Source organism: Serinicoccus kebangsaanensis (assembly GCF_008919445.1).
Taxonomy (GTDB): domain Bacteria; phylum Actinomycetota; class Actinomycetes; order Actinomycetales; family Dermatophilaceae; genus Ornithinicoccus; species Ornithinicoccus kebangsaanensis.
Genome location: NZ_VSLG01000003.1, coordinates 230687 through 288357 on the forward strand (window position 1 = coordinate 230687; position 57671 = coordinate 288357).

General features: G+C 73.2%; 47 protein-coding genes (2 of these 47 running past the window's edge). 26 read left to right on the forward strand and 21 right to left on the reverse strand.

All coding sequences use genetic code 11. The features are described from left to right. From mraY to mraZ, 6 genes are all read right to left on the reverse strand, one after another. Positions 1-590 carry the 5' portion of a phospho-N-acetylmuramoyl-pentapeptide-transferase gene (gene mraY / locus FXF60_RS05020; protein WP_151524168.1) on the reverse strand. 526 nt of this gene lie to the left of the window's left edge, so only the first 590 of its 1116 coding nucleotides appear in the window; its start codon is at positions 588-590; its stop codon lies off the left edge, out of view. Beyond that, positions 590-2065 (reverse strand): UDP-N-acetylmuramoyl-tripeptide--D-alanyl-D-alanine ligase, encoded by a 1476-nt coding sequence (locus FXF60_RS05025; RefSeq protein ID WP_151524169.1) that lies wholly within the window; start codon positions 2063-2065, stop codon positions 590-592. The genes mraY and FXF60_RS05025 overlap by 1 nt, the downstream gene beginning before the upstream one ends. Next, positions 2062-3966 carry a peptidoglycan D,D-transpeptidase FtsI family protein gene (locus FXF60_RS05030; protein ID WP_151524170.1) on the reverse strand — a complete coding sequence of 635 codons (1905 nt, stop codon included), beginning with the start codon at positions 3964-3966 and terminating at the stop codon, positions 2062-2064. The genes FXF60_RS05025 and FXF60_RS05030 overlap by 4 nt, the downstream gene beginning before the upstream one ends. Before the next feature lie 15 nt (positions 3967-3981). Then, positions 3982-4425, reverse strand: a complete 444-nt coding sequence (gene ftsL, locus FXF60_RS05035) for a cell division protein FtsL (protein ID WP_151524171.1) — start codon at positions 4423-4425, stop codon at positions 3982-3984. Beyond that, complete coding sequence (gene rsmH, locus FXF60_RS05040; protein WP_151524172.1) at positions 4422-5432, reverse strand: 16S rRNA (cytosine(1402)-N(4))-methyltransferase RsmH; 1011 nt, start codon at positions 5430-5432, stop codon at positions 4422-4424. The genes ftsL and rsmH overlap by 4 nt, the downstream gene beginning before the upstream one ends. A gap of 183 nt (positions 5433-5615) precedes the next feature. After that, entirely contained in the window at positions 5616-6047 is a 432-nt protein-coding gene (mraZ, locus tag FXF60_RS05045) for a division/cell wall cluster transcriptional repressor MraZ (RefSeq protein WP_192796614.1), read from the reverse strand. A gap of 383 nt (positions 6048-6430) precedes the next feature. Here mraZ and FXF60_RS05050 point away from each other — a divergent pair, with 383 nt between their 5' ends. The 4 genes from FXF60_RS05050 to zwf all read left to right on the forward strand — a co-directional run bounded on the left by FXF60_RS05050 (position 6431) and on the right by zwf (position 12501). Then, positions 6431-7408 (forward strand): AAA family ATPase, encoded by a 978-nt coding sequence (locus tag FXF60_RS05050; protein ID WP_151524173.1) that lies wholly within the window; start codon positions 6431-6433, stop codon positions 7406-7408. A gap of 16 nt (positions 7409-7424) precedes the next feature. After that, on the forward strand, positions 7425-8669 hold the full coding sequence (locus FXF60_RS05055) for a DUF58 domain-containing protein (RefSeq protein WP_151524174.1): 1245 nt from the start codon (positions 7425-7427) through the stop codon (positions 8667-8669). Further along, positions 8666-10990 carry a transglutaminase TgpA family protein gene (locus FXF60_RS05060; RefSeq protein WP_151524175.1) on the forward strand — a complete coding sequence of 775 codons (2325 nt, stop codon included), beginning with the start codon at positions 8666-8668 and terminating at the stop codon, positions 10988-10990. Before FXF60_RS05055 ends, FXF60_RS05060 begins: the two co-directional genes overlap by 4 nt. Positions 10991-11064: 74 nt before the next feature. After that, on the forward strand, positions 11065-12501 hold the full coding sequence (gene zwf, locus FXF60_RS05065; protein ID WP_151524176.1) for a glucose-6-phosphate dehydrogenase: 1437 nt from the start codon (positions 11065-11067) through the stop codon (positions 12499-12501). 164 nt (positions 12502-12665) lie between these two features. Here the strand turns inward: zwf and FXF60_RS05070 are convergent, their stop codons facing one another. The 5 genes from FXF60_RS05070 to FXF60_RS05090 form a co-directional block, all read right to left on the reverse strand. Further along, positions 12666-14372, reverse strand: a complete 1707-nt coding sequence (locus FXF60_RS05070) for an RNA polymerase sigma factor (protein WP_151524177.1) — start codon at positions 14370-14372, stop codon at positions 12666-12668. Between the two features lie 155 nt (positions 14373-14527). Continuing rightward, the gene (locus tag FXF60_RS05075) at positions 14528-14935 is read right to left on the reverse strand and encodes a universal stress protein (protein WP_151524178.1); all 408 of its coding nucleotides are present in this window, start codon (positions 14933-14935) and stop codon (positions 14528-14530) included. Positions 14936-14983: 48 nt separating this feature from the next. Next, positions 14984-16180, reverse strand: coding sequence for a DUF4192 domain-containing protein (locus FXF60_RS05080; protein ID WP_151524179.1), 1197 nt, complete (start codon positions 16178-16180; stop codon positions 14984-14986). 60 nt (positions 16181-16240) lie between these two features. After that, positions 16241-16966, reverse strand: coding sequence for an EcsC family protein (locus tag FXF60_RS05085; RefSeq protein WP_238335713.1), 726 nt, complete (start codon positions 16964-16966; stop codon positions 16241-16243). A gap of 90 nt (positions 16967-17056) precedes the next feature. Further along, positions 17057-18016, reverse strand: a complete 960-nt coding sequence (locus FXF60_RS05090) for a PAC2 family protein (RefSeq protein ID WP_151524180.1) — start codon at positions 18014-18016, stop codon at positions 17057-17059. 99 nt (positions 18017-18115) lie between these two features. On the opposite strand from FXF60_RS05090, the gene FXF60_RS05095 reads away from it, so the two are divergent. Beyond that, the gene (locus FXF60_RS05095; RefSeq protein ID WP_151524181.1) at positions 18116-20284 is read left to right on the forward strand and encodes a S9 family peptidase; all 2169 of its coding nucleotides are present in this window, start codon (positions 18116-18118) and stop codon (positions 20282-20284) included. On the opposite strand, the gene coaE is transcribed toward FXF60_RS05095, so the two are convergent. From coaE to FXF60_RS05110, 3 genes are all read right to left on the reverse strand, one after another. Beyond that, positions 20281-21102 (reverse strand): dephospho-CoA kinase, encoded by an 822-nt coding sequence (gene coaE / locus FXF60_RS05100; RefSeq protein WP_151524182.1) that lies wholly within the window; start codon positions 21100-21102, stop codon positions 20281-20283. The two genes, FXF60_RS05095 and coaE, sit on opposite strands and share 4 nt — an antisense overlap. Then, on the reverse strand, positions 21099-21773 hold the full coding sequence (locus FXF60_RS05105) for a 4a-hydroxytetrahydrobiopterin dehydratase (RefSeq protein ID WP_151524183.1): 675 nt from the start codon (positions 21771-21773) through the stop codon (positions 21099-21101). The genes coaE and FXF60_RS05105 overlap by 4 nt, the downstream gene beginning before the upstream one ends. A gap of 108 nt (positions 21774-21881) precedes the next feature. Next, positions 21882-22682, reverse strand: a complete 801-nt coding sequence (locus FXF60_RS05110; protein WP_192796600.1) for a LuxR family transcriptional regulator — start codon at positions 22680-22682, stop codon at positions 21882-21884. 93 nt (positions 22683-22775) lie between these two features. Between FXF60_RS05110 and FXF60_RS05115 the strand changes: the two genes are divergently transcribed. Then, positions 22776-24059: a hypothetical protein gene (locus FXF60_RS05115; RefSeq protein WP_192796601.1), complete on the forward strand. Its 1284-nt coding sequence runs from the start codon at positions 22776-22778 to the stop codon at positions 24057-24059. A gap of 26 nt (positions 24060-24085) precedes the next feature. After that, the gene (locus tag FXF60_RS05120; protein ID WP_151524186.1) at positions 24086-24985 is read left to right on the forward strand and encodes a hypothetical protein; all 900 of its coding nucleotides are present in this window, start codon (positions 24086-24088) and stop codon (positions 24983-24985) included. A gap of 82 nt (positions 24986-25067) precedes the next feature. On the opposite strand, the gene hrpA is transcribed toward FXF60_RS05120, so the two are convergent. The 3 genes from hrpA to FXF60_RS05135 all read right to left on the reverse strand — a co-directional run bounded on the left by hrpA (position 25068) and on the right by FXF60_RS05135 (position 31017). Continuing rightward, positions 25068-29102 (reverse strand): ATP-dependent RNA helicase HrpA, encoded by a 4035-nt coding sequence (hrpA, locus tag FXF60_RS05125; protein WP_151524187.1) that lies wholly within the window; start codon positions 29100-29102, stop codon positions 25068-25070. Positions 29103-29179: 77 nt separating this feature from the next. Further along, positions 29180-29614, reverse strand: a complete 435-nt coding sequence (locus FXF60_RS05130) for a hypothetical protein (protein ID WP_151524188.1) — start codon at positions 29612-29614, stop codon at positions 29180-29182. A gap of 155 nt (positions 29615-29769) precedes the next feature. Further along, positions 29770-31017 (reverse strand): DUF445 domain-containing protein, encoded by a 1248-nt coding sequence (locus tag FXF60_RS05135; protein WP_238335714.1) that lies wholly within the window; start codon positions 31015-31017, stop codon positions 29770-29772. A 92-nt stretch (positions 31018-31109) separates the two neighbouring features. Between FXF60_RS05135 and FXF60_RS05140 the strand changes: the two genes are divergently transcribed. The 15 genes from FXF60_RS05140 to FXF60_RS16470 all read left to right on the forward strand — a co-directional run bounded on the left by FXF60_RS05140 (position 31110) and on the right by FXF60_RS16470 (position 48451). Then, positions 31110-31592 carry an SRPBCC family protein gene (locus FXF60_RS05140; protein WP_151524189.1) on the forward strand — a complete coding sequence of 161 codons (483 nt, stop codon included), beginning with the start codon at positions 31110-31112 and terminating at the stop codon, positions 31590-31592. Positions 31593-31690: 98 nt separating this feature from the next. Continuing rightward, positions 31691-32104 (forward strand): DUF1905 domain-containing protein, encoded by a 414-nt coding sequence (locus FXF60_RS05145; protein ID WP_151524190.1) that lies wholly within the window; start codon positions 31691-31693, stop codon positions 32102-32104. A gap of 160 nt (positions 32105-32264) precedes the next feature. Then, a complete protein-coding gene (locus tag FXF60_RS05150) occupies positions 32265-33509 on the forward strand; it encodes a toxic anion resistance protein (RefSeq protein WP_151524191.1) in 1245 nt (414 codons plus the stop codon). Position 33510: 1 nt separating this feature from the next. After that, complete coding sequence (locus tag FXF60_RS05155; protein ID WP_238335715.1) at positions 33511-34134, forward strand: hypothetical protein; 624 nt, start codon at positions 33511-33513, stop codon at positions 34132-34134. Continuing rightward, the gene (locus FXF60_RS05160; RefSeq protein WP_238335716.1) at positions 34131-35783 is read left to right on the forward strand and encodes an AAA family ATPase; all 1653 of its coding nucleotides are present in this window, start codon (positions 34131-34133) and stop codon (positions 35781-35783) included. Before FXF60_RS05155 ends, FXF60_RS05160 begins: the two co-directional genes overlap by 4 nt. Next, positions 35780-36967 carry a hypothetical protein gene (locus tag FXF60_RS05165; RefSeq protein WP_151524192.1) on the forward strand — a complete coding sequence of 396 codons (1188 nt, stop codon included), beginning with the start codon at positions 35780-35782 and terminating at the stop codon, positions 36965-36967. Before FXF60_RS05160 ends, FXF60_RS05165 begins: the two co-directional genes overlap by 4 nt. Continuing rightward, positions 36964-38139: a hypothetical protein gene (locus FXF60_RS05170; RefSeq protein WP_202879563.1), complete on the forward strand. Its 1176-nt coding sequence runs from the start codon at positions 36964-36966 to the stop codon at positions 38137-38139. Before FXF60_RS05165 ends, FXF60_RS05170 begins: the two co-directional genes overlap by 4 nt. Beyond that, the gene (locus tag FXF60_RS05175; protein ID WP_151524194.1) at positions 38136-39611 is read left to right on the forward strand and encodes a hypothetical protein; all 1476 of its coding nucleotides are present in this window, start codon (positions 38136-38138) and stop codon (positions 39609-39611) included. The genes FXF60_RS05170 and FXF60_RS05175 overlap by 4 nt, the downstream gene beginning before the upstream one ends. Further along, a complete protein-coding gene (locus FXF60_RS05180; protein ID WP_151524195.1) occupies positions 39608-40729 on the forward strand; it encodes a hypothetical protein in 1122 nt (373 codons plus the stop codon). The genes FXF60_RS05175 and FXF60_RS05180 overlap by 4 nt, the downstream gene beginning before the upstream one ends. After that, positions 40726-43008 carry a serine/threonine-protein kinase gene (locus FXF60_RS05185; protein WP_151524196.1) on the forward strand — a complete coding sequence of 761 codons (2283 nt, stop codon included), beginning with the start codon at positions 40726-40728 and terminating at the stop codon, positions 43006-43008. Before FXF60_RS05180 ends, FXF60_RS05185 begins: the two co-directional genes overlap by 4 nt. Then, entirely contained in the window at positions 43005-44249 is a 1245-nt protein-coding gene (locus tag FXF60_RS05190) for a PP2C family protein-serine/threonine phosphatase (RefSeq protein WP_151524197.1), read from the forward strand. Before FXF60_RS05185 ends, FXF60_RS05190 begins: the two co-directional genes overlap by 4 nt. Then, entirely contained in the window at positions 44242-45528 is a 1287-nt protein-coding gene (locus FXF60_RS05195) for a VWA domain-containing protein (protein WP_151524198.1), read from the forward strand. Before FXF60_RS05190 ends, FXF60_RS05195 begins: the two co-directional genes overlap by 8 nt. Next, on the forward strand, positions 45528-46655 hold the full coding sequence (locus tag FXF60_RS05200; protein ID WP_151524199.1) for an FHA domain-containing protein: 1128 nt from the start codon (positions 45528-45530) through the stop codon (positions 46653-46655). Before FXF60_RS05195 ends, FXF60_RS05200 begins: the two co-directional genes overlap by 1 nt. A 61-nt stretch (positions 46656-46716) precedes the next feature. Then, positions 46717-47604, forward strand: a complete 888-nt coding sequence (locus tag FXF60_RS16465) for a hypothetical protein (protein WP_192796602.1) — start codon at positions 46717-46719, stop codon at positions 47602-47604. A gap of 31 nt (positions 47605-47635) precedes the next feature. Then, entirely contained in the window at positions 47636-48451 is an 816-nt protein-coding gene (locus FXF60_RS16470; protein ID WP_192796619.1) for a hypothetical protein, read from the forward strand. 87 nt (positions 48452-48538) lie between these two features. On the opposite strand, the gene FXF60_RS05215 is transcribed toward FXF60_RS16470, so the two are convergent. Then, positions 48539-49012 (reverse strand): cupin domain-containing protein, encoded by a 474-nt coding sequence (locus FXF60_RS05215; protein WP_151524200.1) that lies wholly within the window; start codon positions 49010-49012, stop codon positions 48539-48541. 195 nt (positions 49013-49207) lie between these two features. Here FXF60_RS05215 and FXF60_RS05220 point away from each other — a divergent pair, with 195 nt between their 5' ends. Continuing rightward, positions 49208-50686, forward strand: a complete 1479-nt coding sequence (locus tag FXF60_RS05220; RefSeq protein ID WP_151524201.1) for a DUF5129 domain-containing protein — start codon at positions 49208-49210, stop codon at positions 50684-50686. A gap of 18 nt (positions 50687-50704) precedes the next feature. On the opposite strand, the gene FXF60_RS05225 is transcribed toward FXF60_RS05220, so the two are convergent. Continuing rightward, entirely contained in the window at positions 50705-52207 is a 1503-nt protein-coding gene (locus FXF60_RS05225; RefSeq protein ID WP_151524202.1) for a sodium:solute symporter family protein, read from the reverse strand. Between the two features lie 101 nt (positions 52208-52308). Between FXF60_RS05225 and FXF60_RS05230 the strand changes: the two genes are divergently transcribed. From FXF60_RS05230 to FXF60_RS05240, 3 genes are all read left to right on the forward strand, one after another. Continuing rightward, positions 52309-53727, forward strand: a complete 1419-nt coding sequence (locus FXF60_RS05230; protein ID WP_151524203.1) for an APC family permease — start codon at positions 52309-52311, stop codon at positions 53725-53727. Positions 53728-53834: 107 nt separating this feature from the next. Further along, complete coding sequence (locus tag FXF60_RS05235) at positions 53835-54023, forward strand: hypothetical protein (protein WP_151524204.1); 189 nt, start codon at positions 53835-53837, stop codon at positions 54021-54023. A gap of 104 nt (positions 54024-54127) precedes the next feature. After that, positions 54128-55624 carry a DUF5129 domain-containing protein gene (locus FXF60_RS05240; protein ID WP_192796603.1) on the forward strand — a complete coding sequence of 499 codons (1497 nt, stop codon included), beginning with the start codon at positions 54128-54130 and terminating at the stop codon, positions 55622-55624. Positions 55625-55782: 158 nt separating this feature from the next. Here the strand turns inward: FXF60_RS05240 and FXF60_RS05245 are convergent, their stop codons facing one another. Together FXF60_RS05245 and FXF60_RS05250 are read right to left on the reverse strand one after the other, a co-directional pair. Continuing rightward, complete coding sequence (locus FXF60_RS05245) at positions 55783-56841, reverse strand: NAD(P)-dependent alcohol dehydrogenase (RefSeq protein WP_151524206.1); 1059 nt, start codon at positions 56839-56841, stop codon at positions 55783-55785. Positions 56842-57143: 302 nt separating this feature from the next. Next, positions 57144-57671, reverse strand: the 3' portion of a protein-coding gene (locus FXF60_RS05250) for a sugar phosphate isomerase/epimerase family protein (protein WP_151524207.1). Its footprint extends 474 nt past the window's final position; only the last 528 of its 1002 coding nucleotides appear in the window; its start codon lies off the right edge, out of view; its stop codon occupies positions 57144-57146.

Genomic DNA, 57671 nt, shown 5'->3' on the forward strand with positions numbered 1-57671 from the left:
AGGTTCACGCCGTTGGAGGCCCCGGCGATGAGGATGTTGGCCCAGATGATGAAGAGGATGACGCCCAGCACCGGGCCGGCGAAGGCGAGGTCGATCGGGGTGTCGCGGACGAACGAGATCGCGGTGGAGGCGGGCGAGCGGGTGCTGTCGCCCTGCAGCAGCAGGGCGCAGAGCGCGAAGACGATGGCGACGACGGTCTGCCCGGTGAGCTTCTCCACCGAGGTGAGGCCCAGGCTGCGCTGCTTGGAGATCTTGGTGTAGTCGTCGAGGAAGCCGATCAGCCCCAGCCCGGTGATGAGGAAGAGCACGAGGATCGCGCTGAGCGTGAACCGGGAGTGGGTGACCTCCAGGATGCCGGTGACGTCGAGCAGGATCAGCAGCAGGTGGGACAGCACGTAGCCCACCAGGGTCGCGCCGATGATCACCGCGCCACCCATGGTGGGCGTGCCGCGCTTGGTGTGGTGCGAGGTGGGTCCGTCGTCGCGGATGAACTGGCCGTAGCCGCGGCGCACGAGGAACCGGATGAACAGCGGCGTGCCGAAGAGTGCGCAGATCATCGCCACCGCCCCGGCCAGCAGGACGTTGACCATCAGTCGCTCCGCCCCGCGAGCTCGTCCCCGAGCACGCGCAGCCCGGAGTCGCGGCTGCTCTTGAGCAGCACGACGTCGCCCGGCCGCAGCAGCCCGTCGAGCAGGGTCCGGGCCTCGTGCCGGTCGGCGACGGAGCTGGCCCGCGCACCGCCGTCGGCCTGGTAGGCACCGGCCGCCGGGGCGGCGAGCTCCCCGACCGTCACCAGGTGGTCCACGCCCAGCCGGGCGGCGTGCCGACCGACGCCCTCGTGCTCGGCGTCGCTGTCGGCACCCAGCTCGAGCATGCCGCCGACGACCGCGACGGCGCGGCCGTCCGGCCCGCGCATCGCGGCCAGGCTCTCCAGCGCCGCGCGCATCGACTCCGGGTTGGCGTTGTAGGCGTCGTTGACGACGGTGACGCCGTCCGCGCGCTCGGTGACCTCCATCCGCCAGCGGGAGCGCGAGGTCGCGGCACCGAGGGCGGCCGCGACCTGGTCCCACGGCATACCCCACTCGTGCGCGACGGCCGCGACGGCGAGGGCGTTGCCGACGTGGTGCACACCGACGAGCTGCAGCTGCACCGGGACCCCCTGCCCGGGTGTGCCCAGGCCGGGGGCGTGCAGCACGAACGAGGCGCGGCCCCGGTCGTCGGTGCGCACGTCGACCGCCCGGACGTCGGCGTGCTGGGCCAGGCCGACCAGCCGCACCCGCGCGCCGGCCTCCTCGGCGCGGCGCCCCATCGTGGCGACGAGCGCCTCGTCGTCGGCGTTGAGCACCGCCAGCCCTCCTGCGGGCAGGGCCTGGACGAGCTCGGACTTGGCCTCCATGATGGCGGCGCGGGAGCCGAACTCCCCCAGGTGCGCCGAGCCGACGTTGAGCACGACCGCCACCTCGGGCGGGGCGATCGCGGTCAGGTGCGCGATGTGACCGGCGCCGGAGGCGCCCATCTCCGCCACGAGGTATGCCGTGTCCTCGGTGAGGCGGCAGACCGTCAGCGGCACGCCGACCTCGGAGTTGTAGGACGCCTCGGGCGCCAGGGTCGGCCCCAGCGCGGGCAGCACCTGCGCCATCAGGTCCTTGGTGGAGGTCTTGCCGGAGGAGCCGGTGATGCCGACGATGCGCAGTCCGCCGGCGGCGGCGCACCGGTCGACGACCTCCCGGCCTAGCGCGGCGAAAGCCCTGGTCACGGCGTCGTAGGGCGGCCGGTCCGGTCGTGCGGAGAGCCGGTCGGGGTCCTCCTGCACCACCACGCACGGCAGCCCGTCCACGACCCGGTTCGTGAGCGCCGCGACGGCGCCCCGCTCCGCCGCGGCCGCCACGAAGTCGTGACCGTCGGCGCTCTCCCCGCGACGGGCGACGTAGAGACCGTGCTCGGACACCTCGCGGGAGTCGGTGACGACCGGGCCGGTGACGCCCAGCTCGGCCACCTGAGGAGAACCCGGGTGAACCAGACCGCCGGTCACGCGCGCGACCTCACCAAGGGTCAGGGGGATCACCCATCGGTCCTTTCGTCCTTGATGGCGAGATCACCCAGTGTGACATTCTCCTGACCCGGCACCTTCTCGTCGGGATCGAACTCGATCTCCACCTGCGTCGGCGGGGTCGTGGCGGGCGCGATGCCGTCCCGCTGCAGGGCGTAGCGCATGAGGTCGGAGAAGACAGGTCCGGCGATGACACCGCCGTACTCGCTGATCCGGGTCGGCCGCTGCACGACCACGGCGACGGCGTACTTCGGGTCGTCGGCCGGCGCGAACCCCATGAACGAGGACGTGACGCCCCCCTCGTAGCGACCGGTGTCCGGGTCCACCCGGCTGGCAGTGCTGGTCTTGCCGGCGACGTGGTAGCCGGGGATGGCGGCCAGCGGCGCGGTGCCCTCGGTGGAGGGGATCGACTGCATGATGTCGGTGAGGGTCTGCGAGGTCTCGGGTGAGATCACCCGCTCGCCACCGGCCTGCTCGGCCTCGGTGTAGCGGCCGTCCTCGTCGACCGTTCCGGCGATGATGCTCGGGGGCACCATGACGCCGTCGTTGGCGACGGCCTGGAACACCCCGAGCTGCTGCAGCATGGTGCCGGACAGGCCCTGCCCGAACATGAACGTGTAGCGCGTGGTGGCGCTCCAGGTGGAGGGCTCGGGGACGAGTCCGGGTGACTCACCGGGCAGGCCGAGCCCGGTGGGCTCACCGATGCCGAAGCGACGCATCCAGTCGTAGAGCTGCTGGTCGGAGAGCTTCTCGCCGTAGAGGATGGTCCCCATGTTGGAGGACTTGGCCAGCACCCCGGCGAACGTGAGGTACCACGTCGGATGCGGTTCGACGTCCTTGAAGCGCGACCCGCCGCGGCTCATCGTGACCGGCACCTCGATCGGCGTGTCCACCTCCGCGATGCCCTGCTCGAGGGCGGCTGCCGCGGTGATGAGCTTGGAGGTGGACCCCGGCTCGTAGACGTCCTCGATCGCGGCGTTGCGCATCGCCTCGGCACTCTGCGTGGTGTCCGAGGGGTCGAAGCTCGGATAGCTGGTCAGGGCGCGCAGCTCCCCGGTCTCGATGTCCATCACGGCGGCGTAGCCGGACACCGCGCCGGCCTCCTCGACCCGGGTGCGGAGGGCGTCGTAGGCCCGCCACTGCAGGTCCGCGTCGAGGGTCAGCCGCAGGTCCTGCCCGGGCTGCGCCGGGTCCTCCTCGTAGACGCCGGTGGTGATGATCTCGCCGTCCCGGCCGACCTCGTAGACCGCCTCCCCGGGCTGTCCCGTGAGCGCCTCGTCGTTGACGAGCTCCAACCCGCCGGCCGGCATGTCGCCCGAGCCGATCCATCCGAGGAGGGGGGCGGCCGCCTCGCCGAGCGGGTAGTCGCGGCGCATGAACTCCTCGACGTCCACGCCCCGGATCCCTGCCGCCTTGATCTCCTGCCACTGCTGCGGGGAGGCGTCGGCGACGAGGATGGTGTACTGCTCCCCCAGCGGCTCGGTGAGCCGGCGGGTCAGCTCCGTCGCGTCGGCGCCGGTGATCTCGGCGATGACGTCCGCGGCGGCGGTGAACCCCTCGCCGACGACCTCGGTCTCGCCGTCCGGCCCCTTCTCGGTGCGCTTGTAGTCCACGACGAGCGTGGGGTCGGCGATGATCCGGCGGCGCTCCACGCTGACCGCGAGCTGCTCACCGTCGACGTCGGTGATGCTGCCCCGGGCCGCGGGGATGGCCTTGGTCGTCAGCCGCTGCCCCAGGGCGGCGGCCGAGACGCTGGCGGCGTCGAGGCCCTGCAGCCGCACCAGCTGGGCGGCGAAGAGGCTCAGGACGATGAGGACGCCGAGCATGAGGGTCCGGGCCCGGCGGGCGGGGTGCGCGACCCCGGCCGCGACGGCCCGCGGAGAGGTGGGGCGTCGACCGCTGCGTGGTGCTGCCACGGTGCCAACCCCTTGTCAGTCGTCCTTCGCCGGTGCCGTGCCCGTCGAGGGCAGATCAACGGTAAGCGTGCGCGAGCCGTCCACCTTGGACGCCACGCCGGTGATGGAACCGTCGGACAGCCGCAGCGTCGCCGTCGACGTGGACGGGACCATCTTGAGCTTCGTCGCGGCCCGGGCCAGGTGCTCGGAAGACTGCTTGCCGGCCAGCTCGTCGGCGAGCGTCACCTTCTGGTCGTGCAGCGCGGTCGCCTCGACCTCCAGCCGGCTGAGCACGTAGGAGCCTTCGGCGCGCACCGTGTTCAGCACCAGGACGGCGGTGAAGGTCAGCGCGACGAGGAGCGCACAGAGCAGACGGAAGCCGTGGTTGGCCGAGGCGGGAGCGGCGTCGACCGCGCGGGCACCGACGCGGGGCGTGGTGGCGAGGCGGCCGAGCCGGGCCGACAGGGTCATCTGGCTCATGGGTTCTCCTCACGGGTGGTGCGGGTCGTCTGGTCGGGAGTGGGGCGGGTGCGCTCGGCGGCGCGCAACCGGACCGATGCGGATCTGGGGTTGGCGGTGCGCTCGGTGTCGTCGGCCCGCTCGGCGCCGCGGGTCAGCAGGCGCAGCCACGGCTGCTGCTCGGGCAGCTCCACCGGCAGTCCGGGCGGGGCCGAGCTGGTCGCCCCCGCGGCCAGGGCACGCTTGGTGATCCGGTCCTCGAGGGAGTGGTAGGACAGCACCGCGACCCGTCCACCGACCTCGAGCGCGTCGAGCGCCCGGGCCACGCCGGACCGCCAGGTCGACAGCTCGGCGTTGACCTCGATCCGCAGCGCCTGGAAGGTGCGCTTGGCCGGGTGCCCGCCGCTGCGCTGCGAGGCCGCGGGCACGACGTCGTGGAGCAGCTCGACCAGGCGCGCCGAGGTGGTGAACGGCTCCTGCTCCCGGCTGCGGACGATGGCCCGGGCGATGGGACGGGCGAAGCGCTCCTCGCCGTAGTCCCGCAGGATGCGCTCGAGGTCCCGGGCGTCGTCCTCGTTGAGCACGTCGGCGGCGGTGCGACCGACACCCTGGTCCATCCGCATGTCCAGCGGGCTGTCCGCGCGGTAGGCGAAGCCGCGATCCAGCTCGTCCAGCTGCAGGGAGGAGACCCCGAGGTCGAAGAGGACGGCGTCGGCCCGGTCCAGACCGAGGTCGGCCAGGGTGGCCGGCAGGTCGTCGCTCACCGCGTGCACGCCGCGGAACCGGTCCCCGAAGGGCGCCAGTCGGCCGGTCGCGAGCGCCAGCGCCTGCGGGTCGCGGTCGATGCCGATCGCGACCGCCTCGGGGCAGGCCCGCAGGACCGCCTCAGCGTGGCCCCCCATCCCCAGGGTGCCGTCGACGTAGACCGACCCGGGTCGCTGCAGCGCGGGGGCGAGCAGCTCCACGCACCGGGCGACCAGGACCGGCACGTGCCGGTCCTGCGCCTGTCGCTGCGTCTGCGCCGCCATCCGCCTTCTGGTCCCTGCACCCGGATCGACCGGCCGGCTCCCTTGCCCTGGTCCCCCACCGTCCACCGGTGCCTCCGGCCCGGGGGAAGACGGGTCGGCGGTCGGTCTGCGGTCCGGCTCCGGGGAAGAGGAGCCGGGACGCTGGCGGACGGGGGGAGGCCGGGGCACGGGGTGCTCCGGTGGTCACATCAGTCCAGGGACCACCTCCTCGGAGAGCTCGGCGAAGGACTGCTCGTGCTGCTCGGTGTAGCTGGACCAGGCGTCGGTGTCCCAGATCTCCAGCCGGTTGCCGGCGCCGATGACCGTGCAGTCACCGCTGAGACCGGCATACGTGCGCAGCAACGGCGGCACGGTGACGCGACCCTGCTTGTCGGGGATCTCGTCCGAGGCGCCGGAGAGGAAGAACCGCTGGTAGTCGCGCACCGTCTTGGAGGAGGTCGGGCTGTTCTGCCACTGGGCGACGATGCCGTCGAAGTCGCCCTGGGTGAAGACGTAGAGGCAGTGCTCCTGGCCGCGGGTGATGACCAGGCCTCCGGCCAGCCGCTCGCGGAACTTCGCCGGGAGGATCATCCGCCCCTTGTCGTCGAGCCGCGGGGTGTAGGTGCCGAGGAACAGCACGTGCACCACCCCTTCCGTCGTCGCGGGCCCGACCACCTCGATCTGCCCCCCACTCTACTCCACTTTCCCCCACTTCTGCGACCACCTGGGCCGGATCATCGCATACAGATCCACGTCGTCGCAGGTCAGCGGAGGTGGTGGTGGGTGGAGGGAAGAGGTTGCCGCGGCCCTGCTCGATGCGGCAGCACCCCACCCGGCGCGAGGGCCCCTCGGAGAACACCGCAGGTCAGCAGGGGTATGCGCGGCCGCGGCCGACTCGTCATCGCGTCGAGGCGAGGGGACCGGGCGGCCGGTGGGGGGAAGTGGAGCGACGGGGGTCGAGGGTGGCCCGGGTGCCGACCCTCAGCACGCGGCACCGGGGAGTTTGGCAAGATCGGGGCATGTCTACGCTCTCCCCCTCCCCCGAGGCCGTCGACCTGGACGCCGTGAAGTCCGTGGCCGGTTCCGTGCACCGCGCGATCGCCACCGTGATCGAGGGCAAGGACGAGGCGGTGGCGACCGCGGTCACCGTGCTGCTGGCCGAGGGCCACCTGCTCGTGGAGGACGTGCCCGGGGTCGGCAAGACCATGCTGGCCAAGGCGCTGGCCCGCGCGATCGACTGCCGCGTGAGCCGGGTGCAGTTCACGCCCGACCTGCTCCCCAGCGACATCACCGGGGTCAGCGTCTACAACCAGGACACCCGCGCCTTCGAGTTCCGCCGCGGCGCCATCTTCGCCAACGTCGTGGTCGGCGACGAGATCAACCGCGCCTCCCCCAAGACGCAGTCCGCGCTGCTGGAGTCGATGGAGGAGCGCCAGGTCACGGTGGACGGTCAGACCTACCCGCTGCCGCGGCCGTTCCTCGTGATGGCCACCCAGAACCCGATCGAGATGGAGGGCACCTACCCGCTCCCCGAGGCGCAGCGGGACCGTTTCATGGCCCGGATCTCGATGGGCTACCCCAACGCCGCCTCGGAGATGGCCATGCTCGAGTCGCACGGCGGGGTCAGCCCGCTGGACGACCTCTCCCCCGTGACGACGGCCGCGGACGTGCAGCAGCAGATCGAGAACATCCGCGGCCTGCACATCGCCCCGGCCCTGCGGCAGTACGTCGTCGAGCTGATGGCGGCCTCCCGCGCCCACCGGCTGCTGCGGCTCGGCGCCTCGCCCCGCGCCGGCCTGCAGCTGCTCCGGGCGGCCCGGGCGCACGCCGCTCTCGCCGCCCGGGACCACGTGCTCCCCGAGGACGTGCAGGCGATGGCGGTGCCGCTGCTCGCCCACCGCGTCCTCCCGACCGGCGAGGCCTCGTTGGCGCACCGCGCCACCGCCGACATCGTGCGCGACCTGGTGGAGCGCACGACGGTCCCCTCCGGCCGGTGACCAGGACGGCGAGGGCATGACCCAGTCCGGCTCCCCGTGGGGGCTGTTCACGGCGCGGGGCAAGGTGTTCCTCGCCCTGGGCGGGCTGCTGGTGGTGGCCGGGATCTTCCTCGGCTACGAGGACGTCACCCGCGTCGGGCTGGCGCTGCTGGCGCTGCCGCTGCTCATCCTGCTGCTCATGCCCCGCCGCCCGCCACGGCTGACGGTGCAGCGCGACGTCGAGCCGCAGCGGCTCACCCCTGACGACCGCGGCGAGGTCGAGGTCCGCTTCCGCAACGTGGGTCCCCGCTCCGCGGTCTACCTGGCCGAGGAGCACCTCGACTACCAGCTCGGTGACCGCCCCCGCTACATCCTCCCGCGGATGAGCACCGGCGAGGAGCGCCGGCTGCGCTACAGCGTGCGGTCCCGGCACCGCGGCGCCTACGCCCTGGGGCCGATCGTGCTCCGGCAGCGCGACCCCTTCGGCCTGACCTTCCGCACGCTGCAGCTGTCCTCGCGCACCGAGCTGCTGGTGCTGCCCCGCGTCCTCGCCCTGGGCGAGGACCGGCTCCGGGGCAGCTCGCGCGGCAGCGAGGGCGAGATGCCGCAGATGGTGGCGCTGCACGGCGAGGACGACGTCAGCATCCGCTCCTACCGCGACGGCGACGAGCTGCGGCGGGTGCACTGGCCGGCCACCGCCCACCGGGGCGAGCTGATGGTGCGGCAGGAGGACCGGCCGGCCCGTCGGCGCGCCGTCCTGCTCCTGGACTCCCGGGCGGCGGCGCACCCGGGCTCCGGGCTGCGGCCCTCCTACGAGTGGGGGGTGAGCGCGATCGCGTCGGTCGCCCGGCACCTGGTGGCGGACGGCTTCGTGGTGCACCTGCTCACCGACGAGACGCTGCGCGACGGCAGCGCGGAGCACCAGGTGGAGCTGGCCACGGTGATGGACACGCTCGCCCGGGTCCAGCCGGAGGAGGACTCCCGCCTTGACCGGCTCTCGGCTGCCGCCGCGTCGTTCAGCTCCGGCGGCGTGCTGCTCGTCGCCGCGGTGGTCGCCCACGACGAGTCCGAGCTGCGCACGCTGGCCGCCATCCGGCACCCGGGTTCGCGTGCCCTCGCCTTCGTCCTGGACCCGGGCCGGTTCGGTGGACCGGACGGGCGCAACCGTCCGACCGGTGTGCTGGCCGAGGCGGGCTGGCGCACGGTGACCGCCGGGCCGCACACCGAGATCCCCGAGGCCTGGGTCTCGCTGCGGGCCGCCGCGTTGGGCAGGCCGGCATGAGGATGGACGACCGGGGCTGGTGGGAGCGGGGCCTGTGGGCCGAGGGCCTGGTGGCCGCCCTGGCGACGCTGTCCGTGGCGTGGCCGCTGACCGACCTGCTCCGCGAGGAGAACTGGGTGGCGCCGGCCGTCACCATGGTCGTGCTGGTGGCTCTCACCGGGGCCGTGCTGCGCACCGTGGACGCGCCGCCGACCCTGGTCGCGCTGGGCCAGCTCGCCGTCGGCCTGGCCGGCCTCACGGTGCTGTACCTGCGGGACACGCTGTGGCGGGGGTTCCTGCCGACCGAGGAGTCGCTGGAGCGGATCGCCACGCTGCTGCAGCAGGCCGGGGCCGTGCTGCAGACGTATGCCGCCCCCGCGCCCACCACGCAGGGTGTCTCCTTCCTGGTCGTCGCCGTGCTCACGCTCACTGCGGTCTCCGTCGACTCGATGGGGGTGACCGGGAGGGCCCCGGCGAGCGCCGGCATACCCCTCGTCGCCGGGTTCCTCATCTCGGTGTCCAACACGGGTCAGGCGATGGAGCCGTGGTACTTCGGCGCCGTCCTCGTCCTGTGGCTGGTCATGCTGGCGCAGCAGGGCAACCGGCTCACCCTGGCCTGGCCCTCGGCCGGCCGGCGGGAGTCGCACGGCGGGGACGACGTCTCGGCCGGGCCGCGGACCTACCGGGGCCTGGCCCAGGGCGTGGGTGCCCTCACCCTGGTCGGCGCCGTCCTCGGCGCCGCCTTCCTCCCGCACCTGCCGCCGACCTTCCTCGGCGACGGGCTGGCCCGCAACCCGGACGCCCGGGACGTCGGTGGGGACACCGGCGAGGTCTCCTTCACCGAGACCATGGACCCCGCCCAGGACCTGCGCAACACCTCCCAGGCCCCGGTCCTCACCTACCGCACCAACGCCGTCAGCGTGCAGCCGCTGCGCGTCACCGCCACCGAGCGGTTCGAGGACGGGCGCTGGGTGGCACCGGAACGCCTCACCTCCTCCCTCCTGCCCCAGGGCGCGCCCCTTCCCGATCCCGCGGGGCTGGGTGAGGGCGTCCCGGTCAGCGAGTCGCAGTTCCAGGTGCTGGACAACCAGCTCGAGCCGCCGCACCTGGCGGCCCCGAGCCCGCTCACGTCGCTGCAGCTGCAGGGCGGCAGCTACCGCTTCGACCCGACCGACACGACCGTGGTGCTGCAGGGTCAGGCACCCCGCTACGACGCGACCTACCTCACGCTGGAGTCGGGTGCCGAGCTGCCGGACGGCATCGGCGGGCAGCCCGCGCCCGCCTCCGAGTTCGACGAGGACGTGCTCGCCCTCGACCCGGTCTCCGAGGACCGGATCGGCGAGCTCGCCGAGCAGATCGTGGGCGGGGAGGACAACGCGCTGCGGGCCGCCGTCCTCATCCAGAGCCACCTGCGCACCGACGGCGGCTACGAGTACTCCCTGGAGCTGGCGCCGTCGGCGGAGGCGAGCGCGGACGACCCGATCGGGGGGTTCCTGGAGACCCGGCAGGGCTACTGCGTGCAGTTCGCGACCGCCATGGTGATGATGGCCCGCCACGAGGGGATCCCGGCACGGATGGCGGTGGGCTTCCTGCCGGGGACCACCCAGGAGGACGGGTCGCGCCGGGTGATCGCCTCGGACGCCCACACCTGGCCCGAGCTGTGGATCGACGGCCTGGGCTGGACCCGCTTCGAGCCCACGCCCGGTATCCGCGCCGGGACCCCGCCGGCGTATGCCCGCTCCACCGACGACGCGGACGCCGACCAGAGCAGCTCCACGGTGCCGCAGGAGCTGACCCCGACGCCGGAGCCCACGGCGGCTCCCGCGCCGACCGACCCGACCTTCCTGGACCGGCTGGGTGACCTGCTGCCGACCGTGCTGCGCGCCGTGCTCGCCCTGCTGCTGCTGGCGGCCGTGATGACCGTCCTGCCCCTCGTCGGGCGCCGTCACCGGGAGGCCGGGCTGCGGTCGGCCTCGACCCCCGCCGAGCGGATCGAGGGCCAGTGGCAGCTGCTCACGCGCACCCTCACCGACCTGGGCGTGGACGAGCCACCGGCGCGCAGCCCGCGCGAGCTGCGCCAGCACTACACGCGGGGCACGACGATGGACGACGGCGGCCAGCAGGCGCTGGGCCGGGCGACCGCGACGCTCGAGCGGTCCCGGTATGCCCCTCCGGCGGTGCTCACCGACGACGAGGTGCAGCAGATGGGCGAGGACGTGCGCACCGTGGTCGACGAGGTCAGGCATACCTCCGACTGGAACCAGCGGGCCGGTGCCGCCCTGGTGCCGAGCAGCGGGGTGGCGGGCGTGCGGGAGGCCGTGCGTCGGATCCTGCGGCGCTGACGGGCAGGCTGCGGTGCGTCCAGGACGCGCCTGGGGTAGCGCCACCGCCCCCGGGCACGACAGAGTGGTGCACCATGACTGCTCCCTTGACCGTCATCCTCTTCGGCGCCACCGGTGACCTGTCCCGTCGCAAGCTGATCCCGGGGCTGCTGCACCTCTTCCTGTCCGGCCTGGTCGACGACCTCCGCGTGGTCGGGACCTCCCTCGACGAGCTGTCGGTGGAGGAGTTCCGCGACCTCGCGGTGGGCGCGGTGGAGGAGTTCAGCGTGCGCGAGTCCGACGACTCCGCGCTGAAGGACTTCGCCCAGCACCTGGACTACGTGCCGGGGACCGCCGGGCCGGAGGCGCTGCGCGAGGCGGTGGACCGCTCCGAGCAGGAGCTGGGCGGGGGCGACCTGCTCCGGCTGCACTACCTGTCGGTGCCGCCGAAGGCGGCGTTGACCGCGGTGGGCACGATCGCGTCGGCGAGTCTGGTGGAGCGCAGCCGGATCATCATGGAGAAGCCGTTCGGCACCGACCACGCCTCGGCGGTCGAGCTGAACGCGCAGCTGCACGAGGTCTTCGACGAGGAGCAGATCTTCCGGATCGACCACTTCCTCGGCAAGGAGCCGGCGCAGAACATCCTGGCGTTCCGCTTCGCGAACGGGCTGTTCGAGCCGATCTGGCACCGCAACCACATCGATCACATCCAGATCGACGTGCCGGAGACCCTGGGGCTGAACCAGCGCGGGGACTTCTACGAGCAGACCGGGGCATACCGCGACATGGTGGTCACCCACCTGTTCCAGATCCTGGCGTTCACCGCGATGGAGCCACCGACCTCGCTCGAGCCGGCCGCGATCAGCCGGGAGAAGAACAAGGTCTTCCGCTCGATGCTGCCGCTCGAGCCCAGCGACGTGGTGCGGGGGCAGTACGTCGGGTATCGCGACGAGAAGGGCGTGGACGAGGACAGCCAGACCGAGACCTTCGTGGCGCTGAAGTGCTTCGTCGACAACTGGCGCTGGGCGGGTGTGCCGTTCTACCTGCGCACCGGCAAGCAGCTGGCCGAGGGCGCGCGCATCATCTCGATCGCCTTCCGGGAGCCGCCGCAGTCGATGTTCCCCGCGGGCTCCGGGGTCGGCGACCACGGGCCGGACCACCTGACCTTCGACCTGGCCGACCGGGCGCGGATGTCGCTGAGCTTCTACGGCAAGCGACCGGGGCCGGGGATGAAGCTGGACAAGCTGTCGATGCAGTTCTCGATGCAGGACACGGACTGGGCCGGCAACGTGCTGGAGGCCTACGAGCGGCTGATCTACGACGCCGCGCGCGGCGACCGCACCCTGTTCGTCTCCGCCTCGGGCATCGAGCGGCTGTGGGAGATCTCGCAGCCGCTGCTGGACAACCCGCCGGTGGTGCGGCCCTACAAGGCCGGGTCGTGGGGGCCGAACCAGATCCACCAGCTCATCTCGCCGTTCACCTGGCGGCTGCCGTTCGAGCGGGAGTGGCGCGAGTCGGGCTCCAAGGCCTGACCCGCCGCCGACCCGTCACCCCTTCACCCGCGTCACCCCGACAGATCCCCGCGCCCCCACCGCAGATGAGCAAGGACAGCCCACATCCTGCGGTAGAACTTCCCTGCGTGATGCGAGCTGTCCTTGCTCATGTCGTGGCCGGTCCGTGATGCCGGCCCCGTCGATCAGTCGAGGTAGTCGCGCAGCACCTGCGAGCGCGACGGGTGCCGCAGCTTGGACATCGTCTTGGACTCGATCTGGCGGATCCGCTCGCGGGTGACGCCGTAGACCTTGCCGATCTCGTCCAGCGTCTTGGGCTGACCGTCGGACAGGCCGAAGCGCATCGAGACCACGCCGGCCTCCCGCTCGGACAGCGTGTCGAGCACCGAGTGCAACTGCTCCTGCAGCAGCGTGAAGGACACGGCGTCGGCCGGGACGACCGCCTCGGAGTCCTCGATGAGGTCACCGAACTCGCTGTCGCCGTCCTCGCCCAGCGGGGTGTGCAGGGAGATCGGCTCGCGGCCGTACTTCTGCACCTCGACGACCTTCTCGGGGGTCATGTCCAGCTCGGCGGCGAGCTCCTCGGGGGTGGGCTCGCGACCCAGGTCCTGCAGCATCTGCCGCTGCACCCGGGCCAGCTTGTTAATGACCTCGACCATGTGCACCGGGATGCGGATGGTGCGCGCCTGGTCCGCCATGGCGCGGGTGATGGCCTGCCGGATCCACCAGGTGGCGTAGGTGGAGAACTTGTAGCCCTTGGTGTAGTCGAACTTCTCCACCGCGCGGATCAGTCCGAGGTTGCCCTCCTGGATCAGGTCGAGGAAGAGCATGCCGCGGCCGGTGTACCGCTTGGCCAGCGAGACGACGAGGCGCAGGTTGGCCTCGAGCAGGTGGTTCTTGGCGTTCTTGCCGTCATTGGAGATCCACCACAGCTCGCGCTTGAGCTTGGCCTCGATCTTCTCGCCCGAGTTCAGCTTCTCCTCGGCGAACAGGCCGGCCTCGATCCGCTTGGCGAGCTCGACCTCCTGCTCGGCGTTCAGCAGCGCGACCTTGCCGATCTGCTTGAGGTAGTCCTTGACCGGGTCCGCCGTGGCTCCGGCCGTCACGACCTGCTGGGCGGGGGCGTCGTCGTCGTCGGCCGTCGAGAGGGTGAAGCTGTCCTCGTCCCCCTTGGTGGCCGGCGTCTTGGTCTTCGCCACCTCCGGGGTCGGGTCGGCCTCGTCGGTCTCCTCGGCGTCCTCCGCCTCGGCGTCCTCGGGCGAGGGTGCCTCGACGATCTCGTCGACGACGTCCTTCTTCTTCCTGCGGCCCGTGCCGCCGGCCGCACCGGCGGAGGTGTCGGCCTTCGCGGTCGTGGACCCGCCGGCCGCGGTCTTGGCCGCGGCCCTCGTGCTGGTCGACTTCGCGGACCGGGAGCTCGCGCTCTTCTTCGCCGCGGTGCGGGCGGAGGTCTTCGCGGAGGCGTCCGACGACGCGGCGGACGTGGTCGACTTCGCCGCCGGGGACGCCTTCGTGGCCGTGGTCTTCGTCGCCGTCGAGGACTTCGCGCTGGTCGACTTCTTGGCGGTCGTCTTCGCCCCCGTCGAGGACTTCTTCGCCGGAGACGCCTTCGTGGCCGTGGCCTTCGTCGAGGCGGTGCTCGAGCGGCTGCTGCGGCGCCGCGCGGGTCCCGCCTCCGCGGCGCGCACCTCGATCGCCTGGTCGCTGAAGACCCGCAGCACCTTCTTCTGCGTCGCGGCCGCCGTCACCTCGGCCGCCTCCAGGGCAGACTTCACCTGGTCGGCCTCCACGAAGCCCTGCTCGGTGCCGGTCGCCAGCAGGGCACGCAGGGCCTCGTGCTCGAAGGCAGGGGGGAGTTCCGTCGCGCTGGTGCGGGTCGTCCTGGCTGTCACGGGGTGAACCAACTCTTTCTGACGCAGCAGGTATGCCGCAGCCGGGGCAGCGATCGGCCCCGACGCGGTTCAGGAAGTGGTGTGTGGTGCCGGGTCCGGCACGCAACTGACACCATTATAAAACCTGTCGGGGCGATCACACATTCCCGAGGGCGTCAGTCGTCCTCGCCGGCCTTGACCGCGAGCACCGGACAGGTGGCCTCGAGCAGGATCCGCTGGGCGTTGGAGCCCAGGATCAGCTTGCCGATCGGCGTCCGTCGACGCAGCCCGATGACGATGAGGTCGGCGTCCGACTCCGCGGCGACCTCGATCAGGTCCTCGGCCGGTTCGTTGCCCCTGGCCAGCGCCCGCACCTCGTGCTCGATGCCGGCCCCGTCCAGGTCGGCTCCGACGGAGGCCAGCTCCTCCTCGAACCTGCGCGCCTCCCCAGCGTCGAAGTCGCGGCCACCCCGGTGGGAGTTCACGACGACGAGCTTCACCTTGCGGAGCAGGGCCTCGGTCCGCGCCGCGACCAGGGCAGCGCGCCCCTCCCGCGTCGGGATGTAGCCAACGATGATCGACATGGACGTGGACCTCCTTCGGTGACACCTCTGCCCGGCCGAGGGTACACCTCAGGCCGCGGGTCGCCCTCCCGGATGCCGGTGCGTCCTCCCGGCCTGCCCACCCTCCTGCCGCGGGGGACGCATCCCCGCCTCCAGGGCCCGGCGCAGCAGCAGCGCCATCCGGTAGTCGGGCTCGATCTCCAGCGCGAGGTCGCACGCCTCGTTGGCCAGCGTGCCGTCCCCGCGGACCCAGCAGATGAGGCCGACCAGCGTCAGCAGAGGGGTGCCGAGGTCCCGTGGGACCTCGCCGACGAGGCCGAGCAGCCGCTCCACCTGCTCCCGGCAGTGGCCGGCGGGCAGGGGCGGCAGCGCCGCGGCGGCGCGCGTGAGGTCCGGCGCGAGGTCACCGTCGTCCAGCCACCCCAGCTCGGGCAGCCACCGGGCCAGCACCGCGTCCCGGACCCACCGGTCCTGCAGCAGTGCCGCGATCCAGGCCCGCTCCCTCGCGCTCGGGGCGGTCCCGTGGACGGTCCAGTCGCCGAGGGCACGCAGCGCCTGCTCCTGGTCCAGCCGGTCCGTCGCCAGGGTGAGGACGGACAGGGCCAGGTCGCTCGCCCGGGACGCCTGCTCGTCCCGGCGGCGGACCAGCTCGACGACGTCGCCGCGTGAGGGCAGGGCCACCCTGCCCTCGAGCACCAGGTCGGCTGCCGCCGGCACGTCGGCGTGGCGCGGCACCGGCACCCACGACCGGTCGGCCGGCCGCACGTCCTCCCCCGAGGACACGACCTCGCACAGCTGCCGGGCGCCGTCGCGCACCAGCATCAGGTCGTGCACGTGGGCACCCGTCTCGTCCGCCAGCCGCCGGGCGGCGGCCAGCAACGCGTCGACCGCCGCGGGATCGACCGCACCACCGTCCTGCGTCGGGAGGTCGTAGCCGAAGATGCTCAGCAGCTTCACCCCGTCGGCGGCGGCGACGGCCTGGCGGACCGCGGTGCGCAGCAGTCCGACGAGGGCACCCAGCTGGTCGGTCGGCGGCAGGTCGAGGCGTCCGGTGAAGAGCACCGGGCACACCTGCCGTCCGGGCCCCGGCGTCAGTCGGGAGACCACGACCACCACGCTGTGGTCGATCTGGTAGCCGATCAGCTGCGGCAGGACCGCCAGCAGCTGGTCGGATCCGCGCAACCGCACCTGGCGCTGCTCGGACGAGGAGGTATGACGTGGGTCGTCGGGGCCGTGCGAGCGCCCCCCGGGCTCGGGTGTGGTCATACCCCCAGAGTGCCGCGAGCGGGCCCGCCGTGACGGGCCTGCTCGCAATCTGTGGATAACTCAGCCGGGCTGCTGGGCCTCCACCGCCGCGACCGGCCGCGGGCTGAACTCGGCGCGCGCGTGGTCCGCGATGCGCTTCATCAGGTAGCCGTCCAGCCCGGCGCCGACGACTCCTCCGGCCACGGGCACGAACCGGATCACCCGACCCAGGGCCCTGCCGCCGACCGTGGTGAGCAGCCGGAACCCGACCGCCTTGTTGACCATCATCGCGGCCGCCTTCGGCAGCCGCGTCATGGCCAGCGTGGCGAGCCGCCCGGACCCGGTGAGCCCGGCGGCGGTGGAGACGCCCGCCTTGCGCATCAGCTCGTCCGCGTCCGCACCGACGAGGGAGAGCAGGACCGCGGTGCGCGCGGACTTGCTGGTGACGTCATACCCCCGCTCCTCGGCGATCGCTGCGACCATCCGGGTGGCCAGGGTGTAGAACTCGAGCACGTTGGCGGGGATGGCGACGGGCATGGTGAAGATGCCGCCGACGCCGGTGATGAAGCCTCCGACCGCGGCCTTCTTGATGTGCTCGGACACGATCTCGTCGACGACCTCGTCGCTGTCCTCGCCCTTGTCCTTGCGCACCCGCGCCAGCACCTGGCTGGAGGACTGGAGCGGGCCGATACCGTCGACCCCGAAGTCGAGCAGCTTGCCGACGAAGGTGTTCGCCAGCGAGTCCAGCACGCCGCCCTCGGGGGCTTCCGGGTTGTCCGTCGTCACCTCGGACTCAGATCGGGCCACGTCATCTCCTCACGTCGGGGTGGTCTGCGGGTCATCCTGACACGGCAGCCCACGGGTCGCGCGGTATGCCGCTGCCCGGCCGCCCCGCGCTCAGGTCCGGTCGCCGTCGTCCCCGGACGGGGGCGCGCCCTCGTCCGACTCGTCGGCGGCGTCCGGGTCGCGCAGGAAGGCCTCCAGCTGCGCGCCGATCTCGTCGGCGCTGGGCAGGTTGGCCACCTCGGCCGCCAGCAGGCTCTTGCGCCGCTGACCCTCGATGAAGTGGTCGTAGCGCTTCTCCAGGCCCTCGACGACCTCGCGGGCCTCGTCGTTGCTGGCCAGCTCCTCCTCGATCCGACCCCGGGTGAGCCCGGCCATCGCGATGAGGTCGGCCGTCGGCAGCACCAGGCCGGTGAGGTCCATGAGCGCGTCGGCCGCGGCGACCGCGGCATCGCCGAACTGCGTCTCGGCGAGGTAGTGCGGCACGTGCACCGCCACCCCCATGGTCAGCAGCCCGGACTCGGCCAGCCGCAGGTGCAGCAGCGAGTCGGCGCTCGAGGGGATGCGCACCTGCCCGAAGATGGGGGTGTAGTCCCCCAGCACCGAGGAGTCGCTCGCGAAGCGGGTCGTCCCTACCGGGCGGGTGTGCGGGACCGCCATCGGGATGCCGTGCGCGCTCACCATCCGCCGGACGCCGAAGGCGAGACCGAGCTGGCGCACGGCCTCGACGAAGGCCTCCCAGCGGTAGTCCGGCTCGACACCGTGCAGCAGGAGGAACGGCTCGCCGGCCGCGTCCACCATCCGGTAGAGGATGAGGGAGGGGTCGTCGTAGTCGGTGTAGTGGTCGGAGTCGAAGGTCATGAGCGGGCGGCGCGACCGGTAGTCGACCAGCTCGTCCACGTCGAAGGTCGCGACGACCTCGTGCTCGAGGGTGTCCAGCAGGTGGTCGGCCAGGCTGGACCGCACCTGCCCGGCGTCCAGGAAGCCGTCCAGCGCCACCAGCAGCAGCGGTGCGGGCTGGGGCTGGCGGGCTGCGTCGGTCTCGACCCGGAACAACGGGGAGTGTGTCGTCACGGTGTCTCCTCTCTCGTCTGCCATGCACAACGACGGGCCGGCACCTGAGATTCCGGGCCTGGGTGCCGGTCGTGCAGAAACCGATGATAGGAACGAGGTATGCCCTCCCCCGAGACCGCGTTCCACGACCTGTCGCACTATGTCGCCCTCCCGCGCGTCTCGGGACTGGCGCTGAGCCCGGACGGCACCCGGCTGGTCACCGCGGTGGCCACCCTCAACCCCGGTGCCACCGGCCACGTGTCGGCGCTCTGGGAGGTCGACCCGGTGGGCGAGCGGGAGGCATACCGGCTCACCCGCAGCGCCCAGGGCGAGACCGGGGCGGCCTTCAGCGGCACCGGCGACCTCTACTTCACCTCGGCGCGCCCCGACCCCGACGCCGCCGAGGACCCCGACCCGCAGGCGGCCCTGTGGACCATCCCGCGGCAGGGCGGGGAGGCCCGGGTGGTGCTGAGCCGGCCCGGCGGCGTCTCCGGCGTGGTGGGTGCCCGTGCGGCGGACCGACTCCTGGTGGTCGCGGGGCTGCTGCCGGGGGCGAGCGACGAGGCGGAGCACGCGACGCTCTCCGAGGGCCGGACCACGGCCAAGGTCGACGCGATCCTGCACACGTCCTACCCGATCCGCTTCTGGGACCACGACCTCGGACCCGCGGTGCCGCAGGTCTTCGCCCTCGACGACGGTCCTGCGCCGGGTGTGCGGGCCGTCCCCGAGGACGACGCGGACGCCGACGCAGACGCCGCCACCGTGGCCTCACCCTCCGTCCCGGGCACCGTCGACCAGGGCCGGGAGAAGCACCTGCGGCTGCTCACCGCCGGCCTGCCGGCCCCGCTGCACGAGCCCAGCCCGGTGGTCTCCCCCGACGGCAGCTTCGCGCTGGTGGGGCTGACCGTCCCGCAGGGGCGCGCCGACCTGCGCGAGGGGATCCTGCGGATCGACCTGGAGGACGGCACGTCGCGGACCCTCGTCGACGAGCCGGGCACCGAGGCGCACGCCGGGCCGGTCAGCCCCGACGGGTCGCGGGCCGTGATCGTCCGCAGCCGGATCACCGCTCCGGACCGGCCGCCCCGGCCGCAGCTGCACCTCATGGACACCGACACCGGCGAGACCACGCCGCTGGCGCACGACTGGGACCGGTGGGCTCAACCGGTCGGCTGGACGCCGGACGGGAGCTGCGTCATCGCCCTGGCGGACAGCGACGGCCGCCGACCGGTCTTCCGCATCGACGTCGAGTCCGGGGAGGTCACCCAGGTGACCCAGGACGACGCGGCGTGGACAGACCTGGTCATCGCGCCCGAGGGAGCCACCGCCTACGGCATCCGCTCCTCCTACCTCTTCCCGCCCGAGGTGGTCCGGCTGGACCTGACCAGCGGCGAGGTCACCCGGCTGCCGGGGCCGGCCGAGCGCCCCACGATCCCCGGGCGGCTGGAGGAGGTCGAGACCACCACGGACGACGGCACCCGGGTCCGTGCATGGCTGGCGCTGCCCGAGGGCGACGCGGGGTCGGGCGCGAGCACCCCGCACCCGATGCTGCTGTGGATCCACGGCGGACCGCTCGGGTCGTGGAACGCCTGGACGTGGCGGTGGAACCCGTGGCTGATGACGGCCCAGGGGTATGCCGTGCTGCTGCCGGACCCCGCGCTGTCCACCGGCTACGGCCAGGACTTCGTGCAGCGTGGCTGGGGCGCCTGGGGCCAGGCGCCGTACACCGACCTGATGGCGATCACCGACGCTGCCACCGCCCGCGAGGACATCGACGGCGGACGCACGGCGGCGATGGGGGGGTCGTTCGGCGGCTACATGGCCAACTGGGTCGCCGGGCACACCGACCGGTTCCGTGCGGTCGTCACGCACGCCTCGCTGTGGGCGCTGGACGGCTTCGGGCCGACGACGGACGCGGCCTTCTACTGGCAGCGGGAGATGACGCCCGAGATGGCCGAGGCGAACAGCCCGCACCACTTCGTCGCGGACATCGTCACCCCGATGCTGGTCATCCACGGCGACAAGGACTACCGCGTGCCCATCGGCGAGGGGCTGCGGCTGTGGTACGAGCTGCTCTCCCGCTCCGGCCTGCCGCAGGCGCAGGACGGCAGCACCGCGCACCGGTTCCTCTACTTCCCGCACGAGAACCACTGGATCCTCAAGCCCCAGCACGCCACGGTCTGGTACGCCACCGTCAGCGCCTTCCTCGCCGAGCACGTGCTGGGCGAGGAGCCGCGGCCCGCGGCCGAGCACCTCGGGCTGGCCGCGCCGCCCGAGCAGGCCTCGCGCTAGCCGCCCGGGAGCTCCTGGTCGGGCGACCACCGCAGCGGCCGCGGCGGGCAGCACCAGACCAGGGAGCCGGCGCCGTCGGGATCGGCGAGGACCCCCCGGTCCCGCAGCGCCACCGGGTCACCGTCGGCACCGCGCAGCCGCTCCGCCAGCCGCACCTGCTCCGCACTGCCGGCGACGGGCGGGGAGGCGCCCTCGGGGACGGTCCCTGACCGCAGGGCTGCCTCGAAGGGGCGCAGCACCGCGGTCCACAGGGTGGCGACCGCGTCCCGCAGGTCCTCCCGTGTCGTGGAGTTGTCCAGCAGCACGTCTGCGGCGGCGGCCCGCCCGGCGTCGTCGGCCTGCGCGCGCAGCCTGGCCTGCGCGGACTCGCGGTCCATCCCCCGCAGCTGCACCAGACGACGCAGCCGCTCGGCCTCCGGCACGTCGACGATCACCGTGAGGGCGTAGTCGCCGACCAGCCCCATCTCCACCAGGAGCGGGATGTCGTGCACGACCACCGTGCCCTGCGGCGCGGCGTCCATCAGCTCGGCGGACCGGCGGCGGATCCGCGGGTGGGTGATCCGCTCCAGGTCACGCCGAGCCTGCTCGTCGACGAAGACCACCCGACCCAGTGCGGCCCGGTCCAGCGAGCCGTCGGCGGCGATCACCCCGGGCCCGAAGCGCTCGGCGACCTCGGCCAGGCCCGGGCTCCCGGGCTCCACCACCTCGCGGGCGACGAGGTCGGCGTCCACGACGAGCGCGCCGAGCTCCCCCAGCTGCGCCGCCACCGTCGACTTCCCGGAGCCGATGCCGCCGGAGAGGCCGACGCGCAACGTCATACCGCGGTCTCTCCGCTGTCCTCACGCCCCTGCCAGGTGCAGACGCAGGCCTCGTTGCCCTCCCCGTCGGCGAGCACCCACCAGGACGGCGCGTGCTCGTCGGTGACCAGGCGGCCCCCGGCCGCCAGGGCCGCGTCGACGCGCTCGCGGGCGATGTCGTGAGGGACGTTGACGTCGAGGTGGAAGCGTCCACGCTCGGTGCGGGGCGCCTCCATCTGCTGGAACCACAGCGGCGCCAGCCGGCCGCCGGGGTCGGCCAGCTCGTGCTCGCCCACCTCGTCGTAGCCGAGCACCGCCGCCCAGAACGGTGCGGCCGCGGGCGCGTCCATGACGTCCAGCGCGATCTCCAGCACGCTGACCTGGTCGGGAGCGGCGCTCACGCCCGCCTCACCGGCGATCCGGCTGATCGCCACGGCGAGCTCCCGGTCCCGGTCGGTGAGCCGCCCGACGTCGTGGCTGACCGTGCTGATGGTGACGTGCGGGTAGCGCAGGTCCACGTCCGGGTGGTGGCCCAGCTCGTCCGCGACCTCGGCGATCCGCCCGGCGAGCCGGGCGCCCGCGGCGAAGTCACCGGTGAGGTAGCGGGTGTGCAGCCTGCCCAGCACCACCCTCCAGTCGGCGAGGTCCGGGTCCGCGGTGAGCGCGTGCGGGGTGGGGTCGTCGGGTGCCATACCGCGACTCTGCCAGATCCCGACCGGCCGCACGATCTGCGCCCACCGGCCGCACGATCTGCGTCGACCGACCGCACGGTCTGCGTCGACCGACCGCACGGTATGCCGTCAGCCCGCACCGTGTCCGGCGAGATGGGCAGCAAGGTGCGCCCGCGAGCGCAGACCCAGCTTGCGGCGCGCGCTGGCCAGGTGGCTCTCCACGGTGCGCGGCGACAAGAAGAGCTCGCGCGCGATCTCGGCGTCCGTATACCCGTCGATGACCAGCCGGGCGACGCGTTGCTCGGCCGGGGAGAGCTCGGTGCGAGCCTGGGTCAGCACGGTGACGAACTCGCGCAGGTGACCCGTCGGCGGCTCCTTGCGCAGGACGAGGACCACCGGGGCCGGCTCGAGGTCGACCACCGGCAGGCTCGCCAGCCCCGGTCGGCGGCCCCAGCCCTCGGGCGCCACACCGATGACCTGGCCGCTCCCGATGGCCAGGAGCGCGTCGAACTCGGTGGCCCCCCGGCCGACATACCTCGGCTCGCCGCCGCGGTCCTCCACGTTGAGCCAGTAGGACCGCCACTGCGGAAGGACGTCCTCCTGGCGGCGGAAGGTCGGCTGGTCCAGCAGGTCGGCCAGCCGCACCGAGGGCCGGCCTGCGAGCCGGTGGTCGGCGGACACGACGACGTGCCGGTCCACGACCCGGAGGGTGACGACGTCGAGCAGAGGATCGCTCACGGGCCCCACGAGCACCAGGGCGTCCAACCCACCGTCGCGCACGGCCTCCAGATCAGCAGGCGATCCCCAGCTCTCCCGCACCGTCAGCAGGCACTGCGGGCTGCGGCGTCGCACCTGGCCCAGGGCGCGGTGGACGGCAGCAAGTCCGGTGGCGGGCATCACCCCCACCCGCAGGGCACCGACGGGTGTCATGGCTAATGATGACACCGGCATCGCTGCGGGTGCGAGCAAGTTTCCGGGCTTTCCCGGATGTCCATGGGTGACGGCAGGCGCCAGCATCGACCCATGGACCTCTCGTTGCGACAGGCCTACGGCGAGCAGGCGACCTCGCTGCGTGCCGTCGCCGTCACCGTGGTCGTCCCCCAACCCCACCGGGCCACCGCGGTGACCTCGGCGTTCCTGCAGACCCGCGTGCATACCGATCGGATCGTGACGCCCTCGGGGGTGGCGCTCGGCGGGGCCTTCCGCCTCGAGCTCCGCTCGGACGGCTTCGTCCATTTCTCCGGGTTCATCCACGCCAGCGGCTGGCCGAGCTACCGCGCCAGCGTCACCGTGACCGTGCGGGTGTCCCTGCCCGGCCCCGACGGCGTGGTTCGTGAGGCGGCGTTCTCCTTCGCCGACGGCGGCACGGCCTACGGCACCAACCGCAAGGGGGCGCGAAGGCACTCGTGGTCGCAGAACACCTTCGTCGCGCCGGTCGCCGCGCACTGGGCACAGGTCCGCAGTGCGCCCATCACCCGCAACGTGCAGTACAGCACCGACGCCCTGGGCGTCGTGGGCGACGGCCTGGCCCTGCTCGGCCAGCTGGCGCTCGCCAACGCCACCCTGGGAGCCACCGGGGCCGGGCTGGTCGTGGCGGGCCGCGCGGCCGACGCCCTGGACGTCGAGGAGCTCCTCGTGCCCGGGCTGGTCGGCGTCGTCGCCAGCGGGGGAGCGGTCTTCGTGCTGGGGCCAGGTGCCGCCTACCCGGCGTTCTGGGCGGGCGCGGCCACCGCCAAGGCGGCGATCAGCCACCGCCACCTCACCGACGCCGAGCGAGCGGCCTGCGACGACGTCTTCGGGGCGGGCAGGATCGCCTACGACAAGGTCCTGCTCACCAACCTGCTCGGGCTGGGCAACCGGCCGTTCGTGGTGCCCCACCCGGGCGGCCCGATCCTGGTCAACATCGGCAAGGCGCTGAGCGTCGGCCCGCTGCGCTACGGCGGCAACGGCGAGACGGACGACGACGGGCGCTGGCCGGGGGGACACATCTTCTTCCACGAGATGACCCACGTGTGGCAGATCATGCACACGAGATTCACACCCGCGCTCTACTGTCGCGCCGCCTACGCCTCGGCGGTCAAGGACTACACCTACCCGAACACCCCCTGGGTCAGCAGCACCTCGTGGGGGCCCGACCAGCAGGCCAACATCGTCGCTGACTGGTGGTGCGGGCGGGGCAACTACCCCATCGACCCCACCCTCGGGCAGACGCCGGCGGCGGAGGACTGGCAGGCGCCCTTTGGCCCGCGCAACCAGCAGAGTCCGTGGTTCAGCCAGGTGCTCGCCCTCCGCGGCGGCGTCGAGTAGTTCCCGATCTTTCGAAGGAGACACCCATGCCCGATGACGAGTTCCTCGCCCGCGAGCTGCTCACCGATGAGCAGCTGGCGCGGATCCAGCGCGCCTTCCGAGCCGTGGAGGAGCACTACCCCGGCGTGGTCGGGATCAGCGCCAAGGGCGACGGTGTGCGAGGGCAGACCGGTGGCCCTGGAGTCGGTGTCTTCGGCATCAGCAGGAGCGGCGTCGGGATCCACGGCCAGGCCAAGGGCGACCGCCCCGGCGTCCTCGGCGAGAGCGATCTCGCCCAAGGGGTATGGGGTGAGTCCGTCGCCCCCGACCGTTGCGGTGTCGCCGGGGTGGGCAACGCCGGGCACGGCGTGGTCGGCGAGACCCGCAGCCCCGGTCACGCCGGTGTCACGGCTCGGGGCCCTGAGTGGGCCGGTCGTTTCGAGGGCAAGGTCCACCTGCTGGGCGATGTCCGGGCTGACCGCGACATCGATGTCGCGGGCACGGTGCGGGTGGGCGGGGATGTGGTGCTCCAGGGCGCTGACCTGGCCGAACGCTTCGCCCCGGGCGATGCCGAGGTCGTCCCCGGCACCGTCGTCGTGCTCGGCGAGAGCGACGGCGGTGGAGACCGGGTGCGGGCGTGCGACACGGCCTACGACACCGGCGTGGTCGGTGTGGTCAGCGGTGCGGGCAGCCACCGGCCGGCGCTCGTCATGGATGCCGGGTTGGCCGCTGGGGTGCCCGTGGCGCTCACCGGCAAGGTCTGGGTGCTCGCCTGCGACGCGGGGGGACCGATCACCCGCGGCGACCTGCTCACCACCGCTCCGGTCACGGGTCGGGCGCAACGCGCCGCCGACCCCCGCCGCAGTCACGGAGCCGTGCTGGGAAAGGCGCTCGACGACCTGCAGGAAGGGACCGGGCTGATCCGTGCGCTGGTGTCGCTGCACTGAGCCGCTCCGATCAGGATGCCGTGCTGCATGAGCTGCTCGACGTCCTCGCCGCGCCGGGCGTCACCGCTGACGGCCCCTGACGCTAGCCCGCGGCCTCGGCGCGGTCCATGGCGACGTAGATCCGCTTGGCCGACACCGGCGCCGGCGTGCCGAGCCGCTGGGCGAAGAGCGAGACCCGCAACTCCTGCACCGAGAAGACGATGTCCCGCACGTCCGGGTCCTCCCGCCGGTGCGGCGGCAGCCCGTCGAGGAAGGAGGCGAGCTCTGCCTCCACCACGTGCACGTCCTCCATCCGCTGCCGGTCCCGGGGCAGGTCCTGCAGCCCCTTGTCCAACCGCTCGGCCATCGCGCGCAGCCAGACCACCATCCGCGGCAGACGTGCGTGACCCACCTCCGCGACGAAGCCCGGCCGCAGCAGGGTGTCCAGCTGACGGCGCAGGTCCAGCGCCATGTCGGCGGCGGCGGGCGCGTCCAGCCGCTGCAGCCGGAGCGAGACCTGGCGGGCGGTGTCGAGGATCGGCACGAGCGACTCCACGATCTCCAGCACGCGCGGCACGGTGAGCCGGCGCACCCCCGCGAGGGCAGCCTCGAACTGTGCCGGGTCGCGCACCGTCGCCCCCGGCTGGTCCAGCACGACCGAGTCCACCGCGGCGGCGAGCGCGTCCTCGAGCAGGGCCGGGACCGAGCCGTGCGGGTTGTGCCCCAGGGACAGCTTCTGCTCGTTGGACAGCAGCGCCAGCAGCCGTTTCCACGGCGGTGTGGTGCCGAGCAGCAGCAGCCGGCGCACCCCGCGACGGGTCTCCCGCTCGGCCTCCGACCGGGTCGCCATCACCCGCACGTCCACGGCGTCCCCGGTGTCGACCAGGGCCGGGAAGCCCTGCACCTCGCGGGGCCCGACCTGTCGGCTGAAGGTCTCCGGCAGCGGGTCGTAGCGCTCGCCCTCGGGCCACGCCGTCAGACCGCTGCGCTCGACCCCGGCCGCGGCCGCGGCCATCGTCGTGCGCACCTGACCGGCCAGCTGCTGCTGCAGGGCGGCCAGGTCCTTGCCCTCGCCCAGGACCTCGACCCGCCCCCGGCGCCCGTCCCGGCCCTTCCGGCCCGGCCGGACCGACCGCTCCACGCGGAAGGTCATGCGCAGGTGGTCCGGTACCCGCTCCCAGGCCATGTCCTGCGGATCCACCCGCGCCAGACCGCGGCCGGTGAGCTCCTCGGCGAGCGCCTCCCGCACGGGCAGCGCGCCGACCACGCCGGCCTCGCGCATACCCCGGAGCGCGGCGCGCGCGTGGTCCGGCGCCGGGACGAAGTTGCGACGCACGTCCTTGGGCAGCGCCTTGACCAGCGCGGTGACCAGCTCCTCGTGCATGCCCGGGACGAGCCAGTCGAAGCCGGTCTCGTCGACCTGGTTGAGCACCTCGACGGGCAGGTGTGCGGTGACGCCGTCGGCGTCGGCCCCCGGCTCGAACTGGTAGGTCAGCCCGAGGGTGAGCTCGCCCTGGGACCAGCGGGTGGGGAAGGCGACGCCGAGATCGCTGACGGCGTCGCCGGCCTCCCCGACCAGCAGGTCCTCGGTGAAGGTGAGCAGCTCCGGGTCGCGTCGACGCTCCTTCTTCCACCACGTGTCGAAGTGCGCGCCGGAGACCACCTCGGCCGGGATCCGGTCGGCGTAGAACTCGACCAGGGTCTCGTCGTCGACGAGGATGTCGCGGCGACGCGCCCGCTCCTCGAGCTGGCCGAGCTCGCGCAGCAGGCGGCGGTTGGCGTGGAAGAACTCGTGCCGGGTCTCCCAGTCCTCCTCCACCAGACCCTGACGGATGAACAGGTCACGGGCCGTCTCGGGGTCGATCCGCCCGAGCGGGACGGCGCGACCGGCGACCAGGGGTATGCCGTAGAGCGTCACCCGCTCGTCCGCGACCGCCGAGCCCGCCGAGCGGGACCAGCGCGGCTCGCTGTAGGAACGTCTGACCAGGTGGGTCGCGGCGCGCTCCACGGTCGCGGGGTCCACCACGGCGTTGGTGCGCGCCCACAGCCGGGTGGTCTCCACCAGCTCCGCGCTCATCACCCAGTCGGGGTTCTTGCGGTGCAGGACCGACCCGGGCTGGATGACGAACCGGGCGTTGCGGGCGCCGAGGTAGGCGCGGGCCTCGCGCTCCCACATGCCGACGTTCGACAGCAGGCCCGTGAGCAGCGAGGAGTGCACCTGGTCCGCGTTCGCGGGGTGCTGGTTGAGCTCCATCCCGAGCTGCTTGACCGCCCGGCGCAGCTGGGTGTGCAGGTCCTGCCACTCGCGGACCCGCAGGTAGTGCAGGAACTCCGCCTTGCACATCCGGCGGAAGGCGCTGCCGGAGCGCTGCTTCTGCTGCTGCTGGAGGTAGCGCCAGAGGTTGAGGACGACGAGGAAGTCGGAGTCCACCGTGTCGTCCTTGGCCGGGCCGGCGTCCTTCCCGCGCCGGCCCGCGGTCGGCCCGCCGACGCGGCGGAACCGCGCGTGCGCCTGGTCGGCCTGCTGCTGCCGGTCGGAGGGCCGCTCGCGCACGTCCTGGATGGACAGCGCCGCGACGACCACGAGCACCTCCTTCAGCGCGCCCTGGCGCTCGGCCTCGATGAGCATCCGGGCCAGCCGGGGGTCGACCGGGAGGGCGACGATGGCGCGGCCGTAGGCGGTGAGCCGCTGGCGCGGCAGGTGCGCCGGAGCGGTCGGGTCGATCGCCTGCAGCTCGGTGAGCAGCCGGACCCCGTCCGCGACCTGGCGGGAGTCGGGAGGCTCGAGGAAGCCGAACTTCTCGATCTCGCCCAGACCGAGGTTGGTCATCGACAGGATGACGCTGGCCAGGTTGGTGCGCAGGATCTCGGGGTCGGTGAACTCCGGTCGGGACTCGAGGTCCTCCTGGCTGTAGAGCCGGATCGCGATGCCGTCGGCGAGACGACCGCAGCGGCCCGCCCGCTGGTCCGCGGAGGCCTGGCTGATCGGCTCGATGGGGAGCCGCTGGACCTTGAGCCGCTGGCTGTAGCGGCTGATCCGCGCCGTGCCGGTGTCCACGACGTAGCGGATGCCGGGCACGGTGAGCGAGGTCTCGGCGACGTTGGTGGAGACGACGATGCGGCGGCCGGTATGCCGCGCGAAGACCCGGTGCTGCTCCGCGGCGGACAGCCGGCCGTAGAGCGGCAGCACCTCGGTCGCCGGGAGGTCGAGACCGGTGAGGGCGTCGCAGACGTCGCGGATCTCCCGCTCGCCGGAGCAGAAGACCAGGACGTCCTCGCCCCGGCCGTCGCGCCCGCTGGCCTCGGTCCACAGCTCCTCGACGGCCTCGACGACCCCCGTGACCTGGTCGATCTCGATCTGCTGCGGTTCACCGCCGGTGCCCTTGCGCGGCGGTGCCTCCCGGGTGAGCGGGCGGTAGCGGACCTCCACCGGGTAGGTGCGCCCGGAGACCTCGATGACCGGTGCCGGGCGGCCGTCGGCGTCGGCGAAGAACTCCGCGAACCGCTGCACGTCGATGGTCGCCGAGGTGATGACGACCTTGAGGTCCGGGCGGCGCGGCAGGAGCTGGCGCAGGTAGCCCAGGATGAAGTCGATGTTGAGGCTGCGCTCGTGCGCCTCGTCGATGATGAGCGTGTCGTAGCGTCGCAGGTCCCGGTCGCGCTGCAGCTCGGAGAGCAGGATGCCGTCGGTCATCACCTTGACCAGCGTGTCGGCCCGGGAGACGTCGGTGAACCGCACCTGGTAGCCGACCACGGTGCCCAGCTCGACGCCGAGCTCCTCGCTCACCCGCTCGGCGACCGACCGGGCGGCGATCCGGCGCGGCTGGGTGTGACCGATCATCCCCTCGACGCCGCGACCGAGCTCCAGGCAGATCTTCGGCAGCTGGGTCGTCTTGCCGGAGCCGGTCTCCCCCGCGACGACGACGACCTGGTGCTCGCGCACCGCGTCGAGCAGGTCGGCGCGGCGCTGGGTGACCGGCAGGTCGGGTGGGTAGTGCAGGGAGCCCGCAGCGGGCTGCGCTGCTGCGCGCGCCCTGGCCGCAGCGGCGGCGTCGGCGCCCCTCGGCGTCGGTGCCCGCCCCCTACCGCGCCCGCGACCTTTGCCGTCCTTGCGGTCGCGTCGATCTGGCCCGGGCACGCCCTCCACTCTAACGAGCGGGCGCCACCCGGTTTCCGCGCTCTGCCGGCTCCGGCGGCCGTCCTCGGCGACTCGGCTCAGGCGGCGCCGGTGCGCGGGACCAGACCCGCGGCGACCGGCAGGTGGGTGACGCCGGCGTGGGTGGCCAGGTAGGTGCCCCAGAGGCTCAGGCCCGCGTCCTGGCAGGCGTCCAGCGCATACTGGTGCAGGCTGCGGTCGGCGTCGGTGACGCCGCCGCGCGGACGTGCGAGCACCAGCACGAAGCCCGGGGTGTCGGGCAGGTCCTCGATGACGGGGATCATCCGGCCGACCACCTCCCGCGGGTCCTCCCGACCCACCTCGCCCACCACCACGGGTTGGGCCAGGCTGCCGCCGGGGCGGCACAGCAGGAAGCCGAGCGCACCGGCGCTGCGGTCCGCGTCGCTCACGACCAGGTCGACGACGTCGGCGGCCAGGGCCGGGTCGTCCAGGGATCGGGTGGGCCAGTCATCAGGAAGGTTCTCGAAGCTCATACCCGCCACCGTGCCCCAGCCGACCGAGGCGGCGCAGAAGTTGTCCACAGGCCCCCGCCCCCGACCCGGACCAACGTCGGGATAGCACAACCCTCATCGGCGAACTACCCGATGAAGGTTGTGCTATGCCGTGGTCACTCCCGGGTGGGGGGCGGTCAGAGCAGCTGCGAGACCAGGTGGATGGCCAGCCCCACGAGGGCGCCGACGATGGTGCCGTTCAGCCGGATGAACTGCAGGTCGCGGCCCACGTGCAGCTCGATCTTGTCCGACGCCTCGCGGGCGTCCCACCGCTGGATGGTCCCGGAGATGACCGAGGTCAGCTCGGGGCCGTAGCGCTGCACCAGCCCGACGACGGTGTCCGCGACCCAGGCGTCCAGCCGCGACTGCAGCCGGTCGTCCTCCACCAGCTGCCTGCCCAGCCCCGCCAGCCCCGTGCTCATCCGGGTCCGCAGCGCCCCCTGCGGGTCGTCCAGGGCGTCGAGCACCGACGTCCGCAGCGTCTCGCCCAGGGCCACCCCCGTGGCGCTGACCTGCGGGTGGTCCAGCACCCGCTCCTTCAACGCCTCGAAGCGCTCCCGCGTCCGGTCGTCCTGCTGCAGGTCCCGCCCCAGGTCGGACAGGTAGGCGTCCAGGGCGTGCCGCACGTTGTGCTCCGGGTCGTCCTTGACGTCGCGGGCCCAGCGCAGCACCTCGGTGTAGACCCGTCGCGTGACCTGGTCGTTGACCCACGTCGGTGCCCAGGCGGGCGCCCGGGAGCGCACCACGGACTCGACCTGGTCCTGGTGCAGGGCCAGCCAGGCGTGCAGCTCACGGGCGGCGAGGTCGACCAGGCCACGGTGCGAGCCGTCCTCGACGACCCGCTCCAGCAGGTGCCCGGCCACCGGGGACAGCGGCTCGCGGCGCACCCGCGGGATGACCACGTCGTCGACGAACACCCGGATCTCGTCCTCGTCCAGCCGCTCGACCGCCCGGCTCAGGAACGGCGCCGCCTCCGACACCACCCGCTCGGCGTGCTCCGGCTCGCGCAGCCACTCCCCCACCCGCTGCACCACCCGGGCGTCCAGCAGCTTGTCCCGCAGCACCTGCGGCGTGAGGAAGTTGTCGGTGACGAACTGCTCCAGGCTGGCGCCGAGGTCGTCCTTGCGCCGCGGCACCAGGGCTGTGTGCGGGATCGGCAGCCCCAACGGGTGGCGGAAGAGCGCGGTCACCGCGAACCAGTCGGCGATGGCCCCGACCATCCCGGCCTCGGCACCGGCGTTGACATACCCCCAGACCCCGTCGCGACCGTGCGTCAGCAGGTAGATCACCGCCATCAGGAGCAGCAGCCCGGTCGCCACCATCCGCATCCGACGCAGCCCGGCACGGCGCGAGGCGTCGTCCACGCGCGTCACGGTGGTCTCCACGAATCCTCCTGCGGGGTATGCCGTCGGCACGGCTCAGTGATCAACCGCCCTGCTCGACCACCCTATTCCGCCCGGGGTGGAGGATGTGGGTCATGTCCGAGGAAAGGCTCCACGCCGAACGCACCATCCCCGCCCCCGCTGACGCGGTGTTCGCCGTGCTCGCGGACCCCGGCCGGCACGCCGCCATCGACGGCACCGGCTGGGTGGAGCGGTCGCTGCAGGAGGAGCAGCTGCGCGAGCCCGGGCAGCTCTTCCGGGTGCGGATGTTCCACCCCGAGCACCCGGACGGGAACTACGACATCGTCAACGAGGTCCTCGACCTGGACGCCCCGCACGTCATCTCCTGGCGCCCCGGCTACGTCGGGTCCGACGGCGAGCTCGAGTTCGGCGGCTGGGTGTGGCGCTACGACCTGGAGCAGCTCGGGCCGGACCGCACGCGGGTGGTCCTCAGCTACGACTGGTCGGCGGTCGGTCCCGGGCCCCGGGGCTACCTCGACTTCCCGCCGTTCCCGCAGGACCACCTGCCCCGCTCGCTGGAGCACCTGGCCGGGCTCGTGGCCGACGCGGCCGGATGAGGCGTGGTCCGCTCGCGGACAGCAGCTGTCCGTCCCCGGCGCTAGCCTGACCGCCATGCACGAGCGCGACCTCGCGGTCCCGGAGCACGGGGCGCCGGATGGGTGACCCCACACCGTCCCGTCCCGCGTTCGAGTGGGACGACGACCTCCCGGCGGTCCGGCATACCCGCTCCTCCAGCGACCAGGACGGCGCGCCGGACGCCGACGACGGCGGCCCCGCACCCGACCTGCAGTTCACCGCCGAGGTGGTCGAGTGGCGCGGCCCGGCGCCGTTCCACTTCCTCGTGGTGCCCGAGGAGGAGTGCGCCTGGCTCACCGAGGTGATGCGCGAGGTGACCTACGGCTGGGGGATGGTGCCGGTGACCGGGCGCGTGGGAGAGACCGACTTCAGCACGTCCCTGTGGCCCCGCCAGGGCTCCTTCTACGTCCCGCTCAAGGACGCCGTCCGGCGGGCGGAGGGGATCGAGCTCGGCGACCCGGTGACCGTCTCGCTCACCATCCGCTCCGGCTGAGACACGCGGCCGCCGCGCCGGGGCCGGTGACAGATGCCACCCCGGGAGGTAGCCCCCGTGTGCCAAGGTGGAACGCACGACACAATAGGCACGTCACAGCGTGTGCCTCGCGTCCTGATGGGGGGCGCGCGCACGACGCCAGGCCACCCGAGGAGAGACGATGACCGACCAGCCACAGCCGCTCGCCGCGCCCGAACCGCAGGGTGAGTCGTTGACGCTGACCGCACCCGCCCCGTCCGAGCCGGTCGAGCAGACGGCGGCGCCGAGGATGGCGCCCCAGGTCGATCCCGAGGCGATGCCGGCCCTGGACGCCAAGGTGGAGACCTACCTGGCCGGGCTCACCCAGACCGAGACCAAGTCTCCCGAGTTCGCCCAGCGGGCCGCCGACGTGCGCACCATGGGTGACGCGGACATCCGGGCCGCGGCCGAGACCTCCAACCGGCTGCTCAAGTCGCCCGTCCGGGCCATCCAGAGCGGCGGCGTGTCCAAGGAGTCCAAGGTCGCCCAGACGCTCACCGAGCTGCGGCACACGGTGGAGGACCTGGACCCGGCGCAGGCCACCGGGGTGAAGAAGTGGTTCGAGCGGCTGCCCTTCTCGGACCGGCTGACGAAGTACTTCCAGAAGTACGAGTCGGCGGAGAAGCACCTCGACGCGATCCTGCACTCGCTGCGCAGCGGCCAGGACGAGCTGGCCAAGGACAACGCCGCGCTCAACCTGGAGAAGCAGCAGCTGTGGGAGTCGATGGGGCGGCTGAACCAGTACGTCTACATCGCCGAGCAGCTGGACGCCAAGGTGGCCGCCACCATCGCCGAGCTGGACAGCAGCGACCCCGAGCGGGCCAAGGCGATGCGCGAGGACGTGCTGTTCTACGTCCGGCAGAAGCACCAGGACCTGCTCACCCAGCTCGCCGTGTCGATCCAGAACTACCTGGCGATCGACATCGTCATGAAGAACAACATCGAGCTGATCAAGGGGGTCGACCGTGCCTCCACGACGACGGTCTCCGCGCTGCGCACGGCGGTGCTCGTCGCCCAGGCGCTGAACAACCAGAAGCTGGTGCTGGACCAGATCACCGCGCTCAACCAGACCACCTCGCAGATGATCCAGAGCACCAGCGAGCTGCTCCGGGACAACTCGGTGGCGATCCAGGAGCAGGCAGCCTCGTCCACGCTCGGGCTGGACCAGCTGCAGGCCGCGTTCACCAACATCTACGCCACCATGGACGCCATCGACGAGTTCCGCGTCCAGGCGCTCGACGGCATGTCACAGACCATCGGGGTCCTCGAGGGAGAGGTGGTCAAGTCGCGCGAGTACCTCGACCGGGCCAAGCGCACCGACGTCCGCCTGGCCTCCGGCCAGCTGGACATCGAGGGCTCGGGCGGCTCCCCCACCCGCCGGGGCTGACGTGGGGTTCTCCGACCTGCTGGACCGGATGCTCGGCCGACCGGCCGCCTCCGACGACCGGTTGACCCTGCCCGCCCCGCCCACCGCGCAGGACGTGCAGCAGGCGCTGGAGTCGACCGAGCAGATGCTGGGCTCCGCCGCGCTGCCCTCCGTGGTGGTCGCCCGCGGCGGCCGCATCATCGCCACGGTCCGGGACACCCTGCCGCGGCTGGAGAAGCTCAGCGGGAGCGACCTCGGTTACACCGTCGTCGCCACCGCCACCGACTACCTGCCCGAGGCGATCGGGGCATACCAGCGACTCCCCCGTCGGTATGCCGACACGCGCCCGGTCGACGGGGCCAAGACCTCGCTCATGGTGCTGGTGGACCAGCTCGACCTGCTGGGGCTGACGATGGACAAGGTGTTCGACGCGGTCTACCGCCAGGACGCGCGCGAGCTCGTCGCGCAGGGGCGGTTCATCGCGGAGAAGTTCGGCTCCTCCGGGGCGGGAGGGTCGCTGCGGATCACCGAGGACGAGGACGCGCCGCTCCCCGACCAGCCCCCGGCGGACCCGGCCGAGGACGCCGGGTCGGCGGACGCGGCCGGCGTCAACCCGCTGGCACCACCCAGGGGGGTGCTGGGATGACGCAGCTGACGGACGCCGTCGACCTGCTGGCGCGGGTGGGGCGCGAGGCCGGGCTGGACGAGCAGACGGTCCGGGTGGAGGGGCAGCACCTCGCGGCCGCGGTGCTGGAGCAGCCGGGGCCGGGCGAGGCGCACTCCCTCTGGGCGGGTGCCTTCGACCGTCCGGCCAGCGACTTCTTCGGCGCGGTCCCCAAGGGCCGGCGGTATGCCTCGATCCCGACCCCGATGCTGTCGACGCTCATCGCGGAGCGGAGTGCGCGGGCGGCGGGGTATGCCCAGGCGCTCGCCGACGTCGCGACGGCCGCCTGCGCGATGCCCGGGGCCGGACAGCTCAGCGTGGGCAAGGCCACCTCCGTGGCCCGTGCACAGCTGGCCGCGGCTGGTGTCGCAGCGAGCCACGGCGGCGAGGCTCCGACCGCCGGTCTCACGCCCCCCGACGCCGGCCCGCTGACCCCGGCGAGCCCGGCGAGCCCGGCGACGGATCCTGCCTCGGCGTCGGCGCTGTCGGCCGACCTGCTGCGCCGGGCCCAGGAGCAGGGTGCGCGGGTGCGGGACATGCTCACGTCGCTGTCGGCGGGCAGCCAGACCTACCAGCCGAGCCCGACCCTGCCACCACCTCCGGAGGCCGGCGACCTGGGGGCCGCCGCGCCCCCACCCTCGCCTGCAGCGGGAGGAGAGCAACCTCCCGCGGCACCCGGTGCCGAGAGCGCCGCGACGCCGGGGGTCGAGGACGAGCCGGAGCCCGAGCCCGAGCCGGAGCGCTCGCTCGAGGAGCTGCTCGCCGAGCTGGACGAGCTCATCGGGCTGGAGCGGGTCAAGGCTGAGATCCACCGGCAGGTCGCCGTGCTGAAGATGGACGCGCGACGGCAGGAGGCCGGTCTCAAGGTGGCGACGCTCACCCGGCACCTGGTCTTCGTCGGCAACCCGGGCACCGGGAAGACGACGGTGGCCCGCTTGGTGGGAGGGATCTATCGCGCGCTCGGGCTGCTGAGCAAGGGCCAGCTCGTCGAGGTGGACCGCAGCGAGCTGGTCGCCGGCTACCTCGGGCAGACCGCCGCCAAGACGGCCGAGGTGGTGGGCAGCGCGCACGGAGGCGTCATCTTCATCGACGAGGCCTACAGCCTCGGCGGGGACCAGTACGGCAAGGAGGCCATCGACACCCTCGTCAAGGAGATGGAGGACCACCGGGACGACCTGGTGGTCATCGTGGCCGGCTACCCCGACCCGATGGCGGAGTTCATCGCCACCAACCCGGGCCTGGAGAGCAGGTTCCGCACCATCATCGAGTTCGAGGACTACACCGACGAGGAGCTGGTCGCCATCCAGCAGCACCTCGCCGGCCAGATGGACTACGACGTGGCCCCCGAGGCGACCGAGCGCTTCGGCGAGATCCTGGCGGCGACCCCGCGCGGACCCAGCTTCGGCAACGGCCGGTTCGCCCGCAACCTGCTGGAGGCCGCGATCGGACGTCACGCCTGGCGGCTGCGGGACACCACGGAGGTCGACCTGCACGAGTTGCGCACGCTGCAGCGGGAGGACTTCGAGGACCGGGACGCGGTGGACCTGTCCGTGCCCCCGGCCGAGGACGAGCCCGCCGACCACGAGGCGGAGGCACCCGAGGACGGCGACCAGCCGCAGGAGCCGGCGTGAGCACGCCGGCGCCGACGTCGGCGTCCGCCGCTGCCACGCCACAGACGGCCGGGACGGGCCAGCCCTCCACGTCTCCTGCGCCCGCGCCCGCCGCGGCGACCCCGCCCCAGGTGCGCGGCGCGAGGGCGGCAGACAGCGTCTCGACCACCCCGCGCCTGCTCCGGCTGGCGCGGGGCGCAGCCGCGGCGGCCGCCCTCCTCACCGGCGTGGTGGCCACCGGCACCTTCTCGACCGACGGGGTCAACTCCACCCCGAACGTCATCGCGGACCAGTGGGCCGCCGCCGAGCAGGCGGGCGTGGACATCGCGCACGCCGACCTGCTGGCCGCCGAGCGCGTCACCGCGGAGAACCCTGCCGACGCCCAGGCGCTCGAGGCCTACGACGAGGTGCTGCTCGCGGTGGGCTCGGACCTGAGCCGGATGGCGGACAGCTTCGGGCAGGCGGCGGCCGACTGGAGCTCCTTCGTCACCGGTGTAGAGCGCGCGAGTGCGAGCGGGTCGCCGGTCCAGGGGTATGCCGAGGCCTCCGGCGCCGCGCGCGAGGCGACCGCCCGGGTGGACGAGGTCGCCGACCAGCACGCGCAGGACCTGCTCACCGGCTCGCGGTCCGTCCTGACGACGGTGGTCGGGACGCTCGGCGTGCTCGTGCTGCTCGGGCTGATGATCTGGCTGGCGCTGCGGACCCGACGCATCCTCAACGTGCCGCTGGCGCTGGCCACCGTGATCACCGGCGGTCTGACCTGGCTGTCGGTCAACCCCTCGGCCCTGCCCCTCGACTACGACGTGCACGTCGAGCAGACCCAGGCCACCACGACGGCGTTGCAGCAGGTCTACCAGGCGCGCCAGGCGCAGGTCGCCGCTGCGGCCGGGATCGACACCGACTGGGAGACCCAGGCGGAGCAGACGTCCGTCGCGATCGGTGACCTGGACGACTCCGGTGTCGAGGAGGACTGGGAGCAGGTCCGCGCCGCAGGGGTGCAGGAGGGAGCGGTCCAGGACTCCGCGGAGGCCTACGACCGGGTGGCCGAGAACCTGTCCGGCCTCGTCGCCGACGACCTGTCGATGGTCGACCCCGACGTCAGCAACCCCGCCGTGCTGACTGCCGCAGGGGCGCTGCTGCTCGGTCTGCTCGGGGCCGCGCTGGCGTGGGCCGGTGTCACGCAACGGCTGCGGGACTACCGATGAACGCCCGGGGTCGCGGGCCGACCCGACCCCCGATGCCGATCCTGGGCGAGGACCGCCCGGACGTGGAGGACACCACCGCCCGGGAGCTGCAGCGCCGGCAGCAGGCGGCCGAGGAGGAGCTGGCCGCTCGTCAGGCCGAGGCGGACCGGCAGCTCCGCACCCGGCAGGCCGCCCTGGACCGGGCCGAGCGTCGGCTGGTCGAGCGGCACGGACGGTCCTCGGTCGAGCGCGAGCTGGACCTGGCACAGCAGGAGCGGCACTCCGGCATCCGCGGCTCCGTGGTGGCGCTGTGGGCCTGGGGCGCCGGTCTGGCCCTGCTCGTCCTCGGCGTCGTCATCAGCGGGCCGGACCGTGGTCCTGCCGACCTGGAGGAGATCGCCACCACCGACCGGGCACGCGTCGCCTGGCTCGGCGTCGCGGTCGCGGCGGACGAGGCGTGGGCGCTGACCGCCACCGGGGAGGACGTCGTCGCCGGCAGCGGCGCGCCGGGCGACACGACCTCCCTCGCGGAGCAGGCGAGCGCCCTCCGCGGGGGGTACGAACCGCTGCAGCAGGTCTCCGAGGCGACCTTCGACGGGCGCACCGCGCCGCCGGCCTCGGCCGCCGCGGGCGAGTCCTGGGACGAGGTGCACACGACCGCCCTCGGGGTGGTGCCGCAGGACGCCGTCGCGGACCTCTACGACGCCCGCGGGGGTCCGGACGCGGTGGCCCTCGGTGCTCTCGCGCTCGGCGGGGCGGGGCTCGGGGTGGCGCTGGTCGTCGCCCTGCGTCGTCGCGCGGGCTGGCAGGCGGTCGCCGCGGGCGGGGCCGTGGTCCTCGCCGTCCTCACCGTCGTGCAGGTGGCGACCCAGGCCCCGGCGCGCTACGCCGACGCCGCGGGGCACCAGGCCGCGCAGCTGGCGCTCACCGGGCTCGTGACCGGGCTGCACGACGAGGTGTCCACCCTGCTGGACGGTCCCGGGGCGAGCCCGTCGACCGCGGTCGAGAGGACGGGCGAGGGCCGGCAGCGGTTCGACGAGGCCGCGGCCCGGGTCGCCGACGAACGTGACGGTATGCTGACCGCGCTCGACGAGGCGGGAGGGGCGACCGCCCCCGTCGCGGCCACCGGGCTCGGCGCCGCCGCTCTCGGCGGGGTCGCGTTCGCGCTCCCGGGCCGGAGGAAGGACCGATGAACCCCACGCCCGACGACCGCCGGCGCGACGCCACCGACGAGGACCAGCCGATGCTGCTGCTCGGCGAGGACCGCCCCGACGTCGAGGACACCACGCTCGAGGAGCTGCGGGAGCAGGAGGCCGAGCTGGAGCGCCGCCGGCAGGAGTTCGCCGAGCAGGCCGAGCGCGACCGCGAGCGTGCCCAGGAGCAGCTCGCCGACGACCGGCAGGCCGCGGAGAAGGCCCTGGCCGCGCGGCAACGGGCGATCGACGAGGCGGAGCGCCGGTTGGTGCGCACCGAGCGACGGCTGCGCAAGCAGGCCCAGCGGGTGGGCCAGGGCGACAGCGTCCCCCGGGTGTCCACCTACCTCCCCGAGCAGCCCGGGCGTGGCAGGAGCTCGCTCCTGCGTGGATCGGAGCGGTCGCCCGGAAAACTGGATGGGATGCCGCTACCGGTGCTCCTGCTGGTCGCGGCCGCCGTCGTCCTGGGGATCGGCACCGTCCAAACCTCGGCGCGGGCCGACCAGGGGCAGGTCGCCACCTTCGAGCAGCTCGACGCGGTGCGCGTCGAGCTGCGGGAGGCCACCGGGTTGCTGGACACCGAGATGGTCCTCCAGGCCACCGGCGACCCCGAGCAGGTGGACGCCGAGGGCGACCTGCCCAGCGTCGCTCTCGCGAGGCAGGCCCTCCAGGGGGTGGACTCGGTCCCCTCCTACTACGCGGAGGACATCGGGCAGCTGAGCGCGACGTTGTCGTCGACGGAGGGCAGTGAGGTCCGCGCGGCGACGACCTGGCGCGACGGCCGGGACGCCATCGGCTACTCCGTCGCCGGCTACGACGTGGACGAGTCCCGGGAGGCGATCCTGCCCGGGTCGACCTGGGGCAGCGTGCTGCTCGTCGGTGGCGCCGCCCTGCTGCTGCTCACCCTCGTGCTGCTGCTCCGCCAGGGGTCACGGCTGGCGGCCGCCTGCACCGGGCTGGCCCTGGTCGGGGCCATCGTCCTCGTCGCGCAGGACCCCGTCCACGACGATGCCGGCGAGCTGGGCGAGGCCCACGAGGAGGCGGCCGACCGGGCCGACGACGTGCTCGACCTGGTCGGCGACGACATCGAGGTCGTGCTCGGTCTGGACTCGCTCGAGCCCTACGAGCAGGAGGGCGAGTACTCCTACTGGGCCCGCCACTACCGGCTCGAAGGACTCGGGCAGGAGGACGGGGAGTGGTCCCGGGCGCGGGCCGACCTCGGCCGGACGCTGTCCCTCGACCCCGCACCGGAGGAGCTGCGCACCGCCTCCCTCGCCGTGCTGACCGAGGCGGACGCCGTGCGGCAGGGCATCGAGACCGAGGTCGTCGAGGCCCGGCGGTCCGTCGTGGAGGTGTCCACCCGGGCGCCGTCGCCGGCCCTGGTGTGGCCCACCCTCGTCCTGGTGGTGCTGCTGCCCTGGGCCGGGCTCGGTCTGGAGTCGTGGCGACGGCGCCGGAGGGAGGCCCGATGACCGGCGGCTACACCCACGCCCCCGTCGCGCCGGGGTCGCTCGGCGCCGACGTCCCCGACACCGAGCTGCTCGCCTACCTCGACGCGATGTTGCGGTGGAAGGACCAGCGCCGCACCGAGCTCGCCGCGCTGGACCAGGCGGCCCTGGAGGTGGAGGAGCCGGCCGAGCGCGCCTCCCTGACCCCGGACGTCACCCTGTCGATGACGTTGTGGCAGGCGGTCGCCGATCGGCTCGCGCTGATCCAGGCCACCTGGGACAGCGGCCGCGTCGGCGAGCAGGAGCGACGCCGGATCACCACGCTGGTCTGGGGCACGCTGGAGCAGCCCGGGACCCGGGGCACCCAGGCGCTGGCGGTCTCGCTCCCCGAGGCGTGCCGGCTCTCGGACTCGCTGGCGTCGTCGCTGCGCTCCCGGCTGCGGCTCGACGGGGCCGACCCCGACCTCACCGGCCGGCTGCGCGCGCTCCGGCAGCAGGTCGAGCGGATCGCGGACCAGGTCGCGCTCATCCCCGGATCGAGGCGCTCCTCCGCCGAGGTGGCGCACGCCGAGCTCGACCAGCGGCTCACCGACGTGACCGACCGGGCGGCCCGCGGCGCCGACGTCGGCGGGCTGCTGGCACCGCTGGAGTCCCGCGCGGCGACGGTCGAGCGAGACCTCATCGTGGCCGCCTCGGCCCGCGCGCACGCCAAGGCCGACCACGCCCAGGCGACCCGGGAGGTCGCCGAGCTGACCGCCAGGGGGCAGGCCGTGCTGTCCCTGGCGCACCGCGCCCGGTCCACGGTCGCCCCGGCGCCCCGGCTCGGCGTCCCCGACGTCTCCGCGCTCGGGGACGTGCCCACCGGCCTCGGCGAGCTCACGGCATACCGGGGGCGGCTCGCCCGGGTGGAGCGCGCCCTGGGCGTCGCGCAGTCGGAGTATGCCGCTGCCCTCGCCCGCCTGGACGAGCTCACCGAGCGCGCGCACCGGGTGCGCGAGGCGCTGGCGGACGAGACGGCGATGCTGGCCCTCGCCGAGCAGACCGACACCTTGCTGCAGACCCGGCCGACCGACCTGACCCGACTGGAGGCGCTGGTGCAGGCACAGGAGAGCTTCGTCAAGGCGTTGGGGGTGCGGCCGTGAGCGGCGCGCCCTGTCAGGAGCCGGGCTGCACCGGGTCCTACGAGGACGGCTGGTGCAACGTCTGCGGCTCGCCCGAGCCCAGCCAGGCCCCCATCGAGGCGACCCCCGTCGGCCTGCCTCCCGAGCCGTCGCAGGGCGAGGCCGCCGGTGGTGCCCGCTCCGGGGGCGCGGCGGGGGGTGCCGACCCGGCCGCGGGCTCCGGGCACGTGGTGGCGACACCGGCACCGGGCCAGACCCGGCAGGCCGTCCGGGCGGCCCGGGTCCGTCGGCAGCGGGCCGGCATGGCCGGCCGCCGCTCCCGGTTGGGGCTCGGGCTCACGACGGTCCCCGACGTGCCCGAGGGCGACCCGACCGAGAAGCTCATGGTCGACCCGCGGGTGCCGGAGGACCGGCGCACCTGCCCGGCCTGCGGCGCCGACGTCGGCCGTGCCGCCGGGGAGGCCGAGGGGCGGCAGCAGGGGTTCTGCCCGCAGTGCCGCGCCCCCTACTCCTTCACCCCCAAGCTCGAGCCGGGTGAGCTGGTGGCGGGGCAGTACGAGAACGTCGGCGCGCTCGCGCACGGCGGGATGGGCTGGATCTACCTGGGCCGGGACAAGAACGTCTCGGACCGGTTCGTCGTGCTCAAGGGGCTGCTCAACACCGGCGACGACGACGCGCTGGACGCCGCGGTCGCCGAGCAGCAGTTCCTCGCCCAGGTCAAGCACCCCCTCATCGTCGAGATCTACAACACGGTGCAGCACGAGGGCGACGCCTACACGGTCATGGAGCACGTGGGCGGACGCTCGCTCAAGCAGCTGCTGCAGGACCGGATGCGCGAGGCGGGGCGCTACGCCCCGTTCCCCGTCGACCAGGCCCTGGCCTACGTGATCGAGGCCCTCCCGGCCTTCACCCACCTGCACGACCTCGGGCTGCTCTACTGCGACTTCAAGCCGGACAACCTCATCCACGAGGGGGACGGCATCAAGCTGATCGACCTCGGCGGGGTGCGCCGCCAGGACGACCTCGAGTCGCCGATCTACGGGACCGTGGGCTACCAGGCACCCGAGGTGGCCGAGGTCGGGCCCTCGGTCGCGTCCGACATCTACACCATCGGTCGCACCCTGTGCGTCCTCACCTTCGAGTTCCGCGGCTACCAGACCGAGTACCAGCACTCGTTCCCCCCGATGTCCCGGGTCCCCGCCTTCACCGAGCACGACGCCTTCTACCGCGTCGTGGCCCGCTGCTGCGCCCCCGACCCGAACGACCGGTTCACCTCGGTCGAGGAGCTGCGCAGCCAGCTCGTCGGTGTGCTGCGCCAGGTGGTCGCGGCGTCCGGCGCGGAGCGCGCCGCCACCCTCTCCGCGCACAGCCCCGCCTTCGAGCCGCCCGTCACCACCGGGGAGACCCTGTCCTGGTGGGAGCTGCCCGAGCTGAAGCGGGACGAGCAGGACCCGATGCTCGACTGGATCTCGAGCCAGTCCGGCAACGACCCGAGCGCCACCTTCGAGGCGCTGCGCGCCGCGCCGGAGCAGACCCCCGAGGTCTTCCTCGCCCGGGCGAGGGCGGGCATCCGGATGGGCCAGCAGGCCTGGGTGGACGAGGCCGTGCGGGGGTTGCTGGGCGAGGACCCGTGGGACTGGCGGGGCTCGTGGCTGCGCGGTCTCTGGGCGATCTCGCAGGCCGAGGGCGAGCACGCCGAGCAGCGGGCGCAGGAGGCGGGAGGCCACTTCGCCGCGGTCCGCGACGCCCTGCCCGGCGAGATCGCGCCCCGGATGGCGCTGGCGCTGGCCACCGAGCTCGCCGGCTACGGCAAGGCGGCCGAGCTGGACTACCTGCGCGCCTGGCGCACCGATGCCGCGTATGTCGCTCCGGCCGCCTTCGGGCTGCACCGGCTGCGGCTGCAGCGCGACGACGTGGAGGGGGCGATCAACGCCCTGGACTCGGTCCCGCCGAGCAGCCGGGCCCACCCTCGGGCCCGCTGGCTGCGCGCCGAGCTGCTCCGTCGCCGCGGGAGCCTCGCCGACCTGCGGGAGTCGATGCACTCGGTGAGCCGGCTGACCCTCGACCCCCGTCAGCGTGCCCAGTTCAACGCCGTGCTCTACGAGCAGGCGCTGGCGCAGATCACCCAGCACGGCCCCAAGCCCGACTGGCGGGTGGGTGAGGTGCCGCTCACCCGCGACGCCCTGCAGCGCGCGCTGGAGCAGGAGTACCGCGTGCTCGCCGACTACACCCCCGACCCGCAGGAGCGGGCCGGGCTCATCGACCGCGCCAACGCGGTCCGCCCCTGGAGCTGGACATGACGCAGCAGACCCCCGACCCGGTGGACGCCGCACCGCACGGCGAGCCTGATCGCAGCGCCCTCCCGGACGACCCGACCGCGCGCATACCGGCACCCGGGACGGCGGCCGCACCCCACGCCGAGGAGACGGCCGAGGGCACCGAGGCCGCCCCGCAGGCCACGGCCACCGATCCGGAGCAGGCGGCCGACGAGGCCGAGCCGGCACCCGACGCGGCCGAGCCGGCACCGGACGAGGCCGGGGCGGACCCGGACGAGACCGAGGCCGACCCGGAGCCGTTCAGCGAGGGGCCGCCCCCGCTGCCCGAGCCGATGCTCGTCCTCGACGGCGACCTCCCACCGACCCGCCCGCAGCAGCAGGAGGCGGTCGACCACGGCAGCTGCGAGTCCTGCGGCGGCCCCTACGACGAGGACGGCTGGTGCACCCGGTGCGGCGAGCGCCGGCCCAACCCGCGGCACCACGTGAGCCAGTCCCCCTCGGCCGCGGTGGCCGGGGTCTGCGACCGCGGTCGGCGGCACCGCGACAACGAGGACGCGATGGCGTTGTGGGCCGACAACGGACAGCCAGGGCGGGTCGTGCTGGTCGTCTGCGACGGCGTGTCCAGCGCACCCCGGTCGGCGGAGGCCAGCGAGGCCGCGGCGAACGCCGCCGTCGCGGCGCTGACCGGTGAGGGTCCGCCTCAGGACCGGCACGTCGCCGGGGCGGCGGCGGCCGCGGCGGCGGTCGAGGAGGTGGCGGCGCAGGTCGCCGGCTCGGCGCCCTCCTGCACCTATGTGTCGGCCATCGTGCAGGACGGACGGGTGACCGTGGGCTCGATCGGCGACAGCCGGGCCTACTGGCTGCCGGACGCGGGCGACCCGGCGCGGCTGAGCACCGACGACTCGATGGCCGAGGAGCAGGTCCGGGCCGGCATCGACCGGGCCGAGGCCGAGGCGGGTCCGCTGGGTCACACGATCACGCGGTGGCTCGGCCCCGATGCTCCCGACGTGCGGCCGGAGATCACCGAGCAGGACGTGTCGGAGCCCGGCTGGCTGCTGGTCTGCAGCGACGGGCTGTGGAACTACGCCTCGGAGCCAACCGACCTCGCAGCCGTGGTCGCGGCCACCGCGCGACAGGTGGGCGCCGACCCGCTGCCGCTGGCGCAGGGGCTGGTCGACTGGGCGAACGGCCGGGGCGGTGCGGACAACATCACGGTCGCCCTCGCCCGCTGCGGGGACACGAGGCAGGATGGTGGGCATGGCTGAGTTCTCCTCGACCGTCCACCAGAACGAGTTCCTGCCCGACGGCGGCACCGACGTGCACGCCATCGTGTCGGTCACCTGCTCCGACGCGGGGACGGTGGCGCCGATGAGCAGCTCGGGCGGCGAGGCCGGCGAGGTCATCATCGTCGACGTCTCGGGGTCCATGGACGTGCAGGGCGTGCAGGCTGCGGCGTATGCCGCGTCCGCGGCGCTGGACCAGATCGTGGACGGCGTGTGGTTCGCGATCGTGGCCGGCAACCACGAGGCGGCGCTGTGCTACCCGACCGGCAACGCGGCGGCGATGGCGCGGATGTCGGCGCAGACGCGGTTGGAGGCCAAGCGGTCGCTCCAGCGCCTGGTGCCGGGTGGTGGGACGGCGATGGGCCGGTGGCTGCTCGCGGCCGGTCAGCTCTTCGGGACGGTGCCCTCGCTGTCGAAGCGGCACGCGATCCTGCTCACCGACGGGGCCAACCAGCACGAGACGCCGCAGGAGCTGACCTGGGCGCTGGAGCAGGTGCGCGGGCGGTTCCAGGCGGACTGTCGCGGACTGGGTGCCGCCTGGCAGGTGGCGGAGGTGCGCCGGATCGCCGAGGCGCTGCTGGGCAGCGTGGACCTCATCCGCACGTGGGACGGGCTCAGCGACGACTTCGCCGCGCTGATGAGCTCCTCCATGAGCAAGGGGATCAGCGACGCGCAGCTGCGGGTGTGGGCGCCGCAGGGTGCCGAGGTGCTCTTCGTCAAGCAGGTCAGCCCGACGCTCGAGGACCTCTCCGGGCGACGGATCGAGGTGAATGCCCTCACCGGCGGCTACGACACCGGCGCCTGGGGCGACGAGAGCCGCGACTACCACGTCGCGGTCCGGCTGGCCCCCAAGGGGATCGGCCAGGAGCAGCTGGCCTCGCGGGTGCAGCTCGTGGTCGGCGAGGAGGTGCAGACCCAGGGGCTGGTCAAGGCCGCCTGGTCCGCCGACGACGTGCTCACCGCGCAGATCAGCCCGGAGGTCGCGCACTACACCGGGCAGACCGAGCTGGCCTCCGCCATCCAGGAGGGGCTGCGGGCCAAGGCGATGGGTGACGACGTGACGGCCACCTCCCGGCTCGGCCGGGCGGTGCAGCTGGCCCAGAGCACCGGCGACGAGGCCGCCACGTCGCGGCTGGCCCGGGTGGTCGACATCGACGACGCCGCCACCGGCCGGGTGCGGCTGCGCAGCGACGTGGACCGGCTGGACGAGATGGAGCTGGACACCGCGTCGACGAAGACGACCCGGGTCCGGCCCAGCTGATGGTCCGCTGCCCCGAGGGTCACGAGAGCGAGGCCACCGACTACTGCGACACCTGTGGCTCGCCCATCGACGCCGGCTCCGACCTCGCGGCCCCGGCCTCGGCGGGTGCCGGGGGCGCTGCCGCCGGTGACGGAGCCGCCGGGTCGGTGCTCGACCTCGGCGAGCCGGTCGGGCCTCCGCCGCAGACGTGTCCGCACTGCGGCGCCCTGAACGTCGCCGACGCCCTCTTCTGCGAGTCCTGCGGCTACGACTTCACCACGGGTGCGGCGCCGATGGGCGACCCGGCTCCGGACGAGCCGACCCCGGACGAGGAGGCAGGCCAGGAGACCGAACCCGAGCCCGCCACCGCACCGGAACCGGAGGCCGGGGACGCACCGGGTCCGCAGCCGGAGACCGGACCCGAGCCCGCACCGGAGACCGAGGGCACGCCGGACACCCCGCCCGAGCCCGACACCGAGGTCGATCCGGACCCTGCGGCCGAGCCTGAGTCCCCGTCCGAGCCCGAGCCCCAGGTCGAGGCGGAGACCCCGCCCCAGCCGGACGTGGAGCCGGAGCCTGATCCCGAGCCGCAGCCCGAGGTCGAGCCAGACGCCGAGCCGGCACAGGAGACCGAGCCGGAGCCCGAGGTGGACCCGGACCCCGAGCCCGACGACGCCGGCGCGGTGGCCGCCCACGCCAGGCCACGGCATACCCCGCCCTCGCGCGACCTCGCCGACACCTGGGTGGTGGAGGCCTGGGTCGACCCGGACTGGTATGCCGTGCAGCAGACCGCGGAGGCGTGCCCGAGCGCGGGGGTGCCGGACGTCGTCGTGGTCCGCCGCTCGGTGGTGCTCATCGGTCGACCCTCCGGCAGCCTCGGCGTGCGGCCCGAGGTCGACGCGGGGGCCGACAGCGCGGTCTCGCGACGGCACGCCCAGCTCACCAGCGACGGACGGCGCTGGTGGATCGAGGACCTCGACAGCAGCAACGGCACCTATGTCGGCACGGTCGGCGAGCCGCTGCCCACCACGCCGCTCACCCCCGGGCAGCGGGTGGAGATCGACCGGGACGACCGGATCTACGTGGGGGCGTGGACCCGGCTGGTGCTGCGGCAGGCCACCGAGTCCGAGCGCGAGGGGCTGGGGTGAGCCGGCCGTGACGGCGTGCCGTACCCCACGTCAGGCGTGGGCCGCGGCCTAGAGTCTCCCCATGCCCTCCGACGACCCCGCCCCGGCGACCCGCTCCAGCCGCGCCCGGCTGCGTCGCTCCGGCCGCCACCTCGTGCGCCTCGGCGGGCTGCTGGCCGTGGTCGCGCTGATCATCACGCTGATCGGCGGCTGGGCCACCCGGTCGCTGCTGGACCACCTGCAGACCAACTCCGCCGAGCTCCTGGACGGCAGCGCCACCGTGACCCTCACCGAGGGCACCGAGCGCACCCTCTACGTCACCGGAGGGCTGATCGCCCCCGGTGAGATCGTGCCGACCCCGGTCGACCAGATCACCTGCACCATCACCGGCCCGGGCGGGCAGACCCCCTTCACCTCGCTGGCCGACGAGGGCCGCCGCATCGGCATCGACACGGCCCTCGCCCGCTTCCAGGTCATCGGCAGCTTCCGCGCCGCCGGCACCGGAGAGCACCAGATCGACTGCGACGGGCTCGGGGTCGTCGTGGCTCCGGAGGTCGGTCCGGCCAACGCGCTGCTCCGGCTCGGGGCACTGGCCCTGGGCAGCCTGGGCACCTTCGTCGGGCTGTCCATGCTGCTCATCGGTGGGGTCCTGCTGCTGGTCGTCCGGCCGCCCGAGGACGGGGCGGAGGAGGTCGTGGACGACGCCCCGCCGGAGGAGGGCGCCGACGAGTGGTGGCAGGACGAGGCCGACAGCCGCGGCGACGGTGGCGCCGAGGGCGGTGGCACCGGTGGGGTGCCGCCCGAGGACGCGGCGCAGGAGGGTCAGGACGACGAGGACTACGTCGAGCTCACCGACGAGGAGCTCGCCGCGCTGTCCGAGGAGGAGATCTCCGAGCTGGTGGCCTCCGGTGAGCTGGTCTTCGTGGACGACGAGGACGAGGACGAGGGCGAGGACCACGTGGGTCGCTAGCCGCACCAGCATCCGCGGTTAGGCTGCTGACATGACGTATGCGAACGCGCCGGCCCGGCGCAGCGGCCTGACGACGGCCGGCAAGTGGATGTTCTTCATCGGCCTCGTGCTCTCGCTCATCGCGGGAGCCGTCGTCGCGTGGGGAGCCATCCAGGGCGCCCGGTCCTTCGGGGACATGGCCGAAGAGGAGCTGACCATGGAGGGCGGTCAGGCCACGGTCGCCATGGAGCCCGGCGACTGGCGGATGGTCTTCACCCAGAGCTCGGGAGAGTCCGCGACGTGCACCGTCACCCTGCCGGACGGCACCGAGGAGTCGCTCGACTCCGGCGAGGACCTCGGCGCGCAGAACCCCGAGATGCAGGCCGACCTGGTGGGGAGCTACTCGGCCACCACCTCCGGTGACCACACCTTCACGTGTGAGGGCGCCCCGACCGTGCTCTCGCCCAACATCGACACCGGGGCCATCGTCGCGATCGGCGTCGCCGCGCTGGCCGCACTCGCCCTCATCCCGCTGCTGCTGCTCACCGTCGTGGGCCTGATCATGTGGCTCGTCGGGCGCAGCCGGGACAAGCGTCCCCCGCAGAACCCCCAGGGTGGCTACGGCTACGGGACCGGCCAGCCCTACCCGCCGCAGGGCTACGGCCAGCAGGGGTACGGGCAGCAGTCCCAGGGGTACGGCCAGCAGGGTCAGGGACACGGCGGTGGCTACCCACAGACGCCCTCAGGCTCGTCCCCGAACTACGGACAGGGAGCGCCTCCCCCGCCCCCGGCGCCCGGCACGGGACCGCACCCCGACGGACCGCCCCCCTCGAGCGGGGACCCGCGCGACCCCTACCGCCGCGACTGACGGCATACCTGTGCAAAAACGGTGTGTCACATCCGTCGCCTGAGCAACGGATGTGACACACCGTTCGCGCACCAGGGTGCGCAGCGGTCAGGCCTTCAGGTCGTCCTCGCCCTCGCCCGGCTGGACGCTCCACTCCGGCGGCTCGTCCTTGCCCGAGTCCTCGTCGGCCTCCGCCTCGTCGGCGGTCTGCTGCACGATGCCCTTGGCGTGGTGCGTGGGGGCATACACGGCGTAGAGCCGCATCGGCTCCTCCCCCGTGTTCGTGACGTCGTGCCAGGTCCCGGCGGGCACCTGGATGGACCAGCCGTCGCTGACGTCCTGGGTGAAGTTCAGGTCGTCCTCGGCCGGACCCATCACGCACCGGCCCTGGCCGGCGTCGAGCCGCAGGAACTGGTCGGTCTCCGGGTGCGCCTCCAGGCCGATCGACTCCCCCGGCGGGATCGACATCAGGGTCACCTGGAGGTACTTCCCGGTCCAGGCCACCGTGCGGTAGGTGTCGTTGGCCCGGGTCTCGCTCTCGATGTCGAAGGCGTTGGGCTGGGGACCGTTGTCGGTGACCATCGCGCTGTGCTCCTTGGGTCGTCGGTGCAGGATACGGCTCCACCGTAGGGCCCGATGCCGACCACGGCACGTCAGGCGAGCCTTGTCTTCGTGCGCCGGCACGCGAGGCGCGACCGGGGAACCAGAGCGGCGCGAATCGAGTCAGTAGGGTGACAGAGGTCGTCGGCACCCGGCCGGCGACGGGGAGGACGTCGTATGTCGAATGCTCGCCGCGGCCTGGTGAGCGGCGCCGCGCTCGTGGGAGTGGCCGGCGTCGGGATCGGTGGGTTCCTGCTGGGGGCTCCCGAGCACGAGGCGACCAGCCTGGTCATCGACGACGACGCCGGGATCCTGCACGCCCCGACGGTGGAGAGCGCCCTCACGGACGTCCGCTTCCACGAGCCCACGGATGTCGCGATCTTCACCCACCGCGGTGGCGTGGAGGCCACGACCGACGACTACGCGCTCAACGAGGCGGTGCTGGCGCACGCCCGCGCCGACCGCCCCGAGTGGCTCTCCGACGACGAGCAGAAGTGGGCCGACGACCTCTACATCTTCGGGGTGGACCCCGAAGGGCGCCTGGTCGGGACCTACTTCGGCGAGAACCGGAAGGTCTCGCAGGACCGCCAGCTCGACATCCAGGACGCCACCAAGGACGACCTCCGGCAGGGGCAGTGGACCGAAGGCGCGGTCGTCGGGGTGGAGGAGGCCGCCGCCCGGATGAACGCCCCCTTCCTGCGCACGGTCCCCGGTATGCTCCTGGCCGGCGTGGGGGTGGTCGGCACCGCGATCGGTGGTGCCGCCTGGTGGGGCACGGGGGCGAACCGCGCCCGGCGCAGCCGCGAGCTGCGGTCCGAGGGCGACCGGCTGATGGCCAGCGTCATCGCGGACGTGGACGTCACCGAGCTGCACGCCCGGCTCATCCCCGAGGAGTCCCGCTACGGCGGGCTCGTCCTGCGCCGCTTCGACGAGTACACCCAGGGCGTGCGGACCCTCACCGAGCTGGGCAACGAGGTGCGCGGGATCCCCGAGGACGACTACAACACCAAGGCCGCGCTGGGCCGGCTGACGGCATACCGCGACCAGGCGAGGTCGATGGACCACCTGGACGACGTCATCGCCGACACGGCCGCCTTCCTCGGTCGGGACCGGCTGTGGCGGGAGGCGTGGGAGCGCCAGGAGTCCCCGGTGCGCGCGGACCTGGAAGGGGTCGACCCCATGCTCGGCGACGACGTGCCCGCGGAGGGCCGCGGCCTGGCGCAGGCCCAGCGGCTGCGGGAGTACGCCACCTCGGGCCTGGCCCTGCTCGACCAGCTGCGCGCCCAGCTGGAGCAGGAGGAGGTCTCCCCCGACGACGCGCTCGACGAGCTGAAGCGGACCCGGGACGGGCTCAGCGACCGGCTCGACGCGCTCGCGTCCGCCGTCGCCGAGGAGATCGGCAGGACCAAGGACGAGCGCATCGCGATGAAGAAGGCGATGCGCGAGGAGCGGTCCCGACGCCGGCCCGAGGTCACCATCCTCACCACCACCCACCCGAGCTGGACGTGGTATCCCGTCGACTCCTTCCGCAGCGGCCTGACCGCGGGTGCGAGCGCCCTCACGGAGAGCCGGGCCGGGTCGAGCGGCGGCTCGGCCTCCGGCTACAGCAGCAGCGGCGGCAGCTTCAGCGGCGCCGGGAGCTCCTCCCGGTTCTGAGCCGCCGGACGTCGACGGCTACCGGACGGCGGAGGCTCGGGCCACCCGCTCGGGCCCCGCGGTGGCCGGGTCCTCCTCCGGCGGGACACCGGCATACTCCACCAGGGAGCCGGCCCGGGCGTCGATCGCGTGGACCACGAGGTAGGTGACCACGCTCACCGGGAAGCCCAGGAAGACCGGGTGGATGCCGGTCGACCCGCCGAAGATCGCCCAGCCGACCGCCACGCCGAGACCGGCCCACATCGAGACCACGCCGGCCCGGCCGGACACGCGCGGCAGGTAGAGCGCCATCACCGTCGGGAAGAGCAGCCCGGAGACGAGCATCGCCGTCCCCGTCACCCACAGCTCGACCAGGCGCGGCACCGCCAGCGCCAGCACCAGGGCGATCACCGAGGTGATGACCACCGCCGCACGGCTCCACCACAGCAGCGACCGCTGCGAGACGTCGCGCGCGAGCCGGGGCCGGATGACGTCGTTGACGATGGAGGACGCGCCGCACATGAAGAACGAGTCGGCGCAGGAGATCACCGTCGCCATGAGCGCCACGATGAGCACGACCACGAGCGGGAAGGGCAGCAGCTCGCCGATCACCTCGTAGTAGATGAGCGCCGGGTCCGCCGACTTGATCTGCAGCCCGAAGCGCGCCCACACCCCGACCCACACGACCATGACGATGGTGACCGTCATCAGCGCGACCGAGATCCAGTAGCCGGTCATCACGGTGCGCAGGTCGCGCCCGGCCCACGCCCGCTGCCACAGGTCCTGCCGGACGATCTGGTACGCCCCGACGGTGAGGGCATACACCGCCACCTCGGCGGCGCCGATGCCGAAGAGGCTGGTCATCTGCTCCTGCCCGGCGGCGCGCGCGGTGTCGGTCACGGTGGAGACGTCGCCGACCACCACGAGCACCAGCACGAAGAGCCCGAAGATGGCGACCGTCTGCAGCGTCCCGTGCACGGCGTCCTGCCAGATCACCGCCTTGAGCCCGCCGAAGACGGTCTTGAGCGTGAGCATCAGCCAGGAGATGACGATGCCCTGGGTCAGGGGTATGCCGGCGACCAGGTCGAGCACCAGCGCGATCGCGACGAACTGCATCCCGGTGACGGCGCAGTAGGCGGTGAGCACGGACAGGGTGGTCGGGAGGCGGGCGGCGCTCCCGAAGCGGTGCGCCGAGAAGTCGCCGATGGTGACGTAGCGGTGCCGCTCCCCCATCTCCCGGACCCGCCTCATGACGAAGACCGCCATGAGCACGCTCACCACGAAGATCGCGATGTTGAACCACTGCTGTCCCATGCCGGAGACGTAGCCGTTGGTCATGATGCCGAGCAGCAGCGACCCGCCGATGGCGGTGCCGACGTAGGTGAGGATCAGCGGGAAGAGCGAGACGTTGCGGGAGGCGACGTTGTAGTCGTCGTAGGTGCGGATGTGCCGGGTGCCGATCCACACCGACGCCCCGAGCAGGACGAGGAAGTAGATCACCGTGGTGACGGCGAGGACGGTCTGCTGGCCTTCGCTGAACATCCCTCTACCCTTGCGCACCGAGCGCCGGACGTCACGTCAAGGGGCGTCTGAGGCGTGCCGTATGCCCTCTCTCCCGGGCCGCGATGACGTAGCGTCAAGCCATGGCCGCAGACACCAGCACAGGGTTCGTCCGACAGCTGGGGCGCTGGGACGCCCTGGCGATCGGGTTCGGGGCGATGATCGGCTTCGGGTGGGTCGTGCTGACCGGGGAGTGGCTGGTCGCGGCGGGCACCCTCGGCGCGGTCCTGGCCTTCGTCGTCGGCGGCGTCATCATGGCGCTCATCGGCCTCACGTATGCCGAGCTCGTCGCCGCCATGCCGCACGCCGGCGGTGAGCACAACTACGTGATGCGGGCGATGGGGTCGCGCTGGGCGTTCGTCGCGTCCTGGGCCCTGGTGGGCGGCTACGTGACCATCGCCGCCTTCGAGGCGGTCGCCCTGCCTCGCACGGCGGCATACCTCTTCCCGTCGTTGGAGTCGGTGCAGCTGTGGTCGGTCGCGGGCTCACCGGTCTACCTCGGGTGGGGCGTCGTCGGGACCCTGGCGGCGGTGGCGCTGACCGCGGTCAACATCGTGGGCATCCGGCCCGCGTCGATGATCCAGACCTTCATCGTGCTCTTCCTCGTCGTCATCGCCGGGCTGATGCTCGTCGGCGCGGGCGTGGGCGGGTCGCTGGACCACGCGGAGCCGCTGTTCACCGGCGGCTTCGGGGGCTTCGCCGCGGTCCTGGTGGTGGTGCCCTTCCTCTTCGTGGGCTTCGACGTCATCCCGCAGTCCGCGGAGGAGATCGACCTGCCCTTCCCGATGATCGGCAAGCTGATCGTGCTGTCCGTCTCCCTGGCCGCGCTGTTCTACATCATCATCGTCGGGGCCTCCGGGCTGGCGATGGACCGGGGCACCCTGGTGGAGTCCGACCTCGCCACGGCTGACGCGATGGCGGCACTCTGGGGGTCCGACGCCTTCGCCACGGTGCTGGTCGCCGGGGGCATCGCCGGCATCCTCACCTCGTGGAACGCCTTCCTCATCGGCGGGTCGCGGCTGCTCTACGCCCTGGGCCGCTCGGGCATGATGCCGGCCGTCTTCGGGCGGCTGCACCCCCGCTTCCGGACGCCGACCGCCGCGCTGCTCTTCATCGGCGCGCTGTCGGCGGCGGCACCCTGGTTGGGTGCCGACGCGCTCGGCTGGCTGGTGGACTCCGGGTCGCCCTCGATCGTGCTCGGCTACCTCCTCGTGACCGTGGCCTTCCTGGTGCTGCGCCGCCGCGAGCCGGGGATGGACCGGCCGCTGCGGATCGGCGGCGCCGGGGGCGGGGGTGTCGGCATCGGCGTGGTCGCCCTGGTGCTCACCGCCGGGTTGGCCACCCTCTACCTGCCCGGTATGCCGTCGTCCCTCCCGGCGGCGCCGTGGGTGCTCTTCGGCCTCTGGTGGCTGCTGGGAGTCCTGCTGCTCATCCGGGTCCCGTCGGTCTCCGGCGGACCGGACGCCGAGGAGCGGGTGCTCTCCCGGCTCTCCCGGACCTGAGCGCCCGCGCGTCCGGCCCCGGACCTGGCGAGGTCCACCCGTGGGACGACGCAGGTTCCACCCTGGGGACGACGACGACCACGGTCGGGCCCGGACATGGTGGGGCCATGAACACGACGACGACCACCCGGTCCACGACACGATCCGCTTCCTGGCAGGCGCTCATCCTCGGTCTGACCTGCGGGGTGGCGCTCGCGCTGGCGCTCGACAACTGGCTGTATGCCGCGACCGGCATCGCCTTCGCCCTCGCCTTCGGCTGGCGCCCGGTGAGCCACCACCACGACCCGCACCGCTGAGCCCGGCCCGGCAGGGCACGCGGGCGCGATCTCGGTCCGGAGACGGAGGCATCTCGTCCGGCCGGGCGATGTGCTCTCGGTCCCTGCCGGGCAGACTGCCGGGTATGACGACGCAGATGGACGGAGCACCGAGGTCGCGCGGGCTGTCGAACCTGGCTCGTGCCGGGGTGAGCGGTGTGGCCCTGCTGGCCGTGGGCGGCACGGCCCTCGGGCTGTTCGTGGCCCAGGCGCCGGAGCAGTCGGCCACGGAGCTCGTCCTGGAGGACACGGCGCAGATCATGGACGCCGACCAGCTCGAGGCGGCCGTGGACGAGGTCGAGTTCCACGACCCCACGCAGGTGGTGGTCTTCACCCACCGCGGCGGCAGTGACGCGGGCGACCAGTCGCTCAACGACGCGGTCCTCGCGCACGCCGAGGAGTCACGACCGGAGTGGTTGAGCCAGGACCGGCAGACGTGGGCCGACGGGCTCTACATCCTGGCGGTGGATCCCGAGGCCCGGCTCGTCGGCACCTACTTCGGCGACGACCGCGCCGTGGGCGAAGACGAGCAGCTCGACATCCAGGACGCCACCAAGGACGACTTCCGGGCCGGCCGCTGGACCGAGGGGGCCGTCGCCGGCATCGAGGCCGGCGCACGGCGGATCAACGCCCCCTTCATGCGCAGCGCCGGTGGCATCGCCCTCGGCGCCGTGGGGGTCGGAGGCATCCTGGCCGCGGGTGGGACCTGGCTCGGGATAGGCGTGGCCAGGTCCGCGTCCAGCCGGCGGCTCCGGGAGGACGCGGACCGGCGGCTGGCGGACGTGCAGCAGGACGCCGCCGCGACCGAGCGGCACGCCAAGCGGATCCCCGACGAGTCCCGCTACGGCTTCGAGGTGCTGCGCCGCTTCGACGACTACCGCCGCGGGGTGCGGGAGCTGAGCGCGATGGGCGAGCAGGTGGCCCGGCTGGAACCCAGGACCTACAACCGCAAGGCGACCGCGGACGAGCTCACGGCATACCAGGAGAAGGCGGTCGAGCTGGACCACCTGGACGACGCCATCGCCGACACCGCCATCTTCCTCAACCAGGACCCGGACTGGCGCGAGGCGTGGGGCCGGCAGGTCGACCCGCTGCGGGAGGACCTCGAGCGGCTCGGCCCGCTGCTGGGCGAGGAGCTGCCGGAGCAGGCCCGGGACCTGCCGGCGGGTGCGACGCTGGACGGCTTCGCCACCCAGGCGCTGGGTCGGCTGGACGAGGTGCAGGCCGGGCTCGAGGGTGGCCAGGTCTCCCCCGACGACGCGCTCGACACGCTCCGCGAGGTCCGGGACCAGCTCAGCACGCATCTCGAGGAGCTGTCGGACGAGGTCGTCCAGGCGGTCGGCAAGGACGAGTCGCAGCGGGAGACGCTGCGCACATCGCTGGCCGAGCAGCGTGCGGGCGCCCGCCCGGAACCCTCGATCATCGGCACCGCCTACCCCGCGTGGACCTTCTTCCCGGTGGCGGCGATGAGCAGCGGGGTGTCCGACGGCACCCAGCAGATCGCGTCCGCCGCGGGCGGCGGGGCGACCGCCGGCTACTCCGCGGGCGGCTTCAGCGGAGCCGGGAGCTCCTCCAGCTTCTGAGCGATCAGCCCTCCGCCCCTCCCCAGAGCCCGGACCAACGTCGGGATAGCACAAGCCTCATCGGCATACTTCCCAATGAGGCTTGTGCTATCCCGACGTTGGTCCCGCGGTGTGGGTGGGCGGGCCGGGGTGGCCAGTCCCGCGGGTGGCCGGGCGGGTCAGCCCGCCAGCGTCTGCGTGTCGATGACGGCGCGGTAGCGCACGTCTCCGGCCACGACCTTGTCGTAGTAGTCGTCGACCTGACCGGCGTCGATGACCTCGACGGTGGCGGTGATGCCGTGCTCGGCGCAGAAGTCGATCATCTCCTGGTGCTCGGGCAGGCCACCGATCATGTTGCCCCTGATCGAGCGCCGGTTGGCGAGCAGTGAGAAGGCGCTGACCTGCAGCGAGTCCTCGGGGGCGCCGACGTTGGCCAGGACCCCGCCGCGGTCGAGCAGACCCATGTAGGAGTCCAGCGGGATGCCCGAGCCCACGGTGTTGACCAGGAGGTCGAAGCTGCCGGCGAGCTCCTCGAACGCCGTGCCGTCCTCGGTGGCGCGGAAGTCCTTGGCGCCGAACGACATACCGTCCTGCTTCTTGCTGTCGGTGCGGCTCAGCACGGTGACGTCAGCGCCCATGGCGGCGGCGATCTTCACCGCGACGTGCCCGAGGCCGCCCATGCCGATGACGCCGACCCGGGAGCCGGGGCCCACGCCGTTCTCCTTGAGCGGGTGGTATGTCGTGATGCCGGCGCACAGCAGCGGCGTCACCGCGGCGTGGTCGGACTCGTCGTAGGAGCCGGGGATCTTCACGACGAAGCGGTCGCGGACGACGACCTCACCGCTGTAGCCACCCTTGGTGACCTCGCCGTGGTAGTCCTCCTGGCCGTAGGTCTGGACGGCGCCCTTGGCGCAGTACTGCTCCTCGCCGTCCCGGCAGGGCGCGCACTCGCCGCAGGAGTCGACGAGGCAGCCGACCCCGACGACGTCACCGACGGCGTGGGCGGTCACCTCCGGACCGACCTCGGTGACGGTGCCGAGGATCTCGTGGCCGGGGGTGAGCGGGTAGATCGTGCCGCCCCACTCGTCCCGGGTGATGTGGATGTCGGTGTGGCAGATGCCGGCCCAACGGATGTCGATGCGCACGTCGTCCGGTCGCAGGTCGCGGCGCTCGATCTGCACCCGCTCGAAGTCGGCTCCGACCGAGGCGGCGGCGAGGGCTGGTGTGGTGGTGGTCACTGATGCTCCTCTGTGGGGTTTCGGTGAACAGCGAAGCCGCGACAACGTCCTGCGTCGCGGCTCTCCCTGCTCCAACCGTCCGCCGGCCGCGCAGATTCCCGGCCCGCCGGAATTCGACTACTGGATTGCTCGCCATGGCGAACAGCCCAGCAGTCGAAATCGTGCAGGAGGATCGTGCAGGAGGTCGGTCGAGAACCCGGACCAACGTCGGGATAGCACAAGCCTCATCGGGAAGTTTCCCGATGAGGCTTGTGCTATCCCGACGTTGGTCCCGGGCGGAGGGGCAGGGGCTCGGCGCGGGATCAGTCCTGGCTGAAGGCGGCGTCGAAGGAGGCCGTCGACGGCGGGTAGTCCAGCGCCTTGAGGTAGTCCAGCGCCTCCTTGGCGCCGTGCAGCCGGTCCATGCCGGCGTCCTCCCACTCCACCGAGATGGGACCGGTATACCCGGCGCCGGCGAGCGCGCGGAAGCAGTCCTCCCAGGGCACGTCGCCGCGGCCGGTGGACACGAAGTCCCAGCCCCGCCGCTGGTCGCCCCAGGGCAGGTGGCTGCCCATCCGCCCGTTGCGGCCGCCGCCGACCCGCATCCGGGTGTCCTTGCAGTCCACGTGGTAGATCCGGTCGGCGAAGTCGGTGATGAAGGCCACCGGGTCGATGTCCTGCCACATCATGTGGCTCGGGTCCCAGTTCAGCCCGAAGGCCTCCCGGTGCCCGATCGCCTCCAGCGCCCGCACGGTGGACCAGTAGTCGTAGGCGATCTCGCTCGGGTGCACCTCGTGGGCGAAGCGGACGCCACACTCGTCGAAGACGTCGAGGATCGGGTTCCACCGGTC

Bases quoted from the DNA above. Each gene is read 5' to 3' on its own strand.
- ftsL (WP_151524171.1), bottom strand. From the start codon at position 4,425: ATGAGCCAGATGACCCTGTCGGCCCGGCTCGGCCGCCTCGCCACCACG.
- rsmH (WP_151524172.1), bottom strand. From the start codon at position 5,432: ATGGCGGCGCAGACGCAGCGACAGGCGCAGGACCGGCACGTGCCGGTC.
- FXF60_RS05050 (WP_151524173.1), top strand. From the start codon at position 6,431: ATGTCTACGCTCTCCCCCTCCCCCGAGGCCGTCGACCTGGACGCCGTG.
- FXF60_RS05055 (WP_151524174.1), top strand. From the start codon at position 7,425: ATGACCCAGTCCGGCTCCCCGTGGGGGCTGTTCACGGCGCGGGGCAAG.
- FXF60_RS05060 (WP_151524175.1), top strand. From the start codon at position 8,666: ATGAGGATGGACGACCGGGGCTGGTGGGAGCGGGGCCTGTGGGCCGAG.
- zwf (WP_151524176.1), top strand. From the start codon at position 11,065: ATGACTGCTCCCTTGACCGTCATCCTCTTCGGCGCCACCGGTGACCTG.
- FXF60_RS05075 (WP_151524178.1), bottom strand. From the start codon at position 14,935: ATGTCGATCATCGTTGGCTACATCCCGACGCGGGAGGGGCGCGCTGCC.
- FXF60_RS05080 (WP_151524179.1), bottom strand. From the start codon at position 16,180: ATGACCACACCCGAGCCCGGGGGGCGCTCGCACGGCCCCGACGACCCA.
- FXF60_RS05095 (WP_151524181.1), top strand. From the start codon at position 18,116: ATGCCCTCCCCCGAGACCGCGTTCCACGACCTGTCGCACTATGTCGCC.
- coaE (WP_151524182.1), bottom strand. From the start codon at position 21,102: ATGACGTTGCGCGTCGGCCTCTCCGGCGGCATCGGCTCCGGGAAGTCG.
- FXF60_RS05105 (WP_151524183.1), bottom strand. From the start codon at position 21,773: ATGGCACCCGACGACCCCACCCCGCACGCGCTCACCGCGGACCCGGAC.
- FXF60_RS05110 (WP_192796600.1), bottom strand. From the start codon at position 22,682: ATGACACCCGTCGGTGCCCTGCGGGTGGGGGTGATGCCCGCCACCGGA.
- FXF60_RS05115 (WP_192796601.1), top strand. From the start codon at position 22,776: ATGGACCTCTCGTTGCGACAGGCCTACGGCGAGCAGGCGACCTCGCTG.
- FXF60_RS05120 (WP_151524186.1), top strand. From the start codon at position 24,086: ATGCCCGATGACGAGTTCCTCGCCCGCGAGCTGCTCACCGATGAGCAG.
- FXF60_RS05130 (WP_151524188.1), bottom strand. From the start codon at position 29,614: ATGAGCTTCGAGAACCTTCCTGATGACTGGCCCACCCGATCCCTGGAC.
- FXF60_RS05140 (WP_151524189.1), top strand. From the start codon at position 31,110: ATGTCCGAGGAAAGGCTCCACGCCGAACGCACCATCCCCGCCCCCGCT.
- FXF60_RS05145 (WP_151524190.1), top strand. From the start codon at position 31,691: ATGGGTGACCCCACACCGTCCCGTCCCGCGTTCGAGTGGGACGACGAC.
- FXF60_RS05150 (WP_151524191.1), top strand. From the start codon at position 32,265: ATGACCGACCAGCCACAGCCGCTCGCCGCGCCCGAACCGCAGGGTGAG.
- FXF60_RS05160 (WP_238335716.1), top strand. From the start codon at position 34,131: ATGACGCAGCTGACGGACGCCGTCGACCTGCTGGCGCGGGTGGGGCGC.
- FXF60_RS05170 (WP_202879563.1), top strand. From the start codon at position 36,964: ATGAACGCCCGGGGTCGCGGGCCGACCCGACCCCCGATGCCGATCCTG.
- FXF60_RS05175 (WP_151524194.1), top strand. From the start codon at position 38,136: ATGAACCCCACGCCCGACGACCGCCGGCGCGACGCCACCGACGAGGAC.
- FXF60_RS05180 (WP_151524195.1), top strand. From the start codon at position 39,608: ATGACCGGCGGCTACACCCACGCCCCCGTCGCGCCGGGGTCGCTCGGC.
- FXF60_RS05190 (WP_151524197.1), top strand. From the start codon at position 43,005: ATGACGCAGCAGACCCCCGACCCGGTGGACGCCGCACCGCACGGCGAG.
- FXF60_RS05195 (WP_151524198.1), top strand. From the start codon at position 44,242: ATGGCTGAGTTCTCCTCGACCGTCCACCAGAACGAGTTCCTGCCCGAC.
- FXF60_RS05200 (WP_151524199.1), top strand. From the start codon at position 45,528: ATGGTCCGCTGCCCCGAGGGTCACGAGAGCGAGGCCACCGACTACTGC.
- FXF60_RS16465 (WP_192796602.1), top strand. From the start codon at position 46,717: ATGCCCTCCGACGACCCCGCCCCGGCGACCCGCTCCAGCCGCGCCCGG.
- FXF60_RS16470 (WP_192796619.1), top strand. From the start codon at position 47,636: ATGACGTATGCGAACGCGCCGGCCCGGCGCAGCGGCCTGACGACGGCC.
- FXF60_RS05215 (WP_151524200.1), bottom strand. From the start codon at position 49,012: ATGGTCACCGACAACGGTCCCCAGCCCAACGCCTTCGACATCGAGAGC.
- FXF60_RS05220 (WP_151524201.1), top strand. From the start codon at position 49,208: ATGTCGAATGCTCGCCGCGGCCTGGTGAGCGGCGCCGCGCTCGTGGGA.
- FXF60_RS05225 (WP_151524202.1), bottom strand. From the start codon at position 52,207: ATGTTCAGCGAAGGCCAGCAGACCGTCCTCGCCGTCACCACGGTGATC.
- FXF60_RS05230 (WP_151524203.1), top strand. From the start codon at position 52,309: ATGGCCGCAGACACCAGCACAGGGTTCGTCCGACAGCTGGGGCGCTGG.
- FXF60_RS05235 (WP_151524204.1), top strand. From the start codon at position 53,835: ATGAACACGACGACGACCACCCGGTCCACGACACGATCCGCTTCCTGG.
- FXF60_RS05240 (WP_192796603.1), top strand. From the start codon at position 54,128: ATGACGACGCAGATGGACGGAGCACCGAGGTCGCGCGGGCTGTCGAAC.